Annotated in this window: 54 protein-coding genes, 1 tRNA gene and 2 pseudogenes (2 of these 57 only partly in view); 34 read left to right on the top strand and 23 right to left on the bottom strand. The window is 68.5% G+C overall.

Translation table 11 applies throughout. The annotated features are described in order from the left end of the window. A pseudogene (locus BMY69_RS02465) lies at positions 1-3 on the bottom strand (TonB-dependent receptor) (its annotated part extends 2199 nt beyond the left edge of the window); the annotation flags it as partial. Positions 4-246: 243 nt separating this feature from the next. On the opposite strand from BMY69_RS02465, the gene BMY69_RS02460 reads away from it, so the two are divergent. The 13 genes and pseudogenes from BMY69_RS02460 to ilvN all read left to right on the top strand — a co-directional run bounded on the left by BMY69_RS02460 (position 247) and on the right by ilvN (position 16929). Then, complete coding sequence (locus tag BMY69_RS02460) at positions 247-2238, top strand: bifunctional 2',3'-cyclic-nucleotide 2'-phosphodiesterase/3'-nucleotidase (RefSeq protein ID WP_090175216.1); 1992 nt, start codon at positions 247-249, stop codon at positions 2236-2238. 445 nt (positions 2239-2683) lie between these two features. Next, the gene (locus BMY69_RS02455; protein WP_255364458.1) at positions 2684-3772 is read left to right on the top strand and encodes a homoserine dehydrogenase family protein; all 1089 of its coding nucleotides are present in this window, start codon (positions 2684-2686) and stop codon (positions 3770-3772) included. Continuing rightward, positions 3766-4716 carry a homoserine kinase gene (locus BMY69_RS02450; protein ID WP_090175572.1) on the top strand — a complete coding sequence of 317 codons (951 nt, stop codon included), beginning with the start codon at positions 3766-3768 and terminating at the stop codon, positions 4714-4716. The genes BMY69_RS02455 and BMY69_RS02450 overlap by 7 nt, the downstream gene beginning before the upstream one ends. Before the next feature lie 2 nt (positions 4717-4718). Further along, complete coding sequence (gene thrC, locus BMY69_RS02445) at positions 4719-5996, top strand: threonine synthase (RefSeq protein WP_090175214.1); 1278 nt, start codon at positions 4719-4721, stop codon at positions 5994-5996. A 360-nt stretch (positions 5997-6356) separates the two neighbouring features. Continuing rightward, positions 6357-7541: pseudogene (locus BMY69_RS02440) on the top strand (2-isopropylmalate synthase); the annotation flags it as partial. Positions 7542-7596: 55 nt separating this feature from the next. Continuing rightward, on the top strand, positions 7597-8544 hold the full coding sequence (locus BMY69_RS02435) for a branched-chain amino acid transaminase (RefSeq protein ID WP_090058633.1): 948 nt from the start codon (positions 7597-7599) through the stop codon (positions 8542-8544). Then, positions 8541-9956 (top strand): 3-isopropylmalate dehydratase large subunit, encoded by a 1416-nt coding sequence (leuC, locus tag BMY69_RS02430; RefSeq protein ID WP_090058635.1) that lies wholly within the window; start codon positions 8541-8543, stop codon positions 9954-9956. The genes BMY69_RS02435 and leuC overlap by 4 nt, the downstream gene beginning before the upstream one ends. Then, positions 9953-10549 carry a 3-isopropylmalate dehydratase small subunit gene (gene leuD, locus BMY69_RS02425; RefSeq protein ID WP_090058638.1) on the top strand — a complete coding sequence of 199 codons (597 nt, stop codon included), beginning with the start codon at positions 9953-9955 and terminating at the stop codon, positions 10547-10549. Before leuC ends, leuD begins: the two co-directional genes overlap by 4 nt. Next, positions 10546-11610: a 3-isopropylmalate dehydrogenase gene (gene leuB / locus BMY69_RS02420; RefSeq protein WP_090175212.1), complete on the top strand. Its 1065-nt coding sequence runs from the start codon at positions 10546-10548 to the stop codon at positions 11608-11610. The genes leuD and leuB overlap by 4 nt, the downstream gene beginning before the upstream one ends. Before the next feature lie 26 nt (positions 11611-11636). After that, positions 11637-13367 carry a dihydroxy-acid dehydratase gene (ilvD, locus tag BMY69_RS02415; RefSeq protein WP_090175570.1) on the top strand — a complete coding sequence of 577 codons (1731 nt, stop codon included), beginning with the start codon at positions 11637-11639 and terminating at the stop codon, positions 13365-13367. Between the two features lie 72 nt (positions 13368-13439). Continuing rightward, positions 13440-14456 (top strand): ketol-acid reductoisomerase, encoded by a 1017-nt coding sequence (gene ilvC, locus BMY69_RS02410; RefSeq protein ID WP_090058643.1) that lies wholly within the window; start codon positions 13440-13442, stop codon positions 14454-14456. 125 nt (positions 14457-14581) lie between these two features. Beyond that, the gene (gene ilvB, locus BMY69_RS02405; RefSeq protein ID WP_255364436.1) at positions 14582-16447 is read left to right on the top strand and encodes a biosynthetic-type acetolactate synthase large subunit; all 1866 of its coding nucleotides are present in this window, start codon (positions 14582-14584) and stop codon (positions 16445-16447) included. 2 nt (positions 16448-16449) lie between these two features. Beyond that, on the top strand, positions 16450-16929 hold the full coding sequence (ilvN, locus tag BMY69_RS02400; protein ID WP_090058646.1) for an acetolactate synthase small subunit: 480 nt from the start codon (positions 16450-16452) through the stop codon (positions 16927-16929). Between the two features lie 27 nt (positions 16930-16956). Here the strand turns inward: ilvN and BMY69_RS02395 are convergent, their stop codons facing one another. Then, a complete protein-coding gene (locus BMY69_RS02395; RefSeq protein WP_090175211.1) occupies positions 16957-17556 on the bottom strand; it encodes a short chain dehydrogenase in 600 nt (199 codons plus the stop codon). A gap of 162 nt (positions 17557-17718) precedes the next feature. Here BMY69_RS02395 and BMY69_RS19495 point away from each other — a divergent pair, with 162 nt between their 5' ends. After that, positions 17719-17877 (top strand): hypothetical protein, encoded by a 159-nt coding sequence (locus BMY69_RS19495; RefSeq protein ID WP_177191051.1) that lies wholly within the window; start codon positions 17719-17721, stop codon positions 17875-17877. Positions 17878-18042: 165 nt separating this feature from the next. Here the strand turns inward: BMY69_RS19495 and BMY69_RS02390 are convergent, their stop codons facing one another. From BMY69_RS02390 to queD, 11 genes are all read right to left on the bottom strand, one after another. Then, the gene (locus BMY69_RS02390; RefSeq protein ID WP_090058650.1) at positions 18043-18468 is read right to left on the bottom strand and encodes a F0F1 ATP synthase subunit epsilon; all 426 of its coding nucleotides are present in this window, start codon (positions 18466-18468) and stop codon (positions 18043-18045) included. A gap of 42 nt (positions 18469-18510) precedes the next feature. Beyond that, positions 18511-19923 carry a F0F1 ATP synthase subunit beta gene (atpD, locus tag BMY69_RS02385; RefSeq protein ID WP_090058652.1) on the bottom strand — a complete coding sequence of 471 codons (1413 nt, stop codon included), beginning with the start codon at positions 19921-19923 and terminating at the stop codon, positions 18511-18513. 73 nt (positions 19924-19996) lie between these two features. Further along, positions 19997-20905: a F0F1 ATP synthase subunit gamma gene (gene atpG / locus BMY69_RS02380; RefSeq protein WP_090175210.1), complete on the bottom strand. Its 909-nt coding sequence runs from the start codon at positions 20903-20905 to the stop codon at positions 19997-19999. Positions 20906-20967: 62 nt separating this feature from the next. Continuing rightward, positions 20968-22518: a F0F1 ATP synthase subunit alpha gene (gene atpA, locus BMY69_RS02375; RefSeq protein WP_090058657.1), complete on the bottom strand. Its 1551-nt coding sequence runs from the start codon at positions 22516-22518 to the stop codon at positions 20968-20970. 58 nt (positions 22519-22576) lie between these two features. Next, positions 22577-23110 carry a F0F1 ATP synthase subunit delta gene (locus tag BMY69_RS02370; protein ID WP_090058660.1) on the bottom strand — a complete coding sequence of 178 codons (534 nt, stop codon included), beginning with the start codon at positions 23108-23110 and terminating at the stop codon, positions 22577-22579. A gap of 2 nt (positions 23111-23112) precedes the next feature. Continuing rightward, positions 23113-23583, bottom strand: a complete 471-nt coding sequence (locus BMY69_RS02365) for a F0F1 ATP synthase subunit B (RefSeq protein ID WP_089975624.1) — start codon at positions 23581-23583, stop codon at positions 23113-23115. An 82-nt stretch (positions 23584-23665) separates the two neighbouring features. Then, entirely contained in the window at positions 23666-23953 is a 288-nt protein-coding gene (atpE, locus tag BMY69_RS02360) for a F0F1 ATP synthase subunit C (protein WP_089975626.1), read from the bottom strand. A gap of 79 nt (positions 23954-24032) precedes the next feature. Beyond that, positions 24033-24872: a F0F1 ATP synthase subunit A gene (gene atpB, locus BMY69_RS02355; protein ID WP_090058661.1), complete on the bottom strand. Its 840-nt coding sequence runs from the start codon at positions 24870-24872 to the stop codon at positions 24033-24035. A 2-nt stretch (positions 24873-24874) separates the two neighbouring features. Then, positions 24875-25240: an ATP synthase subunit I gene (locus BMY69_RS19805; protein ID WP_255364435.1), complete on the bottom strand. Its 366-nt coding sequence runs from the start codon at positions 25238-25240 to the stop codon at positions 24875-24877. Positions 25241-25409: 169 nt separating this feature from the next. Continuing rightward, a complete protein-coding gene (locus BMY69_RS19800; protein ID WP_139206138.1) occupies positions 25410-25736 on the bottom strand; it encodes a phasin family protein in 327 nt (108 codons plus the stop codon). Positions 25737-25916: 180 nt separating this feature from the next. Beyond that, positions 25917-26270 carry a 6-carboxytetrahydropterin synthase QueD gene (queD, locus tag BMY69_RS02345; protein ID WP_090175208.1) on the bottom strand — a complete coding sequence of 118 codons (354 nt, stop codon included), beginning with the start codon at positions 26268-26270 and terminating at the stop codon, positions 25917-25919. 208 nt (positions 26271-26478) lie between these two features. On the opposite strand from queD, the gene BMY69_RS19960 reads away from it, so the two are divergent. After that, on the top strand, positions 26479-27078 hold the full coding sequence (locus BMY69_RS19960) for a LuxR family transcriptional regulator (protein WP_090175207.1): 600 nt from the start codon (positions 26479-26481) through the stop codon (positions 27076-27078). A gap of 55 nt (positions 27079-27133) precedes the next feature. Here the strand turns inward: BMY69_RS19960 and BMY69_RS02335 are convergent. Continuing rightward, positions 27134-27210, bottom strand: a tRNA-Met gene (locus tag BMY69_RS02335). Between the two features lie 169 nt (positions 27211-27379). Here BMY69_RS02335 and BMY69_RS02330 point away from each other — a divergent pair. The 8 genes from BMY69_RS02330 to BMY69_RS02295 all read left to right on the top strand — a co-directional run bounded on the left by BMY69_RS02330 (position 27380) and on the right by BMY69_RS02295 (position 32434). Further along, a complete protein-coding gene (locus tag BMY69_RS02330; RefSeq protein ID WP_090175206.1) occupies positions 27380-27925 on the top strand; it encodes an RNA pyrophosphohydrolase in 546 nt (181 codons plus the stop codon). 57 nt (positions 27926-27982) lie between these two features. Further along, complete coding sequence (locus BMY69_RS02325; RefSeq protein ID WP_089975646.1) at positions 27983-28186, top strand: (2Fe-2S)-binding protein; 204 nt, start codon at positions 27983-27985, stop codon at positions 28184-28186. 102 nt (positions 28187-28288) lie between these two features. After that, positions 28289-28771, top strand: a complete 483-nt coding sequence (bfr, locus tag BMY69_RS02320) for a bacterioferritin (RefSeq protein WP_090058674.1) — start codon at positions 28289-28291, stop codon at positions 28769-28771. Between the two features lie 116 nt (positions 28772-28887). Further along, positions 28888-29631, top strand: a complete 744-nt coding sequence (locus tag BMY69_RS02315; protein ID WP_090175205.1) for a DUF6776 family protein — start codon at positions 28888-28890, stop codon at positions 29629-29631. Then, positions 29618-30052 (top strand): bactofilin family protein, encoded by a 435-nt coding sequence (locus BMY69_RS02310; protein WP_090058681.1) that lies wholly within the window; start codon positions 29618-29620, stop codon positions 30050-30052. The genes BMY69_RS02315 and BMY69_RS02310 overlap by 14 nt, the downstream gene beginning before the upstream one ends. A gap of 31 nt (positions 30053-30083) precedes the next feature. After that, on the top strand, positions 30084-30467 hold the full coding sequence (erpA, locus tag BMY69_RS02305; protein ID WP_090059064.1) for an iron-sulfur cluster insertion protein ErpA: 384 nt from the start codon (positions 30084-30086) through the stop codon (positions 30465-30467). A 13-nt stretch (positions 30468-30480) separates the two neighbouring features. Next, the gene (nudC, locus tag BMY69_RS02300) at positions 30481-31449 is read left to right on the top strand and encodes an NAD(+) diphosphatase (RefSeq protein WP_255364434.1); all 969 of its coding nucleotides are present in this window, start codon (positions 30481-30483) and stop codon (positions 31447-31449) included. 118 nt (positions 31450-31567) lie between these two features. Then, on the top strand, positions 31568-32434 hold the full coding sequence (locus BMY69_RS02295) for a beta-lactamase induction protein (RefSeq protein WP_090175204.1): 867 nt from the start codon (positions 31568-31570) through the stop codon (positions 32432-32434). A 136-nt stretch (positions 32435-32570) separates the two neighbouring features. Here the strand turns inward: BMY69_RS02295 and BMY69_RS02290 are convergent, their stop codons facing one another. Continuing rightward, positions 32571-34445 carry an MFS transporter gene (locus tag BMY69_RS02290; protein ID WP_090175203.1) on the bottom strand — a complete coding sequence of 625 codons (1875 nt, stop codon included), beginning with the start codon at positions 34443-34445 and terminating at the stop codon, positions 32571-32573. An 81-nt stretch (positions 34446-34526) separates the two neighbouring features. Further along, positions 34527-35810, bottom strand: coding sequence for a phosphoribosylamine--glycine ligase (gene purD / locus BMY69_RS02285; protein WP_090175202.1), 1284 nt, complete (start codon positions 35808-35810; stop codon positions 34527-34529). 135 nt (positions 35811-35945) lie between these two features. On the opposite strand from purD, the gene blaOXA reads away from it, so the two are divergent. Then, positions 35946-36791 carry a class D beta-lactamase gene (gene blaOXA, locus BMY69_RS02280; RefSeq protein ID WP_090175201.1) on the top strand — a complete coding sequence of 282 codons (846 nt, stop codon included), beginning with the start codon at positions 35946-35948 and terminating at the stop codon, positions 36789-36791. A gap of 15 nt (positions 36792-36806) precedes the next feature. Here the strand turns inward: blaOXA and BMY69_RS02275 are convergent, their stop codons facing one another. From BMY69_RS02275 to BMY69_RS02255, 5 genes are all read right to left on the bottom strand, one after another. Next, the gene (locus BMY69_RS02275) at positions 36807-38165 is read right to left on the bottom strand and encodes an AMP-binding protein (protein WP_090175200.1); all 1359 of its coding nucleotides are present in this window, start codon (positions 38163-38165) and stop codon (positions 36807-36809) included. 38 nt (positions 38166-38203) lie between these two features. After that, a complete protein-coding gene (locus BMY69_RS02270) occupies positions 38204-38773 on the bottom strand; it encodes an L-threonylcarbamoyladenylate synthase type 1 TsaC (protein ID WP_090175199.1) in 570 nt (189 codons plus the stop codon). A gap of 1 nt (position 38774) precedes the next feature. After that, positions 38775-41297, bottom strand: coding sequence for a DNA topoisomerase I (locus BMY69_RS02265; protein ID WP_090175198.1), 2523 nt, complete (start codon positions 41295-41297; stop codon positions 38775-38777). Between the two features lie 98 nt (positions 41298-41395). Continuing rightward, on the bottom strand, positions 41396-42532 hold the full coding sequence (dprA, locus tag BMY69_RS02260; protein WP_090175197.1) for a DNA-processing protein DprA: 1137 nt from the start codon (positions 42530-42532) through the stop codon (positions 41396-41398). 160 nt (positions 42533-42692) lie between these two features. Beyond that, complete coding sequence (locus BMY69_RS02255; RefSeq protein WP_090175196.1) at positions 42693-43847, bottom strand: LysM peptidoglycan-binding domain-containing protein; 1155 nt, start codon at positions 43845-43847, stop codon at positions 42693-42695. Between the two features lie 207 nt (positions 43848-44054). On the opposite strand from BMY69_RS02255, the gene def reads away from it, so the two are divergent. The 3 genes from def to rsmB are packed head-to-tail and all read left to right on the top strand — an operon-like array spanning position 44055 to position 46822. After that, positions 44055-44558: a peptide deformylase gene (gene def / locus BMY69_RS02250; protein ID WP_090058706.1), complete on the top strand. Its 504-nt coding sequence runs from the start codon at positions 44055-44057 to the stop codon at positions 44556-44558. A gap of 3 nt (positions 44559-44561) precedes the next feature. After that, on the top strand, positions 44562-45506 hold the full coding sequence (fmt, locus tag BMY69_RS02245) for a methionyl-tRNA formyltransferase (protein WP_090175195.1): 945 nt from the start codon (positions 44562-44564) through the stop codon (positions 45504-45506). Next, positions 45503-46822 (top strand): 16S rRNA (cytosine(967)-C(5))-methyltransferase RsmB, encoded by a 1320-nt coding sequence (gene rsmB, locus BMY69_RS02240; RefSeq protein ID WP_255364433.1) that lies wholly within the window; start codon positions 45503-45505, stop codon positions 46820-46822. Before fmt ends, rsmB begins: the two co-directional genes overlap by 4 nt. On the opposite strand, the gene BMY69_RS02235 is transcribed toward rsmB, so the two are convergent. Further along, entirely contained in the window at positions 46783-47919 is a 1137-nt protein-coding gene (locus BMY69_RS02235) for a glycosyltransferase (RefSeq protein WP_090175194.1), read from the bottom strand. The two genes, rsmB and BMY69_RS02235, sit on opposite strands and share 40 nt — an antisense overlap. Positions 47920-48092: 173 nt before the next feature. On the opposite strand from BMY69_RS02235, the gene BMY69_RS02230 reads away from it, so the two are divergent. The 4 genes from BMY69_RS02230 to BMY69_RS02215 all read left to right on the top strand — a co-directional run bounded on the left by BMY69_RS02230 (position 48093) and on the right by BMY69_RS02215 (position 52710). Beyond that, positions 48093-49343 carry an O-antigen ligase family protein gene (locus BMY69_RS02230; RefSeq protein WP_177191050.1) on the top strand — a complete coding sequence of 417 codons (1251 nt, stop codon included), beginning with the start codon at positions 48093-48095 and terminating at the stop codon, positions 49341-49343. A 4-nt stretch (positions 49344-49347) separates the two neighbouring features. Continuing rightward, a complete protein-coding gene (locus tag BMY69_RS02225) occupies positions 49348-50355 on the top strand; it encodes a glycosyltransferase (RefSeq protein ID WP_090175192.1) in 1008 nt (335 codons plus the stop codon). Positions 50356-50449: 94 nt separating this feature from the next. Then, positions 50450-52390 (top strand): ArnT family glycosyltransferase, encoded by a 1941-nt coding sequence (locus tag BMY69_RS02220; RefSeq protein WP_090175191.1) that lies wholly within the window; start codon positions 50450-50452, stop codon positions 52388-52390. Further along, complete coding sequence (locus BMY69_RS02215; protein WP_090058722.1) at positions 52387-52710, top strand: tetratricopeptide repeat protein; 324 nt, start codon at positions 52387-52389, stop codon at positions 52708-52710. Before BMY69_RS02220 ends, BMY69_RS02215 begins: the two co-directional genes overlap by 4 nt. Here BMY69_RS02215 and BMY69_RS02210 read toward each other — a convergent pair. Next, complete coding sequence (locus BMY69_RS02210; protein WP_090059070.1) at positions 52685-53590, bottom strand: LpxL/LpxP family acyltransferase; 906 nt, start codon at positions 53588-53590, stop codon at positions 52685-52687. The two genes, BMY69_RS02215 and BMY69_RS02210, sit on opposite strands and share 26 nt — an antisense overlap. 65 nt (positions 53591-53655) lie before the next feature. Here BMY69_RS02210 and dtd point away from each other — a divergent pair, with 65 nt between their 5' ends. The 3 genes from dtd to BMY69_RS02195 all read left to right on the top strand — a co-directional run. Then, positions 53656-54096: a D-aminoacyl-tRNA deacylase gene (dtd, locus tag BMY69_RS02205; RefSeq protein WP_090058723.1), complete on the top strand. Its 441-nt coding sequence runs from the start codon at positions 53656-53658 to the stop codon at positions 54094-54096. 183 nt (positions 54097-54279) lie between these two features. Continuing rightward, positions 54280-56139, top strand: a complete 1860-nt coding sequence (gene rpoD / locus BMY69_RS02200) for an RNA polymerase sigma factor RpoD (protein ID WP_090058727.1) — start codon at positions 54280-54282, stop codon at positions 56137-56139. A gap of 245 nt (positions 56140-56384) precedes the next feature. After that, positions 56385-56460 carry the beginning of a hypothetical protein gene (locus tag BMY69_RS02195; RefSeq protein ID WP_090175190.1) on the top strand. It continues 410 nt past the right edge of the window, so only the first 76 of its 486 coding nucleotides appear in the window; the start codon lies at positions 56385-56387; its stop codon lies off the right edge, out of view.

Below are 56460 nucleotides of genomic sequence, written 5' to 3'. Positions count from 1 at the left end.
CTGGGTCTTCGGCGGCGTGGCGTCTTCGGCGTGGGTCGGCAGGGCGAGCGCGGAAGCGAGGGCGAGGAACAGGGTGCGGCGGGTGGAGATCATCGGGGAATCGCGTGGCAGGGAAGCCGGCGAGCGTGCGCGATGTGTGTGTACGTTTTTTTACCGCGGGAAGAAGACACCGATACGAGTGACGCGCGTCGCACTTCCAGCCGCATATCTGCTAGTTTTCGCCCCGAAACCCCACCGGACCTCCGCATGTTCAAGCCCCTCGCCCTGGCCGCGCTCTCGGCCGCCCTGCTCGCCGCCTGCGCCGGCGCACCTTCCGGCAAGACCGCGGCACCTGCCGGGGTGAAGGATGGCGCGACGCTCGACCTCGCGATCCTCGAGACGACGGACGTCCACTCGAATCTTCTGTCGTACGACTACTACAAGCAGAAGGACGACCCCAGCTTCGGCTACGAGCGGGTCGCGACGCTGATCCGCCAGGCCCGCAAGGAATTCCCGAACACGGTGCTGTTCGACAGCGGCGACACCATCCAGGGCAGCGTGCTGGCCGACTACCAGGCGCTGGTGAAGCCCGTCGGCTGCGACAGCGAGCTCGCGATCTACAAGGCGATGGACGCCATCGGTTACGACGGCGGCACCGCGGGAAATCACGAGTTCAACTACGGCCTGCCGTTCCTCGCGCAGGTGACGAACACCGCGATGAACGTCGACGGCGTGAAGGCCCGCGAGTGCGCGGGACCGAAATTCCCGATCGTGTTGTCCAACGTCTACAGCGCGCGCGACGGCAAGCCGATCTTCAGGCCGTGGACGATCGTCACGAAGACGGTCACGGCCACGGGTGTCGACGGCAAGCCCGTCACCACCACGCTGAAGATCGGCATCATCGGCTTCACGCCGCCGCCGATCCTCGACTGGGACAAGCGCAACCTCGCCGGCAAGGTCACCGTCGACGGCGTCGTCGAAGCCGCGAACCGGTTCATGCCCGAGCTGCGGGCGCAGCGTCCCGACCTCGTCGTCGCCATCCTGCATGGCGGCCTGAACACCTCGCCGTACACGCCGCAGATGGAGAACGGCGGCTGGTACCTCGCCGGTGTGCCGGGCATCGACGCGCTCCTGCTCGGCCATTCGCATACCGAGTTTCCCGGCCCCCGCTACGCCGACATGAAGGACGTCGACGCGAAGCGCGGCATCGTGCGCGGCGTGCCCGCGGTGATGGGCGGCTTCTTCGGCAAGGACCTGGGCGTCATCAACATGACGCTGAAGCGCGAGGGCGATCGCTGGGTGGTCGACAAGGACAAGAGCCGTAGCCAGGTACGCCCGATCTGCCCGAAGAAGAACGAATGCGTCGCCGCCGATCCGACGATCGCGCCGCTCGTGCAGGAGGCGCACGACGCCGCCGTCGCGTACGTGAACACGCCGATCGGCGCGACCGATCACTCGCTGACCAGCTACTTCGCGGACGAGGGCAACATGAGCGCGCTCGCCGTGGTCAACGCGGCGCAGATCGACTACACACGCGAGGCGCTCGCCCGGACGAATCCGGAGTGGAAGGACGTGCCGGTGATTTCTGCGGCGGCGGCGTTCCGCACGGGCTTCGGCGGCCCGGACGACTTCACGGACGTGCCGAAGGGCCCGATGACGATCCGCAACGCGTCCGATCTTTACTTCTATCCGAACACGCTCGCCGCGGTGAAGATCGACGGCGCGGGTGTGAAGGCGTGGCTCGAGAAGGCCGCGTCGCGGTTCAACCGCATCGATCCTTCGAAGGACGGCGAGCAGCCGCTGATCGGCAAGATGGCCGGCTACAACTTCGACCAGATGCAGGGTGGCATCACGTACGTCATCGACGTATCGAAGCCGGAGGGCGAGCGTATCTCCGACCTGCGATTCAAGGGCAAGCCGGTCAAGCCGTCGCAACCCTTCATCGTCGTGACGAACAACTACCGCGCGAACGGCGGCGGCGAGTTCCCGGGCCTCAAGGGCGACAACGTCGTGCTCAACGCACCGGACGGCAATCGCGAGGTCGTCATCCACTGGGTGGAGGAAAAGAAGACGCTGACGCGCAAGGATGTCGACAAGGCGTCCTGGCGTTTCGCACCGGTGAAGACGAAGGGTCCCGTCACGTTCACCGCGGCCAGCGGCAAGGAAGACGTGGCGAAGTCGCTCGGCCTGCCCATCCGCCAGCTGCGCGACAACGGCGACGGCACGGCCGTGTACGCGATCGACCTTTCAAAGCGCTGACCACGCCACCTGTAGGAGCGGACCTGGCCGCGATGGAGACTCGAAGCAAGCACCCATCGCGGCCGGTCCGCTCCTGTGAGAGCAGCCCCTAGGCCATCCGGCCGCTTGACAGCCCCCGAGACCCGGGCATAACGTCGGGCCATGTCCAACCACGCGCCAGCGCTGCGTTCCTTCCCGGCCCTCACGGCCGGCGCGCCCGCGTTCCTTTCCACCGCGACGACGACAACCACGACCACTACCACGGTCGGAGGATCGGAGTCCGCGCGCGCTTAGTTCCCTGTCGCTGCCGGCCCCGACCTCCCGCAGGACGGGACCGGCGCCGGAGCCTCGACAGCCGACATCCCACCTGACGCGACGAACGGGCCTTCCACCGGAGGCTTGACCCGTGTCCATCGCCATCGCTCCCCACCGCTCACCGCTACGTGCCGCGCCCGCGCGCGCGGCCGTGGCCCCGCTCGTCGTGAACCTCGGCATCGTGGGGCCCGGCAAGGTCGGCACCGCCCTGCTCGCCCAGCTGCGCGCCGCCGCGCCGCGCCTGCTGCGCGACTGCCACCTCGACCTCCGGCTGCGCGCCGTTTGCGATAGCCGGCACATGTGGCTGGACTGCGACGACGACGCCCTCAACGGACGCACCCACGGCGCGCAGACCTGGCGACCGGCGGAACTCGACGAGTTCGCCGCATATGTCGCGGGCGAGCACGGCGAACCGGCCGTGCTCGCGGACTGCAGTGCCAGCGATGCCGTGGCGGACCACTACGCGGGGTGGATCGGTGCGGGCATCCACGTGGTCACGCCCAACAAGCGGGCCGGCAGCGGCCCGCTCGAGCGCTGGCGGCGGATCGGCGCCGCGGCCGCGGCCAGCGGCGCGAGCATCCATTACGAGGGCACGGTCGGCGCCGGCCTGCCCGTGGTGCAGACGCTGCGCGACCTGCTCGACACCGGTGACGAGCTCATGGCGGTGGAGGGCATGCTCTCGGGCACGCTGGCGTGGCTGCTCAACCGCTTCGACGGGTCCGTGCCGTTCTCGGCGCTGGTCCGCGAGGCCCACGCGATGGGTTACACCGAGCCCGATCCCCGCGACGATCTTTCCGGCATGGACGTCGCGCGCAAGCTCGTCATCCTGGCGCGCGAGGCGGGGGTCGCCCTCTCGCTCGACGACATCGCCGTGCGCAGCCTCGTTCCCGCCCCGCTGGCGGATGCGTCGCGCGACGACTTCATGGCCGGCCTCGCCGCGCTCGACGGTCCCATGGCGGTGCTGCTGGCCGAAGCACGCATGGCGGGTGGTGTACTGCGCCACGTGGCGCGGTTCGATGGCCGCCACGGCTCGGTGGGCGTGCAGGTGGTGCCGCGCGACCATGTCTTCGCACACGCCCAACTGACGGACAACGTCCTGCGTTTCGCCACGCGCCGTTACTGCGACAATGCGCTGGTCGTCCAGGGGCCGGGTGCCGGCCCCGAGGTCACGGCGGCAGCGGTATTCACCGACCTGCTGCGCGTGGCGGGCGCGATGGGAGTAAAACGGTGCGCATGCTGAAAGAACAATCCTCGCCCCTCGTCCGTGCGGATGTCGCCATCGCCGAGGCATACGCCAGCGTCGGCAACGTCGGCATCGGCTTCGACATCCTCGGCCATACCGTGGAAGGTGCCGGCGATCGCGCCGACGTGCGTCGCATCGCCGAACGCGAGGTGCGCATCGCGGCCATCGATGGCGTGATCACCGACCTGCCCATGGCCGCCGCCGAAAACACCGCCGGCGCCGCGCTGCTGTCCATGATGCGCGGGCTCGCGTTGCCGTTCGGCTTCGAGCTGACACTGCATAAAGGCATTGCGCTGGGCTCCGGCATGGGCGGCTCCGCCGCGTCCTGTGTCGCCGCCGTCGTCGCCGCGAACGAACTGCTCGACGAATCGCTACCGCGCGAAGCGCTCTACCCCTTCGCCCTCGACGGCGAAGTAGTCGCCAGCGGCAGCCGTCACGGCGACAACCTCGGCCCCATGCTGCTCGGCGGACTCGTGCTCGCCACGGAGCACCGCCTCGTGCGCATCCCGATTCCCGCCGAATGGCATTGCGCGCTCGTGCATCCGCACGTGGTGCTGGAGACGCGCAAGGCCCGTGCCGCGCTGGCCGGGCACTATGCGCTCGGCGAGTTCGTGGCGCAGAGCGCCAACCTCGCCATGGTGCTCGCCGGCTGCTATCGCGGCGACGCGGCGCTGGTGCGCGACGGGCTCTCCGACGTGCTCGTCGAACCGCGACGCGCGCCGTTGATCCCCGGCTTCGCGCAGGTGAAACAGGCGGCGCTCGACCACGGCGCGCTCGGCGCGAGCATTTCCGGCGCCGGACCGAGCGTCTTCGGCTGGTTCGAGGACAGGGATTCCGCCGCCGCCGCCGCGCGCGACATGCATGCGGCCTTCCTCGCCGCGGGTCACCCGAGCGACGTGCTCGTCGCCCCGATCGACGGCCCCGCCGCCCGGGTGCTGTGACGATGCGTTATGTCAGCACGCGCGGCGTCGCCGCGCCGGTCGGACTGTCGGCCGCCATCGCGGCGGGCCTCGCGCCGGATGGCGGCCTCTACGTGCCCGAGGCGATGCCACGCGTGTCGCCTCCCGCCGACGCGGGCTATCTGGCCGGTACGGCCTTGCATATGCTGGAACCATTCTTCGCCGGCGATCCGCTCGCCGACGAGCTGCCCGCGATCTGCGCCGAGGCCTTCGCGCATCCGGCGCCGCGGCGCGAACTGCGCATCGACGGCGCGCACGTGCTCGAGCTGTTCCACGGACCGACCGCCGCGTTCAAGGATTTCGGCGCGCGCTTCCTCGCGGCGTGCCTCGTGCGCCTGCGCCGCGCGGCGGACGGCCCCCTGACGATCCTCGTCGCCACGTCCGGCGACACGGGCGCCGCGGTCGGTGCCGCATTTCATGGCCTGCCCGGTTTCCGGGTCGCCATCCTCTACCCCGACAACCGCGTATCGCCGAGGCAGGCGCACCAGCTGGGGAGCTTCGGCGGCAACGTGCGCGCGCTGCGCGTGGAAGGCAGCTTCGACGACTGCCAGCGGCTGGTCAAAGGCGCGCTGGGCGACGACGCCCTGCAGGCCGACGTGCCGCTTTCGTCCGCCAACAGCATCAGCCTGGGCCGCCTTCTGCCGCAGATGGCGTATTTCGGCCATGCGTCGTTGCAGGCGGATGGCCCGATGAACGCCATCGTGCCGACCGGCAACCTCGGCAATGCCGTGGCATGCCTGTGGGCGCGCGAGCTGGGCCTGCCCATCGGCGACGTGGTGTTCGCCTGTAACGCCAACGAAACACTGCCCGACTTCTTCGGCGGCATGCCGTACCGTCCGCGCGATGCGATCCCCACGATCGCGAACGCGATGGATGTGGGGGCGCCGAGCAACTTCGAGCGCCTGCGCCATCTGTTCGGCGACGAGAGCGCCACACGCATGAACGGTGCCGCGGAGAGCGTCGACGACGCGGCCATCCGCGACGTGATCCACCGCCATGCGGTCGCGGATGGCGAAGTGTTCTGTCCGCATACGGCCACGGCCATACGTGTGTTCGAACGCCGGCGCATGGCGGGCGACCGTCGCGCGTGGACGATCGCCGCCACCGCGCATCCGGCCAAGTTCGAATCCATCGTCGAGCCGCTCGTCGGACACCCCATCGAAGTGCCGGAGGCGTTGGCCGCCATGCTCTCGCGCGACGCCGAGGCCGAACCGATGACGGCCGATCCGCTAATTTTCGCGAATTGGCTCCGGTCGTGGTGAGATATATGGAAGCGTGCCGCACGTCGCATTATTTGGACGTCTGGACGTCTCGCGGGAAAAAGTTTCGTTCGTAAGTGTTGACACGGGTCGTCGACCTGCCTTACGTTCGATCACATGACGCAGCGCAACACCCATGGCCGCATTGACCTGAACCGACTTACGTCGGTGGTCGGCAAGCTGCGTCTCGGCAGCGGCCTCCTTCTTATTAGCCTTGTACTTATTACCTGCGGAGGTGCGGGCTGAGGGCAAGTGTCCAGGTAGCAAGAAAACGACCTGAAGACTCCCAAAGAACCCCGCACCCGGAAACGGATGCGGGGTTTTTTGTTGCCCGGCCCGCCTCATCAACGAGCGGAGCCAGACATGAATCCAGCACACCAGGGCAGCACCGACGCCGTCGACAGCGACGTAGGCGGACGCGTGCGCATCTTCGACACGACCTTGCGCGACGGCGAGCAAGCCCCCGGCTTCTCGATGGACCGGCGCGCGAAGTTGCGCATGGCGCATGCCCTGGAAGAACTGGGCGTCGACATCATCGAAGCCGGTTTTCCGCAGGCCTCACCCGACGATTTCGCCGCCGTGGCGGAGATCGCCAGGGTGCTGAAGACACCCACGGTCGCCGCGCTGGCCCGATGTCAGAATGCCGACATCGATAGCGCGGGCAAGGCACTGGAAGGTGCCAGGCATTCACGGATCCACCTGTTCCTGTCCACATCGCCGCTGCATCGCGAACACAAGCTGGGCAAGAGCAAGCAAGAAGTCATCGACATCGCCGCCGCGGCGATCATGCGGGCCAAGGCCCTCGCACACGAAGTCGAATTTTCAGCCGAAGACGCGCTGCGCACCGAGCCGGAATACCTCGCCGAGATCTTCTCGGTCGCCGTCGAAGCCGGCGCCAGCGTCCTCAACGCGCCCGACACCGTCGGTTACGTCACCCCCTCCGAAATCACCGCCATGTTTACCTACCTGCGCCAGCACGTGCGCGGTGCGGACAAGGTCGTGTTCTCCGCGCATTGCCACGACGACCTGGGCATGGCGGTGGCCAATAGCCTGGCCGCCATCAGCGCGGGCGCGCGTCAGGTCGAGTGCACGATCAACGGCATCGGCGAGCGCGCGGGCAACGCGGCGCTCGAGGAAGTGGTGATGGCGCTGCACACGCGCGCGCCGCTGTTCCGTGTCGACACGGGCATCGTCACCCAACGCCTGTTCCCGACGTCGCGCCTGCTGGCGGAGGTGACGGGCCAGCCGGTACCTCGCAACAAGGCCATCGTGGGCGACAACGCGTTCGCGCACGAATCCGGCATCCACCAGCACGGCATGCTCAAGCACCGCGGCACCTACGAAATCATGCGTCCGCAGGACGTCGGCGCGAAGACCTCGCTCGTCCTCGGCAAGCACTCGGGCCGGCACGCGCTGCGCCAGCGCCTGGTCGAGCTCGATTACGAGATGGACGACGCGACACTGGACGCCGTGTTCGAGCGATTCAAAGTGCTGGCGGACAGCCAGCGCTCGGTCACCAACGACGATCTCGTCGCACTGATGCGCGAGTACGAAGACACCACCACCGCCGCGCGCGTCGCGGTCGAGTCCTGAAGGAGGATCCATGGAAGCCCCGACCCATCTCTGGCACAACGGTCGCATCAAGACCTGGGCCGACGCCACCGTGCATGTCGGCGCGCATGCGCTGCACTATGGATCCTCCGTCTTCGAAGGCGTGCGCGTGTACGCCACACCGGACGGCCCGCGCTACTTCCGCCTCGAGGAGCACACCGAGCGACTGTTCCATTCGGCGCGCATCTACGACCTGTCGATGCCGTACGACGCGGCGACGATCAATCGCGCCTGCCGCGAAGTGATCGTCGCGAACGGCCTGCAGTCGGCCTACGTGCGACCGATCGTGTTCCGCAGCGGCTTCACTTTCAGCCTCGCGCCGTCGCTGGATACCGCCGTCGACGTCGCGATCATCGCCCTGCCCTGGGGTGCGTATCACGGCGCCGACGCGATCGAGAAAGGCGTCGACGTGTGCGTGTCGTCGTGGAACCGCGCCGCGCCCAACACCTACCCGAGCGGCGCGAAGGCGGGCGGCAACTATCTCAACAGCCAGCTGATCGCGCGCGAAGCCATCAACGGCGGTTACGCCGAAGGCATCGCACTGGGTACCGACGGCTTGCTGAGCGAAGGCGCGGGCGAGAACCTGTTCATCGTGCGCAAGGGCGTCATCTATACGCCGCCGGCCGCTTCCTCGATCCTGTGCGGCATCACACGCGACGCCGTGCTGACGCTCGCGCGGGATCGCGGCTTCGACGTCGTCGAGCAGTCGCTGCCGCGCGAGATGCTGTACTTCGCCGACGAAGTCTTCATGACGGGCACGGCGGCCGAGGTGACGGCCGTGCGTTCCGTGGACCGCAAGCCGGTCGGCAGCGGCCGTCCGGGCCCCGTCACGCGACAGCTGCAGGAGGCGTTCTTCGGCCTGTTCGACGGCCGCACCGAGGACCGCTGGGGCTGGCTGACACCGGTCGAGGAAGCGACCAGCGGGAGGGCCGCGGCATGAGCGCACGGACCCTCTTCGACAAGCTGTGGGACGCCCACCAGGTCAAGGCCGAAACCGAGAGCACCCCGGGCGTGCTCTACATCGACCTGCACCTGGTGCATGAGGTCACCTCGCCGCAGGCGTTCGACGAGCTGCGCTCGCGCGGCCTGCGCGTGCGGCGGCCCGACCGCACGCTCGCCACGCTCGACCACTCCACGCCCACGCTGCCGCCCGGCGCGGACGGCAAGCGTCCCTACTACACGAAGGAAGCCGAAGCGCAGGTCGCGACGCTCGAAGCGAACGTGCGCGAGTTCGGCGTCGACCTGATGGGTTGGGACAGTCCGCAGCGCGGCATCGTGCATGTCGCCGGTCCCGAAGTCGGGGCGACGCATCCCGGCATGACCATCGTCTGCGGCGACAGCCACACCGCGACGCACGGCGCCTTCGGCGCGCTGGCGTTCGGTATCGGCACGACCGAGGTCGGGCACGTGCTGGCGACGCAGTGCCTGCTCCAGCGCAAGCCGAAATCGTTCGCCATCCATGTCGACGGTGCGCTGCAGGCCGGCGTCACCGCGAAGGACCTGATCCTGCACATCATCGGCCGGATCGGCATCGGCGGCGGCACGGGCCATGTGCTCGAGTACACCGGCGAGGCGATCCGCGCGCTGTCGATGGAAGAGCGCATGACCGTGTGCAACATGTCGATCGAAGCGGGAGCCCGCGCGGGCCTGATCGCGCCGGACGAGACCACCTTCGCGTGGCTCGAAGGGCGCGAGCGCGCGCCGAAGGGCGACGCGTGGGATCGCGCTGTCGCGTACTGGCGCACCCTGCCGAGCGACGAGGGTGCGCGTTACGACCGCGAAGTGCGCATCGACGCCTCGGCCATCCAGCCGTCGGTGACCTATGGCACGCATCCCGGCATGGTCGTGCCGATCCACGCGCCGGTTCCCGCCGCCGCCGACGCGATCGAGCAGCGCGCGCTCGATTACATGAAGGTCACCGCGGGCAAGCCGATCGCCGGCGAAGCCGTCGACGTCGTCTTCATCGGCAGCTGCACGAACGGGCGCCTGTCCGATCTGCGCGCGGCCGCCGACATCTTGCGCGGCCGTCAGGTCGCCGAGGGCGTGCGCATGCTCGTCGTGCCGGGTTCCGAACAGGTGCGCCGCGCCGCCGAGCAGGAAGGCCTGCACGAGGTGTTCCGCGCGGCGGGCGCCGAGTGGCGCGAGCCGGGCTGCTCGATGTGCATCGCCATGAACGGCGATCTCGCCCAGCCGGGCCAGCTCGTCGTCGCCACCAGCAATCGCAATTTCGAGGGACGCCAGGGCAAGGGCGCACGCACCGTGCTCGCCAGCCCGCTGGTCGCCGCCGCGTCGGCCGTCGCCGGCCGTGTCGCCGACCCCCGCGAATACATGAACCAGGAAGTCGCCGCATGAGCCAGACCACCCGCCCGCTCGCCTACGTGCATTCGCGCACCGCGGTGCTGCGCGACGAGAACATCGATACGGACCGGATCATTCCCGCCCGTTTCCTCACCACCACCGAGCGCACCGGCCTCGGCCGTCATTGCTTCCAGGACTGGCGTTATGCCGCGGACGGCAGCGACGACCCGGCGTTCCCGCTGAACCAGCCGCAGGCGCGCGGATGCTCGATCCTGGTGGCCGGCCGCAACTTCGGCTGCGGTTCGTCGCGCGAGCACGCGCCGTGGGCGCTGCTCGATTACGGCATCCAGGCCGTCATCTCCAACGAGATCGCGGACATCTTCCGCGGCAACGCGCTGAAGAACGGCCTGCTCGCGATCGTCGTCAGCGACGCCGAGCATCGCTGGCTGCTCGACAACCCGGGTACCGAGCTGCGCATCGACATCGCGGAAGGAACGATCCGGCTGCCCGACGGTGGCTCGATCCGTTTCGACCTCGACGCTTTCTCGCGCCACTGCCTGCTCAACGGCGTCGACCAGCTGGGCTTCCTGCTCCAGCAGGCCGACGACATCGCCGCCTTCGAACACCAACAGGAGAAAGCCGCATGAAGGCTTCGATCGTCGTACTGCCGGGTGACGGCATCGGCCCGGAAGTCGCCGCCGCCGGCGTCGCCGTGCTGCGCCAGGTCGCCGGGCGTTTCGGCCACGAGTTCACGTTCACGGAGCATGCGATCGGTGGCGACGCCATCGACCGCTTCGGCGATCCGCTGCCGCCCGCCACGCGCGAAGCCCTGCTCGCCGCCGACGCCATCCTGCTCGGCGCCGTCGGTGGACCGAAGTGGTCGGACCCGAACGCGGCGGTGCGCCCGGAACAGGGGTTGCTGGCCATGCGCAAGCTGCTCGGCGTGTTCGCCAACGTCCGCCCGCTGAAGCTGCATCCGCGCACCGCGGCGCTGTCGCCGCTGAAGCCGGAGCGCACGAAGGGCGTCGATCTCGTCTTCATCCGTGAACTCACCGGCGGCATCTACTTCGGCGCGAAGACGCGCAGCGACGACGACGCCACCGACGAATGCCGCTACAGCGTCGCCGAAGTCGAGCGCGTGGTCCGCCATGCCTTCGAGCTGGCGCGCACGCGGCGCCGGAAGGTGACGTCGGTGGACAAGGCGAACGTGCTGGAGACGTCGCGACTGTGGCGCTCCGTCGCGACGCGCGTCGCCGCCGACTATCCCGACGTCGAGCTGGAACACCAGCTGGTCGACTCGATGGCGATGCACCTGCTCACGCGTCCCGCCGACTACGACGTCATCGTGACCGAGAACATGTTCGGCGACATCCTGACCGACGAAGCGTCGGTGCTGGCCGGTTCGCTCGGCCTGTCGCCGTCGGCATCGGTGGGTGGACCCGGCGCGGGCGTGTACGAGCCGATCCACGGCTCCGCGCCCGACATCGCCGGCCAGTCGCTCGCAAACCCGCTGGGCACGATCCTCTCGGCGGCGATGCTGCTTCGCCACTCGCTCGGACTGTCCGAGGAAGCGGCGGCCGTCCAGGCGGCCGTCGATCACGTGCTCGAGCACGGCAACCTGACGCGCGACCTCGGTGGCACCGCCTCCACCGACGCCGTCACCCGTGCCGTCCTGGACGCCTGCACCGCCAACGCGGAGGCCGCATGAACACGAAGAAGATCCCGATCCGCACGCTGCGCAGCGATGCGATCAAGACCGGCCCGGACCGCGCGCCGGCGCGCGCGATGCTGCGCGCCACGGGCCTCGACGACGAGGCCATCGCGCGGCCGATGGTCGCGATCGTGCACAGCTGGTCGAACGTGTCGCCGTGCAACCTCAACCTGCGCGACCTCGCCGCGGCGGCGGCCGACGGCGTGCGCGCGGCGGGTGGCACGCCCGTAGAGTTCAACACGATCGCCGTCACGGACGGCATCGCGATGGGGACCACCGGCATGCGTTCGTCGCTGGTCAGCCGCGAGATCATCACCGATTCCATCGAACTGGCGGTCGACGGCCACTGCCTCGACGCCATGGTCGTCCTGTGCGGCTGCGACAAGACGATTCCCGCGGCCGCGATGGCGCTGGCCCGCCTGAACATCCCCGGCGTCGCGCTGTACGGCGGCAGCATCGATCACGGCAGCCGCAACGGCTGCCCGATCACGGTGCAGGAAGTGTTCGAGGCGGTAGGCGCCCACGGTGCCGGCAAGATCGACGACGCGGAACTGGAAGACGTCGAGCGTCACGCCTGCCCGGGCGCCGGCGCGTGCGGCGGGCAGTTCACGGCGAACACGATGGCGATGGTGCTGACCACGCTGGGTCTGTCCCCGGTGGGTCTCAACGACATCCCGGCGACGCACGCGGCCAAGCGCGACGCGGCCTTCCGGTGCGGCGAACTGGCGATGCAGTGCCTCGAAGCCAACCGCCGGCCGCGCGACGTGATGACTCGCCAGGCGTTCGACAACGCGGCGCGCATGGTCGCCGCGACCGCGGGTTCGACCAACGCGGTGCTGCACCTGCTGGCGATGGCCAACGAGGCGCGCGTGCCGCTGTCGATCGAGGATTTCGAACCCGCGTCGGCGCATACGCCCGTGATCGCCGACCTGAAGCCCGGCGGCCGCTACAGCGCCGTCGAACTGACGGCGGCGGGTGGCACCGCCGTGGTCGCCAACGAACTGCGCAAGGCCGGCATGATCGTCGATACCCCGACGGTCACCGGGCGCACGCTGTTCGCCGAACTCGACGCGGCACCGCCGGCGACCGAAGGCCAGCAGGTCGTGCGCAGCGTCGATGCCGCGTTCAAGCCACGCGGCGGCTACAGCATCCTCTACGGCAACCTGTCGCCGGAGGGCTGCATCCTGAAGCTCGCCGGTCACGGCCGCACGAGCCACGCCGGCCCCGCGCGCGTGTTCGAGAGCGAGGAGGAGGCGTTCGCCGCCGTGCAGGCGGGACGCATCCGCGCCGGCGACGTGATGGTGATCCGCAACGAAGGTCCGGCCGGTGGCCCAGGCATGCGCGAGATGCTCGCCGTGACCGCCGCGCTCGTCGGCCGCGGCCTCGGCAACGACGTGGCGCTGATCACGGATGGCCGCTTCAGCGGTGCGACGCACGGCTTCATGGTCGGCCACATCGCGCCGGAGGCGGCGCGCGGCGGTCCGATCGGCCTGCTGCGCGAAGGCGACGCGATCTTCATCGATGCCTCGACGCGCGAGCTGCGCACCGACGCGGATCTCGCCTCCCGCCGCGCCTCGTGGCGACCGTCGGCACCGAAGGTGACGCGCGGCGTGCTCGCGAAGTACGCGCGCCTCGTCGGCTCGGCCGCCGAAGGTGCCGTGACGCAGGCCTTCGACGACGCGCCCGTCGCCAGCACGCGCGTGCGTCGCGAGATCGAAGACGAGGACTTTACGCAGGAACTGATCGGCAACTAGCCAGGGCTGCCACAGCCAGCGCGAACCGATGTCGCGCCGCCCCAACCCATTCGATTTTCCGAGGAGATACCCATGACCGACAAGCAAGCCACCACCGCCCCGTTGCAGAACGCCCGTATCGCCGTGCTCGGCTACGGCAGCCAGGGTCGCGCGCATGCGCTCAACCTGAAGGACTCCGGTCTCGACGTCGTGGTCGGCCTGCGCCCGGGCGGTCCGTCCTGGAACCGTGCTTACGTCGACGGCTTCGAAGTGGCCGAGCCGTCGGAAGCCGTGCGCGGCGCCGACCTGGTCGCCGTGCTCACGCCGGACATGACGCAGCCGGGCATCTACAAGGACGCCATCGAGGCCAACATGAAGCCCGGCGCGACGCTGCTGTTCGCGCACGGCTTCAACGTGCACTTCGGCCAGATCCAGCCGCGCGAGGACATCGACGTCGTGCTCGTCGCGCCGAAGGGCCCGGGTGCGCTGGTCCGTCGCGAATACGAAATCGGCCGCGGTGTGCCCTGTCTGTACGCCGTGCATCAGGACGCCACCGGCAACGCCACCGATCGTGCCACCGCGTACGCGGCGGGCATCGGCGGCGCGCGCGCCATGCTCATCGAAACCGATTTCAAGGAAGAGACCGAAACCGATCTCTTCGGCGAACAGGCGGTGCTCTGCGGCGGCGCGACCGAGCTGGTCATCAAGGGCTTCGAGACGCTCACCGAGGCGGGCTACCGGCCGGAAATCGCCTATTACGAAGTCATGCACGAACTGAAGCTGATCGTGGACCTGTTCTACGAAGGCGGCATCGCGCGCATGCTGGAGTTCATCTCCGAGACCGCGCAGTACGGCGATTACACGCGCGGCCCGCGCGTCATCGACGACAGCACGAAGGAAAAGATGAAGGCGGTGCTGAAGGACATCCAGGACGGCACGTTCGCCCGCGAATGGACGGCGGAATACAAGGCCGGCCTGCCGAACTACAAGGCGCTCAAGCAGAAGGACCTCGATCACCCGATCGAGAAGGTCGGCGCCCAGCTCCGCGCCCGCATGCCGTGGCTCGCGGCGAACCAGCCGAAGCCCGTCGAGCCTGCGAAGGCGGGTTGATGGTTCCGCCACGGCGGTAGGAAACCAAGGTGGGAAGCGCGCTCGCGAGCAAGCGGGCTTCCCACCGACCCAGTGCCACCCAGCGATCGTTACGACTCCAAGCGCTTCAAAGGACCAAGCACACCGTGAACGCCCAACCGGACACCGTCGGCGACATTCGCCGCCCACCTTCGAACCATCCCCTGGCCGGCACCACCCTGACCGGCGCGGACATCGTCGTGCAGGTACTTGCCGACGAAGGCCTCGATGTCCTTTTCGGCTACTCCGGCGGCGCCATCCTTCCCGTGTACGACGCCGTTTTCCGCTTCAACGCCGATCATCCGCGCGAAGACGGCAGCGACCCGATGCCGCTGATCGTTCCCGCGAACGAACAGGGCGCGTGCTTCATGGCCGCCGGTTACGCGCGCGCTTCCGGCCGCGTCGGCGTCGCGCTCGTCACCTCAGGCCCAGGCGCCACCAACGCGGTGACGCCGGTCCGCGATTCCATGGCCGATTCGATCCCGATGGTGGTGATCAGCGGCCAGGTGCCGACGGGCTCCATCGGAACCGACGCGTTCCAGGAGGCACCGATCAGCACGATCATGGGCTCGTGCGCGAAGCACGTGTTCCTCGTCACCGACGCATCCACGCTCGAAGCGACGCTGCGCACCGCCTTCCACATCGCACGCAGCGGCCGGCCCGGACCGGTCGTCGTCGACATTCCGAAGGACGTGCAGAACGCCACGCTCGTGTTCGACGGCAGCCGCGAACTGCCCGTGCGCGGGTATCGGTCGCGCCTGCGCGCCGTCGAGTCGGCGAGTATCGACGACGCCGAGTGCGCCCGCTTCTTCGCCGCGCTCGACCGCGCCGAGCGCCCCCTCATCTACGCCGGTGGCGGCATCGTCTCCGCCGGTGCGGCCGATGCGCTGCGCGACTTCGCGCATGCGTTCGGCATTCCCGTGGTCACCACCCTGATGGGCATCGGCGGCTTCGATACTACCGATCCGCTGTCCCTCAACATGCTGGGCATGCACGGTGCCGCTTACGCGAACTACGCGATGGACGATTGCGACTTCGTATTCGCGCTGGGCGCACGCTTCGACGATCGCGTCGTCGGTGTGCCCGACAAGTTCGCGCCCCGCGCGCGCACGATCGCGCAGATCGACATCGATCCCGCCGAGATCGGCAAGGTGAAGTCGGTCGACTGGCACCACGTCGGCACGCTCGACGTCGCGCTCGCGCGACTGACCTCGTACGGCGAGCGCCATGGCTTCCGCCCCGATTACGCGGCGTGGCACGCACATGTGGCCGCGCTGAAGACGAGCCATCCCATGAACTTCTGTCGCGACAGCGAGGCCATCCAGCCCTGCGCGATCATCGAAGCGATCAATCGCATCACCGACGGTCGCGCCATCATCAGCACGGGCGTGGGCCAGCATCAGATGTGGGCGGCGCAGTACTTCGATTTTCGCGAACCCAGGCATTGGCTCACGTCCGGTTCGATGGGCACGATGGGCTTCGGCCTGCCGGCGGCGATCGGCGCGCAGTTCGCGCGTCGCGACCGCGTCGTGATCGACATCGACGGCGACGCGAGCATCCGCATGAACATCGGCGAGCTCGAAACCGTCACCACGTACAACCTGCCGGTGAAGGTGGTCGTGCTCAACAACAGCGGCGACGGCATGGTGCGGCAGTGGCAGAAGCTGTTCTTCAAGGGGCGCTTCTCCGCCTCCGACAAGAGCCTGCACAAGAAGGATTTCGTTCGCGCCGCGCAGGCCGATGGCTTCGAGTGGGCGCGACGGCTCGACGATCCGGCCGCGATCGACGACACCATCGCCGACTTCCTCGCGTTCGAGGGGCCCGCGTTCCTCGAGGTGGTGATCGATCCCGATGCCGGGGTCTACCCGATGGTGGGCCCGGGCGCGACCTATGCCGAGATGATCACCGGCGACTGGATTCCGAGCCGTTCGGCGCCGGTCGCTTCGTCCACCGAACCGACAGGGATGTTCTGACCATGCGCCATCTCGTTTCCATGTTGCTGCAGAACGAAGCCGGCGCCCTCGCACGCGTCGCCGGTCTCTTCGCGTCGCGTGGGTACAACATCGAATCGCTCACCGTGGGCGCCACGCAGGACGCCGACGCGTCGCGCCTGACGCTCGTCGTGTACGGCGACGACGGCGTCATCGAGCAGATCGTGAAGCAGTCCGCGAAGCTCGTCGACGTGATCGAAATCGCCGAGCTCACGCGTCGCGAGCACGTCGAACGCGAGCTGCTCGTGGCGCGCGTGGATGCCGAAGACGACACGATCGACGCGCTGGTGGCGCGCTTCGGTGCGCGCCTGCTTCAGCGGCATGGATCGCAGTCGGTGCTGGAGTACACCGGTCGCGCCGAGGACATCGACACCTTCCTCGACGCGCTTCGACGCGCGGGCGAAATCGTCGACCATGCACGCAGCGGCATCGCGGCGATCGAGCGGCCGCTGGCGATTGCGTGAGGCGAAGAAGAAGCGCCCTCCGCCGACTTACCAGACCCGGAACACCTGCCCCGTCTGGCGCCCTTCGACGGACTTCGACATCGCCATGGCGGCGCGGCCGGCCGGAACGGGCTCGAAGCCGCGGAAGAACGGACCGTAGCTCTCCATCGACTCCGTCAGCACGGTCGGGCTCACCGCGTTGATGCGAATGCCGCGCGGAAGCTCGATCGCGGCGGCGCGAACGAACGCCTCGATCGCGCCGTTGACCATGCTCGCGCAGGTGCCCGCCACGATGGGCTGGTCGCTGAGGACGCCGCTGATGAGGGTGAACGAGCCACCGTCGCGGACATGCGCCGTGCCGGCCTGGACGAGACGCACCTGTCCGAGGAGCTTGTCCTGCAGGCCCTCGATGTATTTCGCTTCGGTGAAGTCGGCGAGCGGCAGGAACGGCACGCTGCCAGCCGCGCAGACGACGGCGTCCACCTCTCCGGCCTGGCGGTACATCGCGGTGACGCTGGCCGCGTCGCGGATGTCGGCGTGGATGTCGCCGCTGGAACGTCCCACGCGGACGATCTCGTGACGTCCACCCAGTTCGGCCGTCACTGCCTGGCCCAGCGTGCCGCTGGCGCCGATAACGAGGATTTTCATGGCTGTCGCTCTTTCGGAATCCGGCTCGCACGATAGCGCGAGCGGTGCGCGCGGTCTCGCCAGCGCGCCGCGGCTTGCACCCTGGCTTTACGGGCCTTAGCCGGAGGATTCACCTCGGGGTGCCTACGTTGGGGACCTTCCCCGACCGTGGAGTGGACACCCATGCCCTACACACCGACCAATCCCCAGCCCCCGTTCGTCGAGCCGGGCAAGAACCGCCCCGAGGACGAGATCCGCCAGCCGGGGAGCTATCGCCCCGAGCGCGACGCGGACCCGGAGCCTCCGCAGAACGACGACCCGATCGAGCCGCTGGAGCCCTGACCCGGCCGCTTGTTGGAACGGACCTGGCCGCGACGGGTTTTCGCGGGGCGCGGCGGATCATTGGGTCAAGAGCCTTGAGATCCTGTAGCGCCTCGCGAAGAGCTGTCGCGGCCAGGTCCGCTCCCATAGGGCCAAAAAAAACCCCGCAGGAGCGGGGTTTTTCTTTTAGTGCTTGAGCGTCTTGCGCATGCGTTCGAGTGCCTGGAGCTGGGCGAGGGCTTCGGCCAGCTTGGCCTGCGCCTCCGCGACGTCCAGTTGCTCGCCGCGATTCGCCAGGGCGGCCTCGGCTTCTTCCTTCGCCTTCAGGGCGGCGGCCTCGTCGAGATCGGCGGCGCGCGCTGCCGTGTCGGCGAGGATCGTCACGACCTGCGGCTGCACCTCGAGGATGCCGCCGGAGACGTAGAACTGCTGGCGTTCGCCGTTGGTGGCGACCACGTCCACGTGACCCGGCTTGAGGCGGGTGATCAGCGGAGCGTGACGCGGCGCGATGCCCAGCTCGCCAAGCTCACCGGTGGCGACCACGAGCGTGGCTTCGCCGGAGAAGATCTCGGCTTCGGCGCTGACGATGTCGACGCGGATGGTATGGGTCATGGGCTGGTCTTCCGTTGGTCGGGGGATGGGAGAAGAAGGCGCTTACGCGGCCTTCTTCGCACCCATCTCCTCGCCCTTCTTGATGGCTTCGTCGATGCCGCCGACCATGTAGAAGGCCTGCTCCGGCAGGTAGTCCACGTCGCCGTCCACGATCATCTTGAAACCGCGGATGGTTTCCTTCAGCGGGACGTACTTGCCCGGCGAACCCGTGAACACTTCGGCCACGTGGAACGGCTGCGAGAAGAAGCGCTCGATCTTGCGCGCGCGCGAAACGGCTTCCTTGTCTTCCTGCGACAGCTCGTCCATGCCCAGGATCGCGATGATGTCCTTGAGCTCCTTGTAGCGCTGCAGCGTGACCTGCACGCGGCGCGCGGTGTCGTAGTGCTCCTGGCCGATCACGCCCGGGTCGAGCTGACGGCTGGTGGAATCCAGCGGATCCACGGCCGGGTAGATGCCGAGCGACGCGATGTTACGGCTCAGCGTGACGGTCGCATCGAGATGCGCGAAGGTCGTCGCCGGCGACGGGTCGGTCAGATCGTCCGCAGGAACGTAGACGGCCTGGATCGACGTGATCGAACCGGTCTTCGTCGACGTGATGCGCTCCTGCAGCACGCCCATTTCCTCGGCGAGCGTCGGCTGGTAACCCACGGCCGACGGCATGCGGCCGAGCAGCGCGGACACTTCCGTACCGGCCAGCGTGTAGCGGTAGATGTTGTCGACGAACAGCAGGACGTCCTTACCCTTGCCCGACTCGTCCTTCTCGTCGCGGAAGTACTCGGCCATCGTCAGGCCGGTCAGCGCCACGCGCAGACGGTTGCCCGGCGGCTCGTTCATCTGGCCGTAGACCATCGCGACCTTGTCGAGAACGTTGGAGTCCTTCATCTCGTGGTAGAAGTCGTTGCCCTCGCGGGTACGCTCGCCCACGCCGGCGAACACGGACAGACCCGAGTGCGCCTTCGCGATGTTGTTGATGAGCTCCATCATGTTGACGGTCTTGCCCACGCCGGCGCCGCCGAACAGGCCGACCTTGCCGCCCTTGGCGAACGGGCACATCAGGTCGATGACCTTGATGCCGGTTTCCAGCAGCTCGCTCGCGGCGGCCTGGTCGTCGTACGACGGGGCTTCGCGGTGGATGACCCACTTTTCCTGCTCGCCGATCGGACCGGCTTCGTCGATCGGGTTGCCGAGCACGTCCATGATGCGGCCGAGCGTGGCCTTGCCGACCGGCACGGCGATGCCTTCGCCGGTGTTGCGGGCGATCAGGTTGCGGCGCAGGCCGTCGGTGGAACCGAGCGCGATGGTGCGCACGACGCCGTCGCCGAGCTGCTGCTGCACTTCGAGGGTGATCTCGGTGCCGTCGACCTTCAGTGCGTCGTAGACCTGCGGTACCTGGTCGCGCGGGAATTCGACGTCGACGACCGCGCCGATGATCTGAACAACTTTACCCTGGCTCATGGATGTGCTCCGGATGAATCTTCTTTAGGTTTTCTGTAGCGGCGCCGCTCTCGCGTCGCCTTCGCTTGTTCGATTAGACCGCCGCGGCGCCGCCGACGATCTCCGAGATTTCCTGCGTGATCGCCGCCTGGCGCGCCTTGTTGTAGACCAGCGTCAGTTCGCCGATCACCTTCGTGGCGTTGTCCGACGCGGCCTTCATGGCGACCATGCGCGCGGCGTGTTCGCTGGCGAGGTTCTCGAGCGCGGCCTGGTACACCACCGATTCGATGTAACGCGTCATCAGGTGCTCGAGCACCGTGCGCGCATCGGGTTCGTAGATGTAGTCCCAGTCGTGCGTCTGTTCGACCTTGACGCCTTCCGACTCCGCGCCGCCCGCGTTCTCGAGCTCGTTGGCGACCAGCGACAGCGGCAGCAGCGCTTCGATGCGCGGCTTCTGCACGATGGTGTTCACGAAGTCGTTGTAGACCAGGAAGACGCGGTCGAGCTTGTTGTCGGTGTACGCGTCGAGCACGACCTTGATGACGCCGATGAGGTCTTCGACCTTCGGCTTCTCACCCAGGTGCGTCGCCGTGCCGATCAGGTTCACGCCCTTGATGCGGCGGAAGAACTGCACGGCCTTCTGGCCCACGGCCACGACGTCGATCTGCGCGCCCTTGCCCTGCCATTCGCGGATCGAGGTCAGCGTGCGGCGGAACAGGTTCGAGTTCAGGCCGCCCGCGAGGCCGCGGTCGGTCGACACGACGATGAAGCCGACGCGCGCCACGTTCTCGCGCTCGGTGAGGAACGGATGGGTGAAGTCCGTGCTGGCCTGCGCGACGTGCGCTATGACCTTGCGCATCAGGCGCGCGTAGGGACGCGAGGCCTTCATCAGGTCCTGTGCCTTGCGGATCTTCGACGCAGAGACCATTTCGAGCGCGCGCGTCACCTTGCGCATGTTCTGCGTGCTCTTGATCTTGGTTTTGATTTCGCGGCCGCTTGCCATGGCTTACTCGTCTGTAAAGGGTGACGCAGCGGGGCGGACGAGCCGCCCCGCGTGGGTGTCGCTTACCAGCTACCGGTCTTCTTGAACTCGTCGGCGGCGGCCTTGAAGGTCGCCTCGATGTCCTTGTCCCAGTCGCCGGTCTGGTCGATCTTCGTCATCAGGTCGCCGTGGTTCTGGCGCATGAAGGCGTGCAGGCCCTTCTCGAACGGCAGCACCTTGTTGACCGGCAGGTCGTCGAGGTAGCCCTTCTCGGCCGCGTAGACCGACACGCCGAGCTCGGCGATCGACAGCGGCGAGTACTGCGGCTGCTTCATCAGTTCCGTGACGCGCTGACCGCGGTCGAGCTGCGCGCGCGTGGCGGCGTCGAGGTCCGAGGCGAACTGCGCGAACGCGGCGAGCTCACGGTACTGCGCGAGCGCGAGCTTCACGCCGCCGGAGAGCTTCTTGATGATCTTGGTCTGGGCGGCACCACCGACGCGCGACACCGAGATACCGGCGTTGACGGGCGGACGGATACCGGCGTTGAACAGATCGGTCTCGAGGAAGATCTGGCCGTCGGTGATCGAGATCACGTTGGTCGGAACGAACGCCGAGACGTCGCCCGCCTGCGTCTCGATGATCGGCAACGCGGTGAGCGAGCCGGTCTTGCCCTTCACCTCGCCGTTGGTCATCTTCTCGACGTACTCGGCGCTGACGCGCGAGGCGCGCTCGAGCAGGCGCGAGTGCAGGTAGAAGACGTCGCCGGGGTACGCCTCGCGGCCCGGGGGACGCTTCAGCAGCAGCGAGATCTGGCGGTAGGCGACGGCCTGCTTGGAGAGGTCGTCGTACACGATCAGGGCGTCTTCGCCGCGGTCGCGGAAGTACTCGCCCATCGCGCAGCCGGAATACGGCGCGACGTACTGCAGGGCGGCGGCTTCGGACGCGGAAGCGACGACGACGATCGTGTTGGCGAGCGCGCCGTTCTCTTCCAGCTTGCGCACGACGTTCGCGATCGAGCTGCGCTTCTGGCCGATGGCGACGTAGATGCACTTAATGCCGGAATCTTTCTGGTTGATGATCGCGTCGATCGCGACGGCGGTCTTGCCCGTCTGGCGGTCGCCGATGATCAGCTCGCGCTGGCCGCGGCCGATCGGGATCATCGAGTCGATGGACTTATAGCCCGTCTGCATCGGCTGGTCGACCGACTGGCGCCAGATCACGCCCGGCGCGACCTTCTCGACCGGGCTGGTGCCCACGGCGTCGATCGGGCCCTTGCCGTCGATCGGGTTGCCCAGCGCGTCGACGACGCGGCCGAGCAGGCCCGGGCCGACCGGCACTTCGAGGATGCGGCCGGTGGTCTTGGCGGCATCGCCTTCGCGCAGGTGCTGGTACTCACCGAGCACCACGGCGCCGACCGAGTCGCGCTCGAGGTTCAGCGCGAGGGCGTAGGTGTCGTTCGGCAGTTCGATCATTTCGCCCTGCATCACGTCGGCCAGGCCGTGGATGCGCACGATGCCGTCGGACACGCTGATGATCGTGCCTTCGTTGCGTGCCTCGGCGCCGAGCTTGAACTGCTCGATGCGGGTCTTGATCAGCTCGCTGATCTCGGACGGATTCAGAGTGGTGCTGGACATGGTCGGTTCCTTGGGTTGCGCCGCTCTCACGGCACCCGGTGGTATGAGAAGCTCGTAATCAGTGCGTCAGCGCGCTGGCCAGCCGTTGCAGGCGGCCGCGCGCCGAACCGTCGATCACCTGCTCGCCCGTGTCGATGACGACACCGCCGAGCAACGCCGGATCGACGTGCGTATCCAGTTCGATCTCGCGCTTGAAGCGACGCTTCAGCGACGCGCGCAGCAGTTCCGCCTGCGCCGTGTCGAGATCCAGTGCGCTCGTGACCTTGACCTTCAGGGTCGACTCGGACTCCAGCTTGTACTGGTCGTAGAGCGCGGCGATTTCGGGCAACAGGTGCATGCGGCCGTTTTCCGCCAGCTCCTCGAGGAAGCGTGCGAACGGCGCATCGGCAGCCATGCCCTGCGGGAGGTGGATGGCGACGAGCTGCGTCGGCAGCACGCGCGGATCGTTGCCGAGGCCGGCGACCCGGGGGTCGACCGCGACCGCGGCGGAGAAATTCAGCGCCGCCGACCAGTCGGCGAGCGCACCGGACGCGTGTGCCACCTCGAAGGCGGCACGCGCGTACGGACGGGCGAGGGTGAGCGCCTGGGCCATGATCAGATCTCGGCAGCGAGCTGGTCGAGAAGCGCCTTGTGGGCCGCCGGATCGATTTCGCGCTGGACGATCTTCTCGGCACCCTTCACGGCGAGCGCACCGACCTGCTCACGGAGCTGTTCGCGCGCACGCTGGGCCATCGAGGCGATCTCGTCCTGGGCCGAAGCCTTCAGGCGGTTGATCTCGTCGATCGCTTCGGCGCGGGCCTTCTCGATGATCTGATTGGCCTGCGCCTGGGCGCGATCGATGATCTCGGTCGACTGCTGGCGGGCCTGCTTGATCTCGATGGCGACCTTGGCGTCGGCATCCTTGAGTTCGGCGCGCGCGCGCTCGGCGGCGGCCAGACCCTCGGCCACCTTTTTCTGGCGCTCTTCGATGGCACCGTTGAGCTGGGGCCAGATGAACTTGGTGGTGAACCAGACCAGGATCGCAAAAGAGATCATCTGGCCCAGGAAGGTCATGTTGATTTCCATGATCTCTCCGAAAGACTCCGAACGCTTGGGTACTGACGATCGCCGTGACCGGTGCGGTCACGGCGACAAGACGAACGGCTGCTTAGCCGCCGACGGCGGCGCGCACGACACCGACCAGCGGGTTCGAGAACGCGAACAGCAGGGCGACGGCGAGACCGATGATGAACGCCGCGTCGATCAGGCCGGCGAGCAGGAACATGCGGCCCTGGAGCAGCGGGACCAGTTCCGGCTGGCGAGCGGCCGACTCGAGGAACTTCGAGCCCATGACGGCGATACCGAGACAGGCGCCGAGCGCGCCGAGACCGATGATCACGCCGATGGCGATGGCGGTCATGCCCTGGACGTGGGCGAGAAGCGAGGCGAGTTCCATGGTGTTCTCCTGGGATAAACGAATAGCGAAAGGATGGAAACGAAAAGGGTGGAGCTGAAAGGTTTAGCGTCGCGGTGAGTTAGTGATGTTCCCGCGCCGTGGCGATGTAGACGATCGTCAGCATCATGAAGATGAACGCCTGGAGGGCGATGATCAGGATGTGGAAGATCGCCCACGCCGTGTTGAACACGACGCCAGGCACGAAGCTGATCCAGCTCACCATCAGACCGGCAATCAGCATGAACACCAGTTCGCCGCCGTACATGTTGCCGAAGAGTCGCATCGCCAGCGACACGGGCTTCGACAGGGTTTCGACGACGTTGAGAAGGAAGTTCGGGATCACCAGGATGAGCTTGGCGATCGGGTTGGACGCGTGGAACGGCGCGGTGAGGAGCTCCTTGCCGAAGCCGAAACCGCCCTTCGCCTTGATGCCGTGGCCGATGACGATGAACAGCACGGCGACCGAGAGGCCCACGGTGGTGTTGATGTCGGCGGTGGGAACCATGCGGAAGTAGGTGTGGTGGGCGACTTCGTCACCCGCGAACACGTGCACGAGCCAGCCGGCGAGATCGACCGGCAGGAGGTCCATCGCGTTCATGAGGAACACCCACATGAAGATCGACAGCGCCAGCGGCGTGACCGTGCGACGGTCGCCGTGGAAGGTGTCCTTCACCTGCGTGTCGACGAACTCGATCGCGAGTTCGACGAGGGCCTGGCCCTTCGACGGCACGCCGGACGTCGCCTTGCGCGCGTAGAGCCAGAACCACAGGCAGAACGCCGCGCCGAGGACGAACGAGATGATGATCGAGTCCGCACGGAGGTTCCAGAACCAGAAATGATCGGCGCTGAAATTCACCGTCATGTGGTTCAGGTGGTGCTGGATGTATTCGGTCAGACCGCCCTGCGGTTCGCTCGCCATGCTCAACCCTTGAATCTGAATGCAAATACGTTGACCGCGTAGCCGGCCACCAGTCCCGCCAGAGCGGGCAAGGGTGGCAGCTTCCACTGAACCAGAATGAGCGCCAGTCCACCGATGAGGACGATCCAGCGAAGGATCATGCCCACCAGGAACCTCGTGAACGTCGCCCCCGCCCCGCCCAGCGCGCTGAACGCTCGCGCGGCAAGCAGCGCGGTAGCGATGGCGACGATCAGGGCACCCCCGAAGGCGGCCAGCGCGGCTGGTCGACCCTGCAGGGAAAAAGCGAGTCCCGCTACGACGGCCACCACCAGCTGCGCGATGACGATGCGCAAGGCGAGGTGACGACCGGCGGCAAGACTGTTAAGCAACGCGAGGCTCCCGTGGTTTCGCTCGAAGGCGGCACCTGCTGGTTCAACGGGCCACGGTTTAATCTGGAAAAGTATACCAGCCGCGTAAACGGCGGGACAAGCTACGAAAGCCCATAACCACCCGCCGGCGCGACCTTGTGTCGCGTCGTTCGCGAGGGGACGCGGTCGGTCAGGCCCTGGCGGGCGGACCGACCAGTGCGCCGAGCGACGTCGCCGTCGACACGGCCACGTCGAGGATGTCGCCGGCGACCGACGCGTTGCGCTGGACGCCTTCCCGCTGCAGCTCGCCGCCGCGGGCCAGCACGGCGCGCAGCGCCTCCGCGTCCGGGGCCACCATCGCATCGGCGATCAGGCCCGTCGCGGCGCGCGCGTGGCCCTCCATCGCCTGGAGCTGGAGGTCGGCGACGCGTTCCATGCCGCGCCAGGCGAGCGCCTGCGCAGCCGCGGCCTGTTCGACGAAGCGTGCAAAATCGGGGTAACCGTTTACATGGGACATCGGGACGACCGTCGGGGAACGGGGAGGTGCCGGAGTGTAGACCCGTCTGCGGCGACGCAGCAACCGCGAAACCTTGCGACCGACCCGGCTTCGGTGGGAGCGCGCTTGCGCGCGAACGGGCGCTTGCCGCGAGCACCCATTCGCGCGCGAGCGCGCTCCCACCAAGGGCCTGCGCCGGGCTCAGGGAGCGTATTCGGCGCCCGAGGTGCAGGTCTCGTGGACCACCACCTTGGCCAGGCCGGGCACGTCCGGACTCAGCTTGTCGAAGATCCAGCGGGCGAGGTTCTCGCTCGTGGGGTTCTCGAGGCCCTCGATGTCGTTGAGGTAGTGATGGTCGAGCCGGTCGTAGAGCGGCTGGAACCGCGCCTTGAGGTCGCCGAAATCCATGACCCAGCCGAGGACGGGATCGGTCGGCCCCTCGACGTGCAGCTCGACCCGGAACGAATGTCCGTGCAGTCGCGAGCATTTGTGCCCTTCCGGCACGTTCGGCAGGCGGTGGGCCGCCTCGATGTTGAAGGTCTTGAAGATGCGCATGGGGAGGCGGATTCGCGGGGATCGCCCATTGTAACGGACGCGGTCAAGCGTTTCCGGCGAAAGTGGTATTCACGACGCGGTTCGCAGTTTGAGGCATCCAGGCCCGTGAAACATGGACTTTTCATGACGAAGCGGTTGCAGTGGTAACCAGTCGGCGATGCGGAAGGGGTGTCGCCGGCCCACCTGCGCATGCCTCCAGGAGGCCTCGATGTGTCTCGGTCGTGATTCGCTCGACGGTCCGCACGTGTGCGGACTGGCTGAAGAAGTGTTCGCCGCGATCCCCCTGCCCTGTGTCGTCTGGCCTCGGGACGGGCGCCGGGCCGTGCTGGTCAACCCCGCGTTCCAGCGCGAGTTCGGCACGTCGCGCGGTCGGGCGGGCCCCGCGTGGCTGGCCTCGCATCTCGCGCCCACCGACGAGGCCGACGAGTTCCTGTTCCGCGATCGCCATGCGGCGCCCCGCCGGTACCGGGTGACGAGGCAGGTGATCGATGTTCCGCCCACGGCGTTCGACGCCGTGTTCCTGATGCCCCTGCCCGACGCGCCGCGCGTCGCCGACGAGCCGGCCGGCGCGCCGGTCGCGTGCCTCCCGCCGGGCGTGACGCTCACCCGCCGCGAGTCGCAGGTGCTGGACGGCATCATGTGCGGCAAGCTCAACAAGGTCATCGCCGGGGAGCTGCACATCAGCCCGAAGACGGTGGAACTGCACCGGGCCAACCTCATGGCCAAGCTCCGCGTGCACAACGCGGTGGAACTTGCGAGGGCGGTGCTCGACATGCCGCCGAGGATGGACGAGGCGGCCACGGCATAGCACCGCCGGGACCTGCCCAAGAAAAAGGCCGCCCGGAGGCGGCCTTTCTTTTTTCTGGTGGCTAGAGGCGGGCTCGAACCGCCGACCTCAGCATTATGAGTGCCGCGCTCTGACCAGCTGAGCTACCTAGCCGTGGAACCTGGTCGTTCGCAGGCGGACCCGCGAAGGCCGGGCAGTTTAATCGGCCCGGGGCTCCCGTTCAAGTAGCGCCTTGCCCGCGCTCGGAGCGCTGTGGTTGAATCGAGCAACGGCGGGGCCGGCCACGAGGCCGGAGGCGCCGGAAACGGTCCGCGGAGGGCGAATGATCGACGCAGATGGCTATCGACCGAATGTGGGGATCGTGCTCCTTAATGGAGACGGCCGCCTGTTCTGGGCGCGCCGCGTCAATCGCGACGGCTGGCAGTTTCCCCAGGGCGGCATGCGCAGCGACGAGACGCCGCTGGAGGCGATGTACCGCGAGCTGGAGGAAGAAACCGGCCTGCTGGCCCAGCACGTCGAGGTGCTCGCCGAGACCCGCGGCTGGCTGCGATACCGCTTGCCCAGCCGTTTCGTCCGCCACCACCAGCGCCCGACCTGCATCGGGCAGAAGCAGGTGTGGTTCCTTCTCCGCCTGAAGTGCGGCGAGGACGCCTTCCGCCTCGATGCCTGCGAGAAGCCCGAGTTCGACCTCTGGCGCTGGGTGGATTTCTGGTACCCGGCCAACCACGTGGTCAACTTCAAGCGCCAGGTCTACGAGCGGGCCCTGCGCCAGTTCGCCCCCACCGTGGAGACGGTCTGCAGCGTCGAGGTGGGCCGTTGCCCGCAGCAGGCCGAGGCCGAGCGACAGGCGCGCGAAGCCGGGGTCTGAACCCGTTCAGTTTTCCGCAGTTGACAATCGTTCGCATTCGCGTTCGAATCTGCATCCATGTACATCTGCATGTGCAACGCCGTCACCGACCACGCCATCCGCCGCGCCGCGGCCGAGGGCGTCGAGACCTTCGCCGAACTCCAGGCCCGCACGGGCTGCTCGGACTGCTGCGGCGCCTGCGAGCCGGAAGCACGGCAGTGCCTCCGCGACGCCGTGTCGGACGTCCGCTCCACGCTGACCTTCCTGCCCTCGCCGGCCTGACGCCCCGCGTCCCGTCGCGGACGCGAAACATCTTCATTCTCGTTTCGTCACGGCGGTTCGCCCCGCCGTATAGTCGTGCCCTGCACACCAGGGAGATCCCTCATGAAGGGCGACGCGAAGGTCATCGAATACCTCAACAAGGTCCTCTACAACGAGCTGGCCGCGATCAACCAGTACTTCCTGCATTACAGGATGTTCAAGGACTGGGGCTACAACGAACTCGCCAAGCACGAGTACGAGGAGTCGATCGAGGAGATGAAGCACGCGGACAAGCTCATCGAGCGGATCCTCTTCCTCGACGGCCTGCCGAACCTCCAGCACCTGGGCAAGCTGCGCATCGGCGAGAACGTCGTCGAAGCGCTGCAGGGCGACCTCGACCTCGAGATGATCGCCACCAAGGACCTGCGCGAGGCGATCGCCTACAGCGAAGGCATCCACGACTTCGTGAGCCGCGATCTCTTCAAGTTCATCCTCGGCCAGGAGGAAGAGCACATCGACTGGCTGGAAACCCAGTTCAGCCTGATCTCCGACATCGGGCCCGAGCGCTACATGCTCAGCAAGGTCGGATCGCTCGACAAGTCCTGATCCGAAGAAGGCCGCCGCGAGGCGGCCTTCTTCGTTGTGGCGACCGGTTCCTTGACCATTCCGGAGCGCGGGGGCTATACCATCGCCGCCTTCACGCTTTCACCACGGAATTCCGCATGGCTCCACGCCATCCGCCACGGTTCGTCGTGCGCTCGCTCGACGACGCCGCCCACGAGCGGCGCCGCCGGCTCGTCATCGCCGCCGCCTGGCTCCTGAGCCTGCTGCTGGTGGGCGCGGGCGTGTGGCTGGCCGCCTCGCGCGTTCCCTTGCCGGGCGGCGCGCGCGTCTCCGTCCGGCAGGTGCAGGCCGACAACGAGGACCTGCGCCAGCAGGTCGCGAACCTGCAGCGCTCCGCGCAGGTGGCCGACGTCGCCGCGAAAGAACTCAAGCGGAACCTGGCCGAGCGCGACGAGGAGATCAGCGGCCTGCGCACCGATCTCGCGTTCTATTCGCGCCTGGTGGGCGGCGGCGCGCAGCGCGACGGCCTGAAGATCCAGGGGGCCCGCACCAGTCCCGTCAACGGCGCGGCCAACGCCTGGAACGTGGTGGTCACGCTGACCCAGAACGCCCGCCGCGGCGAGGTGGTGAAGGGCACGCTCCGGATCGCGGTCGAAGGCATCCAGGGCAACGCGGTGACGACGCTCGAGGGCGCGGCGCTGGGCCAGGGCGATTCATCCGACGGGCTCCCGTTCTCCTTCAAGTATTTTCAGCAGATCCAGGGCAGCTTCACCCTGCCGGCGGGGTTTCGCCCCACCCGGCTGCGGCTGACCGCCGACGTGACCGGCGACCCGGCGGTCACCGGCACCCTGTCCTGGGGCGACACGCAGCGCAACGACGAGGCCACGAATGTTCAGCAATAACCGGAAGAACCAGGGACCCGCCGTCGGCAGCGCCGCCGCCAGCCTGATCGCCCGTGGCGTCACGCTGCGTGGTGACATCCTGTTCAGCGGCGCCCTGCACCTCGACGGCATCGTCGAGGGCTCGATCCACGCCGACGCGGGGAGCGACGGCGTGCTCACGATCAGTGAGACCGGACGGGTGATCGGCCGCATCGAGGTCCCCCATGCCGTGATCAATGGCGGCGTCACGGGCGACATCGACGTGTCCGAGCGGCTGGAGCTCGCGCCGCTCGCGCGGATCGACGGCGACGTGTGCTACCAGGTGCTCGAGATGGCCGCCGGCGCGCAGGTGAACGGGAAGATGGTCCACCGCGCCCCGCAGACGGTACGCCAGCTGGCCCAGGCGGCCATCGCGGCGGCTCCGGCGCTTACCGAGGCTTGACCTGACCGCGATCGGCGCCATTATGGTCGGCATGAACAACCCATTCCCCATGGCTCCGACACAGGCGCCGGATTACCGGTCCGGCGGGGCGCCCCTCATCTTCACGGAAGCCGCCGCCCGCAAGGTGCACGAGCTGATCGAGGAAGAGGGCAACCCTGGCCTCAAGCTGCGCGTGTACATCAGCGGCGGTGGCTGCTCGGGCTTCCAGTACGGCTTCACCTTCGACGAAGAGCAGGCCGAAGACGATCTGGCGGTATCGCGCGAGGGCGTGACGCTCGTCGTGGATCCGCTGTCGCTGCAGTACCTGACGGGTGCGGAAATCGACTACGCCGAATCGTTCAGCGGCTCGCAGTTCGTCATTCGCAACCCCAACGCGAAGACCACCTGCGGCTGCGGTTCGTCGTTCAGCGCATGACCGGCGCCGCGGCGTGAGCGTCGGCCAGGAACGCGACAAGGCCGCGGCTTCGCGCGCGCGGGAGAACGTCTTCGCCGGCATCGACATCGACCGGATGTCCGAGCGGCGCGAGGATCGCCTGTGGATCGAGGAACTCGAGGCCGCCGGCGACACCCGCTTCCTCGTCCTGGACAGCGAGGGGAACGCCTTCGTGATGGCCCATGCCGAGGAGCCGCAATGGATGTCGCCGACGATGCGCTCCGAGCGCTTCGGCGACATCCCCGCGACGTTCCTCGGCCTCGCGAACGGTAGTGCGTGGTTCACGCTGGTGGTCGACGAGGCCCAGGCCTCGCTGTACATCTCCCTGTGCGGCGCGCGGCGCATGTCGCTGCGCGAGGCCGGACTGATATTCCCCGCTTTCGAAGCCGGCCTCTTCGCCTACGCCAAGGGCATCACGCACTGGCAGCGGCAGACCCGGTTCTGCAGTCAGTGCGGCGCCCCCACGCTGGTCGTCGCCTCCGGGCATCGCGTGCAATGCACGAATCCCGACGGCCCGCACATGCATTTCCCGCGTACCGACGCCGCGATCATCGTGATCGTCGAGCACGGCGACGCCTGCCTGCTCGGACGTCAGCGCGGCTGGCCTACCGGGCGCTATTCGACCCTCGCCGGATTCATCGAGCCGGGCGAGTCGCTGGAAGACGCCGTGCGCCGCGAGGTGCGCGAGGAATCGGGCGTGGAAGTCCTGCACGCCACCTACCACTCCTCGCAGCCCTGGCCGCTGCCCGCGTCGCTGATGGTGGGTTTCACGGCCACGGCGAAGTCGCGCGACATCCGTCTGCGCGACGAGGAGCTCGAGGACGCGCGCTGGTTCACGGTCGACGACATCGTCCAGGGCATGCGGGCCGGCACGCTGGCCGTGCCGCCGCCGCTGTCGGTGTCCTATCGGCTCATCGAGCATTGGCTGGCGTTGCGTGGGGTGGATCTCGGGTCGCTGGTTTAGGGGGCTTGCCGGCGCGCAAGATTCGGACCGGGGCGAAAAGCTAATCGCGCCCAGGTGCGCTCCTACATCTCGTGCATCGCCTACAATCGGGCCAACGAACCGCGGATAGTCCTCGCCCATGGCCCTACGCCTTCTCGCCGTCCTGATCGCCCTCGTCATCGCCTGGAGCGTGCCGCAGCTGTCGCGCTGGCGCGACGACCGCTGGTTCCGTGGACTCGTGAACCGGCTCGGCGATACCTCGGGTGCGGGGCGCGTCGCGATCGTATTGCTCGTGCCGGTCGTTGCATGCGCGATCATCGGCGGCGTCCTGCAGTCCCTGCCCTTCTTCGACCTCGCCTGGCTCGCCTTCGCGGTGCTGGTGCTCGTCTACGCCCTCGGTCCTCGCGAGATCGAGAACGACATCGACGCGATCCTGCGCGCACCCGACACGCTGCGTCGCGACGAAGCGGTCGCGGCACTGCGCCACGACGACGCGCCGCTCGGCTGGTTCGCGCCCGTGCTGGTGGAAGCGGCGTTCTACGGGGCGCTGCGCCGCCGTTTCGGCGTGCTGCTGTGGTTCTTCCTGCTCGGTCCCGCCGGCGCCTTGGGCTACCGGCTCGCGCAGGTGCTCGGCCGCGACGCCGCGCTCGCGCTGGACAGCGCGACGCGTGCCGCCGCACGCCGCGTGGCCGACGCGCTCGACTGGATTCCCGCGCACCTGATGGTGTTCGCGATGGCGCTGGTCTCCGACTTCGACGCCGTGATGGGCGCCTGGAAGACCTGGCACCGCACCTCCGGCAGCCCACGCACGCGACTGGAACCCGACTTCCTCGGCGCAGTGGCGCGCGCGGGCGTCGACGCCGATGTCGAGGCCGGCGACGGCTACGTGCAGGACGTCAGCGACCCGATCGCCGAACTGGAAGACACCCGCCGCGTCATCCGCCGCGTGCTGGTCGTCTGGCTGGCCGTCGTCGCCGTGATCGTCCTGGCCGCCTGGTTCGCCTGAAAACCTTAAAACCTGAAACCAGAAGCCGCACTGTGGGAGCGGACCTGGCCGCGACAGCTTGTCGCCGCGGTTCTCACGCTCACGCGCCAGCCCGCAGTGTGAGGCGAAAAAGCTGTCGCGGCCGGGTCCGCTCCCACTAGGCGCTTTCGCCGCGTAGCTGCGACACGCGCGCTTCCAGCGATGCCGCGCTCGCCTCGCCTGCCGGCACCGGTGTTCCTCCCACCAGCTCGATCCGCGACCAGAAGCGGCGTGGCAGGCGCGCGCGGCGAAGCGCGCTGTCGCGGCGGCTGAAGATGCTGCCCCACATGCCGCGCAGCGCCAGCGGCACGACGGGCACCGGGCGGCGCGCGAGGATACGGTCCACGCCGGGGCGGAAGTTCTGGATGCTGCCGTCGCGCGTGATGCCACCTTCCGGGAAGATGCACACCACTTCACCGTTGGCCAGCGCCTCGTCCACGAGTTCGAACGCGCGCTCCATCAAGGCGGGATCCTCGTTGCGCCCCGCGATCGGGATCGCCTTCGCCGTGCGGAAGACGAAGCGCAGCAGCGGAAGTTCGTAGATCTTGTAGTACATCACGAAACGCATCGGGCGACGCACGCTCGCCATCAGGATCAGCGGATCCATGAAACTCACGTGGTTGCACACCACGAGCGCCGCGCCTTCGTCGGGAACGTTGCGCAGCCCGTCCACGCGCACGCGGTAGAGCGTGTTGACCAGCACCCAGGTGATGAAGCGCATCAGGAATTCGGGCACGAGCGTGAAGATGTACACCGCGACCGCGACGTTCACGATGCCGGTGATCAGGAAGATCGTCGGCACGTCGAGACCCATGGCCGTGAGGCCGATGCCGAAACCCGATGCGAGGCAGATCAGCAGCGCGTTGACGATGTTGTTGCCGGCGATGATGCGCGAGAGCCGCTCCCGCGGTGCGCGGCTCTGCACGAACGCGAACAGCGGCACCACGTAGAAGCCCGCGAACGCGCCGATCATCGTCAGGTCGAGCATCACGCGCCACGCGCCCGGCGCGGCGGCGAACGCCGTCCAGCCGAGAGCCGCGCCCGCCGCGACGCCGGGACGCGCGAAGAAGAGATCGACCGCGAACACCGTCAGGCCGAACGCGCCCATGGGCACGAGCCCGATCTCGACGCGCTTGCCCGACAGCTTCTCGCACAACAGCGAGCCGATGCCGGTGCCGAGCGAGAACAGCGTCAGCACGAGCGTGTTGACCGATCCGTCACCGCCCAGCGTGTGCCTTGTGTAATTCGGCAGCTGCGCGATCATCACGGTGCCGAAGAACCAGAACCACGAGATGCCGAGCACCGCGTTGAACACCGCGCGATCCTCGTGCGTGATCTTCAGCACGCGCCACGTCTCGCTCAGCGGATTCCAGTTGAACCGCAGGTCCGGAGCCGTGGCGGGCGCGGAAGGAATCGCGCGGCAGACCAGATAGCCCGCGCAGGCGACCGCGATGGTCGTCAGCGACGCGGCCAGCGTGCCGTACCCCGCGATCAGCATCAGCGAATTGCCCACGATCATGCCGATGAGCATCGCCAGCTGCGTGCCGGTTTCGACGAGCGCGTTGCCGCCGACGAGTTCGCTGCGCTCCAGCGCCTGCGGGAGGATCGAATACTTGATCGGCCCGAACACTGTCGAATGCACGCCCATCAGGAACAACACGACGAGCAGCAGCGACACGTGGTGCGTGAAGAATCCGATCGCCGCGATCGCCATGGCGGCGATCTCGAAGAGCTTCACGTAACGGATGATCCGCGTCTTCTCGAACTTCTCGGCGAGCTGCCCCGCGGTGGCCGAGAACAGGAAGTACGGAAGGATGAACAGGGCCGGCGCGAGGTTGGTGTAGAGCGATACCTGCGCGTCCGGCAGCGCCATCTGGAACGCCACGAGCATGACCATCGCGTTGCGGAACGCGTTGTCGTTGAACGCCCCGAGAGCCTGCGTCCAGAAAAACGGGGCGAAACGCCGCTTGGTCAGCAGGGAAAACTGGGACATGGGCCGTTCCGTCGATGAAGTCGACGGAAGTGTAATGGACCCCATGTCACGGTGGGCCGGCGCGACGGCCGCCTGCGATCGTCAGCGCCGGTCGAGCGCCCGATGCGCGATGTCGTGGCGGTAGAACGACCCTTCGAGCCCGATGCCGGCGATGGCCGCATAGGCTTTCGTCCGCGCTTCCGCCAGATCGGCACCGAGGGCGCACACGGTCAGCACGCGACCGCCGGCGCTGACCGGCGCGCCGTTCGCTCCGATCGCGGTGCCGGCGTGGAAAATCTTCACGTCGTCACCGAACGCGGCATCCGCGCCCTCGATGGGATCGCCGCCACGCACCTTGCCGGGATAGCCGCCGGCCGCGAGCACGATGCCGAGCGACGGACGCGGATCCCATTCGGCCTCGACGCGGCCGATGTCGCCGTCGAGCGCCGCTTCGACCAGTTCGACGAGGTCGGAGCGCAGGCGCAGCATGATCGGCTGCGTTTCGGGATCGCCGAAGCGCACGTTGAATTCGATGACCTTCGGTGCGCCCGAGCGGTCGATCATGAGGCCCGCATAGAGGAACCCGGTGAACGGCGCACCATCGGCGATCATGCCTGCGAGGGTGGGCTCGATGATTTCGCGCATCACGCGCGCCGAGACCTCGTCGGTCACGACCGGCGCCGGCGAGTACGCGCCCATGCCGCCGGTGTTAGGTCCCTTGTCGCCGTCGTCGCGGCGCTTGTGGTCCTGGCTGGTCGCCATGGGCAGCGCGCGCGTGCCGTCGGCGATCACGATGAAGCTCGCCTCCTCGCCGTCGAGGAACTCCTCGATGACGACGCGCGAGGACGCGTCGCCGAACGCCTGCTGGCCCAGCATGTCTTCCAGCGCCGCCTCGGCCTCGCCAAGCGTCATCGCCACGACGACGCCCTTGCCCGCCGCAAGGCCGTCGGCCTTGATGACGATCGGCGCGCCCTTCTCGCGAACGTGCGCGAGCGCCGGTGCCAGCTCGGTGAACACGGCGTAGTGCGCGGTGGGGATGCCGTGGCGCGCGAGGAAATCCTTCGCGAACGCCTTGCTCCCTTCGAGCTGCGCGGCGGCCGCGGTGGGGCCGAAGCAGCGGAGGCCTTCGCGCGCGAAACGATCCACGACGCCCGCCACCAGCGGGACCTCGGGGCCGACGACGGTCAGGCCGACGCCTTCGGCGTTCGCCAGTGCGACCAGGCCGTCGATATCGGTGACGGCGACCGGCGCGTTGCGAAGTTTCGGCTCCCGCGCCGTGCCGGCGTTGCCCGGCGCCACGATGACCTCGTCCACGCGCGGGGACCGCGCGAGCTTCCAGGCCAGCGCGTGTTCGCGACCGCCGCTGCCGATGACGAGGACTTTCATGGGATTCTCCGGACCAAGGACCGCCCATTCTACCCGGCACCTCGCCCCGACTGCCCGCGAAAGGCCAGATCGCCGCCTCCGCCGCCCCTCGTAACCGGCCGAAGCTCGGGCTCCCGACCCCAGGAGATCGACCGCATGGCCCGCCTTCCCACGTTATTCGCCGCCCTGTTCGCCCTCGTGGCCTCCGCCACGAGCCATGCCGCCGCGTGGAAGGAGCATCCGGAATGGGGCAAGACGTTCGCGGACGCGGGCGTCCGCGGCACCATGCTCGTCTACGACGAGGGCGCCGACAGCATGCACGTCTACGACGCCGCGCGCGCCCGCCACCCTTACCTTCCCGCCTCCACGTTCAAGGTCTTCAACGCGCTCGTCGCCATCGAGACGGGGGCGGTGTCGGACGAGTTCGAGACGATTCCGTGGGACGGCAAAATCCGGACGATGGCCGGCAAGCCGAACAAGGAATGGAACCGGCCGAACAGCCTCGCCAGCGGCATGCGCTACTCCACCGTCTGGTTCTACCAGGAGGTGGCCCGCCGCGCCGGGCAGGCGCGCATGCAGTCGTGGATCGACAAGGTCGGTTACGGCAACCGCGACATCGGCGGCGGCATCGACCAGTTCTGGCTGTCCGGCAAGCTGCGGATCTCGGCCGAGCAACAGGTCGCGTTCCTTCGCCGCCTGGCGGACGGCACGCTGCCGTTCTCGGAGCGCGCGCAGGAGATCGTCCGTCGCATCACGATCTACGAAGCGGCACCGGGTTACGTGCTGCACGCCAAGACCGGCTGGGGACCGCAGCTCGACGCGCGCCTCGACGGCACCGCGGAGGAGGCGGGCATCGGCTGGTACGTGGGTTGGGTGGAGCACGGCGGCAAGCGCTGGTTCTTCGCGCTGAACATGGACGTGGTGACCGCCGACGACGCGGGCAAGCGCGTCGCGCTCGCCCGGGAAATCCTCGAATCGATGGGCGCGCTCGGCGACCGCTGACGCGCGAGCGCCCCGTTACGCGGCGGGCGTATCCGTGCCGCGCAGCGCCTGCAGCAGGTGCTCGCGCGGCAGCTTGCCGGTTTCGTTGCGGGGCAGCGACGCGACGATGCGCAATGGGCGCGGCAGGAACACCGGATCCATCGCATGGCGCAGCGCCGCGAGCACGGCCTGCTCGGTCATGCCGGGCGCGACGACGAGCGCCGCGATACGACGGACGCCGGAGGCGTCGGCCTCGTCGAGCTGGAACAGCACGCCGTCGCGCACGCCGTCGATCGACAGCAGGCGACGGTTGAGGTCGCCGAGCGAGGCACGCTTGCCGGCGATTTCCAGCAGGTCGGTGTTGCGTCCGCACAGGCGGAAGCGACGGCCCTCGTCATGCAGCGAGACGATGTCGGCGAGCGCGATGGGAGCTTCCAGCTGCGGCGCATGCACGAGGGTGCCGTCCGGCTGCGGATGCAGCGACGTGTTCGCGTACAGCGTCCAGTCGTCGTCGGTCGACGTACGGCGGCTCGCGAAAACGCAGGTTTCCGTCGAGCCGAAGACTTCGTACAGCGGGGCGCCGAAGCGCTGCTCGGCGGTGGTCGCGAGGTCGACGGGCATGGGCGCCGTCGCCGAGACGAACGCCGCCAGCGTCGGCAACGCGACGCCGGATTCGACGAGCGCGCGCAGGTGCACGGGCGTCGTCACGAGCACGCGCGGCTCGGGCATGCTGGCCAGCGCCGTCGCGACATCCGCGGGGAAGAACGGTCGTCCCGCGTGCACGCTCACTTCCGACAGCAGCGGCATCAGCACGGACATCTCCATGCCGTACATGTGCTGCGGCGGCACGGTGGCGACCACGTCGAACGACGCGCCGATGACCCGCCCGAGCATGGCGGCGTTGCCCGCGTTGCTGGCGACGAAACTGCCCCAGGTCTTCACGTTGGGCTTCGGCCGGCCCGTCGAGCCGGAGGTGTATCCGATCGCGACGACGGCGTCGGCCGGAATCATCGGCACGATGGATTCGGGCGTCTCGTCCGCGGCCAGCGCCGGCATGCGCACGTAGCCCGACGGCGCGGGCGACAGATCGAGCTCGCCGATCGCGTACGAGCCGGGATGCCCGGCCATCGCCTCGTCCACGGCGTGCGGCGCGCGCGACGGCGGAAGCAGGTTCGTCTGGCCGCGCACGAGCAGCGCCGCGAAGGCGACGAGGAACGTGTAGCGGTCCTCGCACAGGTTCACCGCGCTGTCGGCGTCAGGCAGCATCGCCGCGACGCGGCGCACGTGCGCCAGGAACACGCCGGCACTCACCGCCTTGCCGTCGCGCCACGCCACCGGGCGGGACAGCGAGCCGACCAGCAGCGGCAGGGGCGTCCCATGCAGGCGCCCGGTCATTTCGTGAACGTTCGTGGCCAACGGCTTTTCCCCCCGGATCAGGCGCGGATCATAGCGCCGCTCAGGGCGTCGCGGATGACCGTCGGCCGATCCAGGCCACCGAGGGGGGCGTCCAGCGCGGCGTCGAGCCGCTCGCCAAAGTAGCGTTCGAGCGTGGCGACGTCGCGCGCCGGCGGCTCGCCATGCGGGTTCGCGCTGGTGGAGACCAGTGGCGCGCCGAAGGCGCGGCAGAGGGCGGCGGCCGGGTCGTGCGCCGTCACCCGCAGCGCGATGCCCGCATGGGCGCCGGCCACCCAGTCGGGAACCTCGGCGCTGCGCGGGAAGATCCAGGTGTTCGGGCCGGGCCACGAGGCGAGCACCTGCACCAGCACGGCGTCGGGCACCTGCGCGCGATCGATGTAGCGCTCGACCTGGGCGAAGTCCGACGCGATCAGCAGGACGCCCTGCGTCGCGGGGCGACCCTTCAGGGCGAACAGGCGCTCGAACGCCCCGCGATCGTGCGGATCGCAACCGAGACCGAAGACGGCCTCGGTAGGATAGGCCAGGACGCCGCCCTCGCGCAGGAGCGCGGCGGCCTCACCGACGGACGAAAGGTCGAAGCGCCGCATGTCACTCGGCCGCGGACGACGCCGTCTTGCTCGCGGTCTTCTTCGCCGCGGCCTTCTTCACGGCCGTGGTCTTGGCCGTCGTCTTCTTCGCGGCGGCCTTCTTCGTCGCTGTCTTCTTCGTGGCCTTTTTCGCCGCGGCCTTCTTCGCGGGCGCCTTCTTCGCCGCGACCTTCGTCGTCGCCGTCTTCTTCGCGGCGGCCTTCTTGGTCGCGGTCTTCTTCGCGGCACGACCGCCGCGCGGCTTCTTCACCGGCGCGGCCGCGAGCAACTCGGCGCACTCCGCTTCGGTGAGCGTCTTCGGATCGCGGTCCTTCGGGATGCGCGCGTTCTTCTCGCCGTCGGTGATGTACGGACCGTAGCGGCCGTTGAGCACCTGCGTGCCGTTGCCGAAGTCGAGGATCGTCCGGTTGGCGATCGCTTCGAGTTTTTCCTGCACGAGCTGGAGCGCACGCGGCAGTTCGATCACGTACGGATCGTCCTCGGGCTTCAGCGAGGCGTAGGTGCTGCCCTGCTTCACGAACGGGCCGAACCGGCCGATGCCGACCGTGACGTCTTCGCCGGCTTCCGACTGGCCCAGCGTTCGCGGCAGCTTGAAGAGCTCCATCGCCTCGTCGAGCGTGATCGTGTGCATGCTCTGGCCCGGACGCAGGCTCGCGTAGGTGGGCTTGTCCTCGTCGTCCTTGCTGCCGATCTGCGCGTAGGCGCCGTAGCGGCCGAGACGGACCGAGACCGGTTTGCCGCTCTTCGGATCGGTACCCAGTTCGCGCGCTCCGGTGGCCTCGTTGCGGTCGACGGTTTCGGTCTTGTCGTCGACCAGCGTCTTGAACGGAAGCCAGAAGCGCTCCAGCAGCGGCACCCATGCCTCCTCGCCACGGCTCACCGCGTCGAGCTCGTCTTCGAGGCGCGCCGTGAAGTCGTAATCGACGTACTGCGTGAAGTGGCCGGAGAGGAACTGGCTGACCGCGCGACCGACATCGGTCGGCTTGAAGCGACGACTGTCGAGCAGGACGTACTCGCGGCTGAGCAGCACCTGGATGATGCTGGCGTAGGTCGACGGACGACCGATGCCGTATTCCTCGAGCGCCTTGACCAGGCTCGCTTCCGAGTAACGCGGCGGCGGCTCGGTGAAGTGCTGGTCGGCGGCGATCTGCGACACCGGCACGACGTCGCCCTGCTTCAGCAGCGGCAGGCGGCGCTGGTCGTCGTCGTCGTCGGTCTTCTGGTCGCGGCCTTCCTCGTACACGGCAAGGAAGCCCGGATCGATGACGGTGGTGCCCGTCGAGCGGAACGCCGAGTCGCCGACCGGGAATTCCACCGACACCGTATTCATGGTGGCGTGGATCATCTGGCACGCGACGGTGCGCTTCCAGATCAGTTCGTAGAGCTTGCGCTGGTCGTCGTTGAGGTACGAGGCAACGCTGCGCGGAATGCGCATCGCCGAGGTCGGGCGCACGGCTTCGTGGGCTTCCTGCGCGTTCTTGGACTTCGACTTGTAGACCTGGACGGCGTCGGGCAGCGCGCCCTTGCCGTATTCGCGCCCGATCAGGTCGCGCAGTTCGGCCACGGCGTCGTCGGAAAGCGCCACCGAGTCGGTACGCATGTAGGTGATCAGGCCGACGTTGCCCTCGGCACCGAGCGCCACGCCTTCATAGAGGCCCTGCGCCACGCGCATCGTGCGGCTGGTGGAAAAGCCCAGCTTGCGCGCGGCCTCCTGCTGCAGCGTCGAGGTGGTGAACGGCGGCGCGGGGCGACGCTTGCGCTCGCGGCTCGTGACCTCGCCCACCGTGAAGCGGCCCGCGGCCGCCTTCTCGAGCGAGGCGCGCGCCGCCATGGCGTCCTGCTCGTTGGTGAGGTCGAACTGCTCGAACTTCTTGCCGTGCAGCTTGACCAGGCGGGCGTCGAACGCGCCGTCCTTGTGGGCGAGGCCGGCCTGGATCGTCCAGTATTCGCGCGCCTTGAAGGCTTCGATCTCGAGCTCGCGCTCGACGATCATGCGCAGCGCCGGCGACTGCACGCGGCCGGCCGACAGGCCACGCTGCACCTTGCGCCACAGCACGGGCGAGAGGTTGAAACCGACCAGGTAGTCCAGCGCGCGACGCGCCTGCTGGGCGTCGACGAGGTCGTGCGACAGCTTGCGGGGGTTGGCGACCGCTTCCTTGATGGCCTTGGGCGTGATCTCGCTGAAGACGACGCGCTGGACGTCCTTGCCTTCGAGCAGGCCGCGCTCCTTGAGGATCTCGCTGATGTGCCAGGAGATCGCCTCGCCTTCGCGATCCAAGTCGGTCGCGAGGTAGATGCTGCTGGCCGCCCGCGCCGCCTTGGCGATGGCGTCGACGTGTTTCTCGTTGCGGTCGATGACCTCGTAGGCCATGGCGAAACCGTGCTCGGGATCGACGGCGCCCTCTTTCGGCCGGAGATCGCGGACGTGGCCATACGACGCCAACACCTGGAAGTCGGCTCCCAGGTACTTGTTGATCGTCTTGGCTTTCGCCGGCGATTCGACGATGAGGAGGTTCTTTGCCATTCGTTACCGATTCCGAGGGTCGCGGGGCGAGTGGACCCCAGCTCATGTATATATTTAGTGGGAACACATCGCGCCGACGACTGTCAAGCCGCCAGCGGTCAAACCACGCGCTGGTACCGGTTTCCCGGGAGGGTGGCGGTTTCGCCTTCCAGTTCCAGAATCAGCAGCATCGACGACAGCGCCCCCGGGGAGAGGCCCGTCGCGTCCACCAGGGCGTCGAGGGAGGCGGGATCGTACCCCATGACGTCCAGCAGGCGGCGATATTCCTCATCCTGGCGCCAGTCGAACGGGGCCGTCTTGCGCCGGGGCGCCCCCGTGGCGGGCTCGCCGCGCTCCAGCCGGGCCCGCAGCTCCGCCCCCAGTTCCCTGGCCGCGGGAGCCAGGGCGGCGAGCACCTCGTCGGCGCGCTGGACGAGCCGCGCGCCGTCCGCGATCAGGGAATGGCAGCCCTCGGCCAGCGGATTGTGGATGGACCCTGGCAGCGCGAAGACCTCGCGACCCTGCTCCCCCGCGACGCGCGCCGTGATCAGCGACCCGGAGCGCAGCCCGGCCTCGATCACCACCACACCGAGGCTGAGGCCCGCGATGATGCGGTTCCGGTTCGGGAAGTGGTGCGCCAGGGCGGGGGTGCCCGGCGGGTACTCGCTCACGATGGCGCCCTCCTCCGCGATGCGGCGCGCAAGGGCGTGGTGCTTGCGCGGGTACACCCGGTCCGGGCCGGTGCCGATGACGGCCACCGTGGGCTCGCCCGCCGCCAGGGCGGCTTCGTGCGCCGCGCCGTCCACGCCATCCGCCAGGCCGCTGGTGACGAGCAGGCCAGCGGCGGCGAGTTCGGCGGCGAAGCGCCGGGCATTGGCGAGGCCCGGCTCCAGTGCCCGGCGCGCGCCCACGATGGCCACCTGCGGCCGGAGCAGGAGCGCGGCGTCGCCCTTCACGAACAGGGCGGCGGGCGGGTCCGGGATCGCTTCCAGTTGCGGCGGGAAATCCTCTTCCGTGCAGCGCAGAAGGCGCTGGTCGTCACCCGCCAGCCAGGCGAGATCGTGCTCGAGCGCCGCTTCGTCGGGCTGCTCGAGCCAGGCTCGGCCCTCGGACGAGAGGTTCTCGGGATGGCGCGTCAGCCAACGCAGGAGCTCCCTTGCCCCGCCCCGGGCCACCAGGCCCTCGCGGATGCGGCGGGCGCCCAGGCCGGGCATGCGCAGGAGGATCAGCCAGTCTCGGGCATCGGAATCGGTCATCCGCGCAGTTTAGGGCGCGCGGGGGACGATCATGTCCGGGGCCGTCGTGGATCGGCGTAAGAATGTCTCAGGGGCCGCGGTGGGAAGCACGCCGGCGCGCGAGGGGATGCCTGGCGCGAGCACCCGTCGCGGCCAGGGCCGCTCCTGCAGAAGCCTCGGACTACTCGGGGAGCACCAGCTTGTCGCCCTTCTTCAGGGGGCGCAGCGCGTCCATCACCAGCGCGTAGCTGACGTGGTCGAAGGTGCGGAAGACCATGATGTGGCCGCCGTACTCGTCCGGGAGCTTCACATCGGGCGAGGTGCCGCGGCGATTGTAGTTGCCGGAAACCTCGTCGCTGATGGTCTCGCCCTGGCTCATCACCGTGAAGGTGGTGCCGTTGTCGACGCCATCGGCGCTGCCCGCGGAGATCGAGATCACCTGGCGGCTGCCGACGCCGTAATACGCGTCCGCGAAGCCGAGCACGCGAGGATCGGCGGGCATCGACTTAGGCGCATGCGGATAGAAATACGGATCGTACGGCGCGTCGTCGACCTGCATCAGGCGATCGCCCTTGCGCACTTCCAGCGTCGAATCGACCAGCACGAGGCTGGCGACGTCACCGTTGGTGGCGATCACTTCGGCCGTGCCGATCACGGACACCTCGACGCCGCGGTCCGCGCCCTTGCCGACGTGCGTGTCGTGGCGGGAGTCCTCGCGCCACGGGCTCGGCGCCATGGACACGTCGCTGTCGAGTTCGTCGGCGACGAACGAGCCGTGCGACGGATTGTTCACCGCGTCCATGCCGCCGGACGAGCCGCCGTGATCGCGGAAGCGATGGGTCGGGCGGACGATCGCCCAGCGCTGGCCCGGCTGGGCCGAATCCAGGTCGCGGGCGTAGAGCTTGTTGCCCGGGGTGGCGCGCAGACGGGCTTCCTCGAAGCCGACCAGGTACGGCGCCTGCTCGACGTCGTCCGCGTTCATGACGCGCATTTCCTTGAGGAACATCCGCAGCTCGCCCAGCGGGATCGCGGTCACGGCGTCGCCGCCCTCACGGATGCGCGGCTGCAGGCCGATGCGCGGGCCGCCGCCCGTCATGGACAGGTTGAGCACGTCCCCGGGGTAGATCAGGTGGGGGTTCCGGACCTGGGGGTTCGCCTGCCAGATCTCCGGCCAGAGCCAGGGCTTGCGGAGGAAACGCGCGGAGATGTCCCACAGCGTGTCGCCCTTCCGGACGGTGTACGTATCCGGGTGATCGGGACGGATCTGCGACGCCGCGGCATAGACGGCCACGGTGAAAAACATGCCGCCAAGCAGCATGGCGAACTTCTTGATCATGGCGGGTTTTCCCCTTTCCCCCGGTGCTGTCGCGAGTGTAACCGAATCGTTAATGGGCACAATACGTGACCCACGCTCGCCCGGCCCCCGGCGCGCGCGTAGAATAGGAGGCCATCCTATCGTCGCCGTTGCTTGGATTTCGCCGATTTGCCCGCAAATCCGCGGACAAGGCGCCGCACCGGCCCGTGAACAGTTCAAGGTGACACCGTGTCCACCCTCACCATCCTCGAGTTTCCCGATCCGCGCCTGCGCACCGTCGCCGCGCCCGTCACCGAGTTCGATGCCGAGCTCAAGCAGTTCGTGGCCGACATGTACGAGACCATGTACGCCGCCAACGGCGTCGGCCTCGCCGCCACCCAGGTGAACGTGCACAAGCGCGTGCTCGTCGCCGACATGAGCGACGACCGCAACGAGCCGATGGTGCTGATCAACCCCGAGATCCTCGAGAAGGACGGCCAGCAGGTCTATCAGGAAGGCTGCCTGTCCTTCCCCGGCATCTACGCCGACGTGACCCGCGCGCTGCACGTGAAGGTCCGCGCCCGGGACGTCGAGGGCAACGAGATCGTGGTCGAGGCCGAAGGCCCGCTCGCCGTCTGCATCCAGCACGAGATGGACCATCTCGCCGGGAAGGTGTTCGTCGACTACCTGTCGCCGCTCAAGCGCGGCATGCTGCTCAAGCGGATGGAGAAACAGCGCAAGGCCAGCGCCTGACCCATGGCGGTCCGTCCCTTGCGCGTGGTGTTCGCCGGCACCCCTGATTTCGCCGTGCCCTGTCTCGCCGCCTGCCGCGCCTCCGGCGCCGAGGTGGTCGCCGTCTACACGCAGCCCGACCGCCCCGCGGGCCGCGGCCGCAAGCTGGCCGCGAGCCCGGTGAAGGAAGCCGCGCTGGCCGCAGGCACCCCCGTCGAGCAGCCCGAATCGTTCAAAGCCGAAAGCGACCGCGAGCGGCTCGCCGCCTACGCACCCGACCTGATGGTCGTCGTCGCCTACGGCCTCATTCTTCCGCGCAAGGTGCTGGCGATTCCGGCGCTCGGCTGCTGGAACGTGCATGCCTCGCTGCTGCCGCGCTGGCGTGGCGCCGCGCCGATCCAGCGCGCGATCCTGGCCGGCGACAGCGAATCCGGTGTCGACCTGATGCAGATGGAAGCCGGCCTCGATACCGGCCCGGTGCTCATCGAGCGCCGCACCCCGATCGCGGCGGACGAGACGGGTGGCAGCCTGCACGACCGCCTTTCGGCGCTCGGCGCCGATGCGCTCGCCGAAGGCCTGCGCCGCACGCTCGCCGGCGAGACGCTCGCCGCCCGTGCGCAGTCCGAGGACGGCGTGATGTACGCGCACAAGCTCGACAAGGCGGAAGCGAAGCTCGACTTCGGCGAAGCGGCCATCGCGCTGGAGCGCAAGGTCCGCGCGTTCGATCCCTGGCCCGTCGCCGAGGCCGACGTCGGTGGCGAGCGCCTGCGCATCTGGGCCGCGCGCGCCGTTGAAGGCGTCGCGGGTGCCGAGCCGGGCCGCATCGTCGCCGCCTCCCGCGAGGGCATCGATGTCGCGTGCGCCGAAGGGGCGCTGCGCCTGCTGGCCGTGCAGCGCGCCGGCGGACGGCGCATCGGCATCGCCGATTACCTCAACGCACGCCCGGAGCTGAAGCAGGCCGCGTCGTGAGTCGCGCGATCTCGGTACGCGCCCTGGCCGCCGAAGCGCTGGCGGACATCGCGCTGTCCGGGCATTCGCTGCGCGAGGTCGCCGATCGCGCCCTGCCGCGCCTGCCGGACTCCCGCGACCGCGCCCTGCTCACCGCCCTGCTCAACGAGGGCGCACGCTGGTGGCCGCGGTTCGACGCCGCGCTGGACCGCCTTCTCGACAAGCCCATCCGCCGTAACGAACCGGTGATCCACGCGTTGCTGGTGACCGCGCTCGTGCAGCTCGAGGTGCTCGAACTACCGGCCTACGCGTCGGTGGCCGCCACCGTCGAAGCCGTGCGAGAGCTGCGTCGCCCGCGCCTCGCGGGACTCGCCAACGCCGTGCTTCGCCGCTGGCAGCGCGAACGCGACACCCACCTCGCGGCGCTCGACGCGACGCCGGCCACACGGCACGCGCATCCGGCATGGCTTGCCGACGCGATCGCGGCCGACTGGCCCGACCGCGCCGACGCCGTGCTCGCCGCGGCGAACATCGAGCCCCCGCTCATGCTGCGGGTGAACCGGCGAAGGGCGACGCGCGACGCGGTCGCCGATGCCCTGCGCGGCGCGGGCCAGACGGTCGAACCGCATGCGTGGCTGGTCGACGCCCTCGTCCTGCCGCACAGCACGGACGTGACGCGGCTGCCCGGCTTCGCGGAAGGCCTGTTCGCGGTGCAGGACGGCGCGGCGCAGGTGCCCGCGGACCTGCTCGACCTCGCCGACGGGCAGCACGTGCTCGACGCGTGCGCGGCGCCAGGCGGCAAGGCCTGCCACGCCCTCGAGCGCGCCGACGTCGCCCTGCTCGCCGTGGAGTCCGAGGCGCGGCGCGCGCCGCGCATCCGCCAGAACCTCGAACGCCTCGGCCTCGATGCCCGCGTGGTCGTGGCCGATGCCGGCGATACCTCGGCGTGGTGGGACGGCCGCCCGTTCGAACGCGTGATGATCGACGCGCCCTGCTCGGCCACCGGCGTCATCCGCCGGCGGCCGGACGTCCGCCTGCACCGGCGTGCCGGAGACATCGACGCGCTCGTCGCGCAGCAGGGCCGCATCCTCGCGGCCTGCTGGGACACGCTCGCTCCCGGCGGGCGACTCCTCTACGTCACGTGCTCGCTGCTGCGGCGGGAGAACGAAGGTGTCGTCGGCACGTTCGTCGCCGGACGCGACGACGCGAAGGTCGTTCCCTTCAGCCTGCCGGTCGGACAGCCGGCCGCCATCGGCTGGCAGATCCTGCCCGGCGACGGCGACCTCGACGGGATGTATTACGCCTTGCTGGAAAAGTCGGCGACGAGCGCCGCGTAGACCGCTTCGGTGGCGTCCACGAAGCGCTCCATGCCGAACTCCGCTTCCGCGTGCCGACGCGCGGCGTCGCCCATGGCGGCAAGCGTGCCGCGCGCCGCGAGCAACGCACGCAACGCGGTCGCGATCGCCGCGCGGTCGCGCGCCCGCACCACCCAGCCATCCTTGCCCGGGCGGATGTTCTCCGGCAGACCCGCGTAGTCGCTGACCAGCACCGGCTTGCCCATCGCCATCATCTCGCGGCAGGCGAACGAGATCGTCTCGACATCCCACGACAGCACGAAGCCCGCGTCCAGCGCGGCGACCATGGGCCGCACATCGGTCAGGCGGCCCGTGAAGCGGACCTGCCCCGCGACACCCAATGCCTCGACCTTCGCCAGGTCGTCGCTGCCGGGCATGCCACCGGCGAGCACCACGCGGAAACGATCGCGTTCGTCGGGCGCCAGCGAGGCGAGCGCCTCGACGAGATCCATCCAGCCCTTGTAGCGCGCGGTGCCCGCGTTGCTGCCGATCAGCAGGGGCGGCACGTCGGACGGCGGCGCCAGCCACGCGTCGCGTTCCGCCGGATCGGGCGGACGCGGCGCGAAGCGATGGATGTCGACGCCGTTGAACACCGTCGCCACGCGGCACCGGGAATACGGCGACGCCAGCACCTGGCGGCGCACGAACTCGCATACGGCGATGACCTGGTCCGTGCCGAAGCGCGAGCGCCAGCGATGGCCGATGCCCGTCATCGGCTTGGAGTTGTGCTTGGTCAGGACGATGGGCGGCCGGGGGCGCATGCCGCGCCTGGCGGACATCGCCAGGCGATGGTCCGCCGAGCCGTTGACGTGCACCACGTCGAAACGTTCCCGCCGGAGGTACGCCGCCAGCCGACGGCGCGCCTCGCGCCGGGCCGCGAGCCGGCGCAGGCCGTTCGGAAACGGCTGGTCGACCACCGTCACCCCCGGGATCTCGCGCGCCTCCCGGTTCAGCCGGCTGCTGGCGGGCGCGGCCACGTGGACGTCGTGCCGGCCGGCGAGGCCGCGCGCGAGCCCGACGATATAGGTGGTGTGCCCGCCGCCGTCGCCATCGTGGAAATTGGTGAAGAGGAGCTTCATCTCGCGGAGCCGGTCGGGGGAACGTCGAAGCTGAATTCCCGCCCGCCCGCACCGGGGCTCGAGGGCGGCATCGGCCGTCCGGTAAAGTACCATGCCCTCGCATGCTCCCCCGACGACACCGGTCGTCATGGGATGCGGCCGCCGTGCCGTCCCGACGTTTAGCCAGGTGCCGAGTGCTCGACAAAAACAACCCGTGGCGCATGTGGATCGTATCGCTGCTGATCGCGGTCACTCCCCTGACGTTCGCCCTGCCCCTCAAGGCCAAATCGGTGCCCGCCGCCGCCCTGCTCCTGCTGGGGCTGTGGATGCTGGCGCGCGATGCGGAAGCGCGCCGGGCCTGGCGCCGCGCCGCGTGGGTCACGGTTCCCGCGGCGGCCGCGTTCGTCTTCTGGCTCGTCAACACCGCCACCCACGCCATTCCATGGCGTGAGTTCGACGTCATGTCGCACCTGCTCGCGTTCCTCGTCGTCGCGGCGTGTTTCGCCGCGCCGCTGCGTACCGACATCCTCCGGCTCGGCATCAGCATCTCCGCCGGCATCCTGGGCGTGATCTGCCTCGAACAGCACTACGTCGAGGGCATCGATCGCGTTTACGGGGTCAACAACGGTCTGTGGGGCGCCATCGAGTTCGGCATGTTCATGCTGGTCCTCTCGCTGATCGCCATCGCGCAGGCCCTGCGTGCCGGCCTGCCGCGCTGGGAGCGCGTCGTCCACGCCCTGCTGGCGCTGCTGGGAATGTACGGCGCCGTGCTCACGCAGAGCCGCGGCCCGCTGCTCGCCTTCCTGCCGGTGTTCGCGATCGTCGTGCTGATCCAGTCGCGCCGCAGCGGCCGCTGGCGGCAGGGCCTGCTCGTCCTCGTCGTCGGCGCGTTGCTCGCCGGCGTGATGGCCCTGCAAGGGCAGATGCTCGATCGCCTCGAGGCCGTGAAGCACGAGGTCGCGACGTACGGCGAGCAGGAGACCCAGGGGGCCGTGCGCGAACGCCTGGAGATGTGGCGAACGGCCACCATGGCGATCGAGACGCATCCGCTGACCGGCGTCGGCATCAACCAGTTCGGCGGCTACGCGCGGGCGCGCATCGCCGAAGGCGAGGTCAGCGCCACCGTCGAGCGCTACGACCACCCTCATAGCGAATACCTCGAGTGGGCCGTGACCGGTGGCATCCCCGGGCTGCTTCTCCTGATCACGCTCTTCGGCGGCGCCATCGGCTTCTTCGGCCGGCACGCCTTCGACCGCGACGACGCCATCGCCATGCCCGCCTGCGCGGGCCTCAGCACCGCGTGCATGTACGCGCTTTGCGGCCTGACCGACAACGTCTTCTACCGGCCCATGCCGCATTCGCTCTATTTCTTCCTCACCCTGGGCTTCGCGGTCTACGTCGCGCGCATGCTGGCGCTCCGTCCACCGGCGACGGAGCGGGTCTGAGCCCATGGCCTGGATCAACCTGATCGCATGGAACAACGGCCGTGGCCTCGCCCACGACATCCGGCTGTTCGAGCAGGCGCTGCGCGACCTCGGCCACGACGTCGTCGTCACCCAGGCGCCTCGGCGCACCCACGGTCTGCCGTGGCGCGCGTACGGCGCACGGATCGCCATGGCGTTCCGCTGGATGACCGGCCGGGGCCCGCGGCGCTTCGATCTCGGACTGACGATCGAGCACGTCCATCCCGGCTACCTGGCCATGTCGCGACGCAACGCCTTCGTGCCGAATCCGGAATGGCTCAGTCGCCGCGATCGTCGCCACCTCGACCGCTTCGACGCGATCCTGTGCAAGACCGACAGCGCGATGGCCACCTTCGGCGCGCAGGGCCTGCGGACGGTGAAGATCGGCTTCATCAGCGACGACTGCCGTCGCGAGGGCATCGTGCGCGACCGCGACTTCCTGCACCTGGCCGGCGGTAGCCGTATGAAGGGAACCGAGCGGCTGCTCGACGTCTGGCGCCGGCATCCGGAATGGCCGACGCTGCACGTGTACCAGTCGCCGTCGGTGGCCGCGACCGACCGCCCGCCCGCGGCACCGAACCTGGATCACCGGGTGACGTTCGTCCCGGACATCGAAGACATCCGGCGGCTGCAGAACACGCACCGCTTCCACCTCTGTCTTTCCGAGGCCGAGGGCTGGGGGCATTACATCGTCGAGGCGATGAGCTGCGGCGCCGTGGTGCTGGCGACGGACGGCGCGCCGATGAACGAGCTGGTCACCGACGACCGGGGCATCCGGGTGGCAGCGCACGAAAACGGCACGATGAACGCCGCGACGCTGTGGCATTTCGACGACGAGGCGCTGGAAGCGTGCGTCGAACGGATCGTGCGCATGCCCGACGCCGAGGTCGAGACATTGGGGCAGGCGGCGCGCGCGTGGTACGGGGCCAACCAGGCCGGATTCCCCGAGCGTCTCGGCCGCGCCCTCGACGAACTGCTGCGCCGGACACCCTAGACATGGCCGCGACGAGGGGAGCTGTACCACTCCGGTCAGCCAGGACGACCGTCCTGCGTTTAGAATTCATGATCCTCTTACGGTGACGACGCCCTTGTCCAACAGCGCCTATACCCGATCGGAGCACCTTCGCGCCCTGTGGCCATGGCTTCCGCTGTGGTGCGCGATGGCGCTGCTCGCCATCTTCGCCCACGGCCCCATGCCGATGTTCTCGACGCGGACGCTCGCCGTCGCCTGGGAAATGTGGGCGCATGGCCACTGGCTCGTGCCGCACATCAACGGCGAGCCGTACAGCGAGAAGGTGCCGCTGCTCTTCTGGATGATCCATGCGGGCTGGGCGGTGTTCGGCGTCAGCGACGTCTGGCCGCGCGTGCTCGAGGTGATCGTGGGCGCGGCGCAGCTCATCCTCGCGTCGGCGCTCGCCAGCCGTTTGTTCCCGGCCCGGCCCTGGGTCGCGAAGGCGACGCCATGGCTGTTCATGGCGCTCGCCTACTCGTTCCTGTTCGGCCTGCAGATCATGTACGAGGTGCTCCTCGGCGTCTGGGTGCTGGCCGCGCTGCTCTGCCTCACGCCGACCGCCACGCGCGCGTCGCCGCGCTGGTGGCTGTTCGGCCTGATGGTCGGCGCGGGACTGCTCACCAAGGGCCCGGTGATGGCGGTGCACGTGCTGTTTCCGCTGCTGCTCGGCCCGCTGTGGAACGACTGGGCGCGGCAGAACAAGGCGCGCTGGTACGGCTTCGGCGTCCTCGGTCTCCTGGTCGGTTTCGCGATCCTGCTCGCCTGGGCGATCCCTGCCGGCGAAGCCGGCGGCGAGGCCTATCGCCAGCGCCTGTTCTTCACGCAGACCGCGGGCCGCGTGGTCGAGACCCATGCGCGCGACCTGCAGAATCACGCCCGCCCGGCGTGGTACTACCTCGTGTTCCTGCCGGTGCTGCTGTTCCCGCTCAGCGGCTGGCTGCGCGGCATCGTCGCCGTCCCCACCGCGCTGTTCCGCCGGCCCTGGCATGCCATCACCCGGCCCGCGCTGATCGTCGCCGTCATCGCGCTCGTCCTGCTGCTGGCGTCGGCCGCCGGCGCGCCGTTCCCGGGCTGGGTCGACAAGGTGCTCGTCGTCCTGTTCGCGGTGCCGCTCTTCGTGGCGCTGCTGCGCCAGCCGCTCGAACCCGGCCTGCGCTTCCTCGTCGCGTGGCTCCTGCCCACCCTGCTCACGTTCTCCCTGATCACGGGCAAGCAGCTGTACTACGTGATGCCGGAACTGGCCGGCGCGACCATGCTCGTCGCCGCCTCGGTCGCCGACCTGCGCGAACGCCACAAGGGCCTCGCCTCGCACTACGCGCTGGGCACGTGGCCGCTGTCGCTCGGCGCGTTCCTCCTGGCGATCGCGCTCTTCGTGATGCCCTGGATCGTGCCGACGCGCTTCCCGGACAACATCTGGCTGACCGGCATGGCGCCGTACGCCCGCTTCTTCGGCGTGATCTTCATCGTGCTCGGCGCGCTGTTGCTGCTGCGCGGGCGCGGGGAGATGCGCCGCCTCGCCTTCGCCGGCCTGATCGGCACCGTGGCCCTCAATGCGCTTTTCACCCTCGGCCTCTGGTACCGCTACGACCTGGCGCCCGCCTCGCTCTTCCTCGCGCAGGCCGATGCGGCGGGCCGCCCGATCGGCAACCTCGGTGTCTCGTACAACGGCCAGTACCACTTCGCCGGCCGTCTGATGCATCCGATCGCGCGCATCAACGTGGTGCCGGGCATGCCCGCGCAGGCGGACGACGATGACGACGAAGTGCGCGATGGCGACAGCCTCAACGACTTCGCGCGCCACCATCCGGACGGCGTCATCGTGTCGTACGCGAAGCATCCGCCCGCCAACGCGTTCCGCTACGCGCGCCTGATCCAGCCTTCGCGCACCGGCTGGCTGATGATCTGGGACGCCGCGACGCTCGACGCGCTGCTGGATGGTCGCGTGCCGCCGGAGCCGAAGCAGCCCACCCTGCTCTACCCGCAGGATTACTGGCGCACGCGGACGGCGGCCCGATGACCGCCTCCCTCGTCGAACGCCTGCGCGAGCAGATCGGTGGCGTCCGCGACGGGGCATTGCTGCGTTTCTCGCTCGGCAACGCGCTGCTCGGCGAGGGCGCGTACGCCGAGGCCGCGCAGTCGTTCCGCGACGCGCTGGACTTCGATCCGGCCTATTCGGCGGCCTGGAAACTGCTGGGCAAGAGCCTGCTCGCCATGGACGACGAGGCCGGCGCGGCCGCCGCGTGGACCTCGGGCATCGAGACCGCCAACGGCCGCGGCGACATGCAGGCCGCGAAGGAAATGACCGTCTTCCTCAACCGGCTTTCGCGGCCGCGCTGACCTTGTAGGGATCCGGCCGGTCGTGCGCCGTGTAGCGCTTGTAGTGCCACTGGTACTGCGGGAACGCGCGCGTCACGCAGGCCTCGACGCCGCGGTTGAGCGCGGTGCAGGCCACGTGCAGGTCGGCGCTGTCGATGCCCTCCGGTGCCGGCAGCACGTGGATGCGGAAGCCCTGGCCGTCCGGCAGGCGCTCCGCGAAGCTGAAGAGCACGATGGCGCCGGTACGCGCCGCCAGGCGCGGCAGCAGCACCATCGTCAGGGCATCCACGCCGAAGAACGGCGCGAACTCGCCTTCGCCTTCACGAGGCTTCTGGTCGGGCAGGATGCCCACGGTGCCGCCGGCGCCCAGGCGCTTGAACAGCGTGCGCACCCCCGCGCCCTCCGCGCGCACCTGCTCCGGCGCCAGCTTGCCGCGTACCTTGCGCAGCAGGGCTTCGATCGCCTGGATGCGGGGCGGACGGTAGAGGATCGCCATGGGCGTCCTGCTGCACAGCCAGTAGTTCAGGAGCTCCCAGCAGCCCAGGTGCGGCGCGGCGATGATCACGCCCTTGCCCGAGGCCAGCGCCTGATCGAAGAGCTCGCCGCCCACCACCTCGCGAACCAGCCCGAGCGACTTCTCGGCGCCGCCGCCCCAGATCGCGGCGACCTCGGTCACCGACTTGCCGGACTCCTCCATCGTGCGGACGAGAAGGTCATGGCGCTCCGCCTCGGACAGCTCCGGGCGGGTCAGCCGCAGGTTCACGGCACTGAAGCGCGCGCTGCGCGAGTTTGAGCGCAGGGAGCGGCGGCCGATCCAGGCGCCGACGCGATGGACCGTGCGAAGGGGGAACAGGCTGACCAGCCTGAGCAGGAGATAGAGAAGATAGATATCCGGGCGCATCCGCCGGAGTGTAACGCGGCCGCGTTCGCCATTAAGCTTGGCCGCCATCCGCCGCTAAGTCTTCCATGATTGCTCTGATCCAGCGGGTCGAATCCGCACGCGTCGACGTCGAGGGTGAAACGGTGGGTGCCATCGGCGCCGGACTGCTCGCGCTCGTCGCCGTGGAACCCGGCGACGGCGAGGCCCAGTGCCGCCGCATGCTCGAGCGCCTGCTCGGCTATCGCGTGTTCTCCGATGCCGAAGAGAAGATGAATCTCTCGCTGGCCGATACCGGCGGCGGCCTGCTGCTCGTCAGCCAGTTCACCCTCGCCGCGGACACCCGCAAGGGCATGCGGCCCAGCTTCACCACGGCCGCGCCGCCCGAGGAAGGCCGACGCTGGTTCGACCGTCTCGTGGCCCTGGCGCGCGAAGCCCGGCCGGGGGTGGAAACCGGCCGGTTCGGTGCCCATATGAAGGTACATCTGATCAACGACGGCCCGGTCACCTTCCGCCTGGAGGTGCGCTGAGGCGTCACTGCGCGGGGCATTCCGCCCCGATCCTCCCCCTCGTCGCCACGCCCGGAAGCCCGGCGGGACGCACCGTCTGGCGCGATTCTTGCGTTGGCCCGACGAGGCCGATCCACTTGAAAACTGGTCAAAAAATCATCAAATGACTATACTGATCGGTTCCTGTAACCCGCGGCGGTCGGCATGACTAATAAAGCTCACGAGCAACAGTCTGAAATCAAACAGCTCATCTCCAAGGGTCTGGAGCAGGGCTACCTGACGTATGCCGAGATCAACGACCACCTGCCCGACGACATCGTCGATCCGGAGCAGATCGAAGACATCATGGCGGTGCTCAAGGGCGTCGGCATCGAGGTCCACGATTCCGCCCCCGACACCGACACGATCTCCGACGGCGCCGCGCCGGGTACCAGCAACGACGACGAGTCCGCGGCCGAAGAAGCCGTGGCGCTCCTGTCGGCCGTCGACGCCGAGGTGGGCCGCACCACCGACCCCGTCCGCATGTACATGCGCGAGATGGGCACCGTCGAGCTGCTGACCCGCGAAGGCGAGATCGCCATCGCCAAGCGCATCGAGGAAGGCCTGAGCCAGGTGCAGACCGCGCTCGCCAGCTTCCCGCTCACCATCCAGCTGCTGCTCGAGGAATACGACCAGCACGTCGAGGGCAAGCGCCGCCTGTCCGAAATCCTGGCCGGCTTCGCCGACCTGGAAGAAGCCGCGGACGCCGCCCAGGCCGAGGCCGATAACGCCGTGGCCGACGACAGCGACGCCGAGACCGACGACGACGAAGTCGAAGGCGCCGGTGAGGAAGAAGAGGCAGGCCCGACCGGTCCCGATCCGGAAGAAGTGAAGCGCCGCATGGAAGAACTGCGCGCCCTTCACCAGAAGTTCCAGAAGGCCGCGCCGAAGGCGGAGATCAACGACAAGAAGGTCGCGAAGATCCGCGAGCAGATGTCGGAAGCCTTCCTCAACCTGAAGCTCCCGTCGGCGCTGATCGACAGCTTCGTGCGCAAGCTGCGCGAAGTGGTGAACGACATCCGTCACCACGAGCGCGTGCTCATGGACATCTTCGTCAAGCACGTGAAGATGCCGCGCGCCGAGTTCCTCAAGAGCTTCCCGTCGAACGAAGGCAACCTCGAGTGGGCCGCCGAACTGTCGCGCAAGCGCCAGAAGTGGTCGCCGAACATCAAGAACTTCCGCGAGCAGATCGACGGTGAACAGGAGAAGCTGGCGCAGATCGAGCGCACGCTGTACCTGCCGCTGACCGACATCAAGGAAATCAACCGCGCCATGTCCGTCGGCGAGGCGAAGGCCCGTCGCGCGAAGAAGGAAATGGTCGAGGCCAACCTGCGTCTCGTCATCTCCATCGCGAAGAAGTACACCAACCGCGGACTGCAGTTCCTCGACCTCATCCAGGAAGGCAACATCGGCCTGATGAAGGCGGTCGACAAGTTCGAATACCGCCGCGGCTACAAGTTCTCGACGTACGCGACGTGGTGGATCCGCCAGGCCATCACCCGCTCGATCGCCGATCAGGCCCGCACCATCCGTATCCCGGTGCACATGATCGAAACGATCAACAAGCTCAACCGCATCTCCCGCCAGATGCTCCAGCAGTTCGGCCGCGAGCCGACGCCGGAAGAACTGGCGAAGGAAATGGAGATGCCGGAAGACAAGATCCGCAAGGTCCTGAAGATCGCGAAGGAACCGATCTCCATGGAAACCCCGATCGGCGACGACGAAGATTCGCATCTTGGCGACTTCATCGAAGACACCAACGCCAGCTCGCCCATCGAGTCGGCGACCGAGACGGGCCTCATGGAAACCGTGCGCGACGTGCTCGCCGGCCTCACCCCGCGTGAAGCCAAGGTGCTGCGCATGCGCTTCGGCATCGACATGAATACGGATCACACGCTGGAAGAAGTCGGCAAGCAGTTCGACGTCACCCGCGAGCGCATCCGCCAGATCGAAGCCAAGGCCCTGCGCAAGCTGCGCCACCCGAGCCGCTCGGAAACCCTGCGCTCGTTCCTCGATATCGACTGATACCGACGAAAGGCAAGGCAACGAAAACGCCCGCGCAAGCGGGCGTTTTTTTTTGGCTCCGCGCGGACCAGCCCAGGCCCTTCACCGTCATACCGGCCCACGCCGGTATCCACGTCGATGCACCCGGGTTCTCGCGCTGTGCTCGCCCCCAAACCGGCAGCCAGCGACTCCAGACAGTGGCGCAAACCCCCACACCCAAGCTCTAATGCCCCCAGGCGTCCCAACGCCCACCAAGGGGAAATCTCATGGACAAGAACGTCGTCCTGCTCATCGCCGGCACGATCCTCGTGCTCTTCGTGAAAGCGGTCCTGAGCCGCCAGC

It is taken from the genome of Luteibacter sp. UNC138MFCol5.1, from assembly GCF_900110505.1.
Classification (GTDB): domain Bacteria; phylum Pseudomonadota; class Gammaproteobacteria; order Xanthomonadales; family Rhodanobacteraceae; genus Luteibacter.
This window is presented reverse-complemented; position numbering and strand designations above follow the sequence as displayed.

Excerpts from the sequence above, each read along its gene's own strand:
- BMY69_RS02460 (WP_090175216.1), top strand. The coding sequence starts at position 247 with ATGTTCAAGCCCCTCGCCCTGGCCGCGCTCTCGGCCGCCCTGCTCGCC.
- BMY69_RS02450 (WP_090175572.1), top strand. The coding sequence starts at position 3,766 with ATGCTGAAAGAACAATCCTCGCCCCTCGTCCGTGCGGATGTCGCCATC.
- thrC (WP_090175214.1), top strand. The coding sequence starts at position 4,719 with ATGCGTTATGTCAGCACGCGCGGCGTCGCCGCGCCGGTCGGACTGTCG.
- BMY69_RS02435 (WP_090058633.1), top strand. The coding sequence starts at position 7,597 with ATGGAAGCCCCGACCCATCTCTGGCACAACGGTCGCATCAAGACCTGG.
- leuC (WP_090058635.1), top strand. The coding sequence starts at position 8,541 with ATGAGCGCACGGACCCTCTTCGACAAGCTGTGGGACGCCCACCAGGTC.
- leuD (WP_090058638.1), top strand. The coding sequence starts at position 9,953 with ATGAGCCAGACCACCCGCCCGCTCGCCTACGTGCATTCGCGCACCGCG.
- leuB (WP_090175212.1), top strand. The coding sequence starts at position 10,546 with ATGAAGGCTTCGATCGTCGTACTGCCGGGTGACGGCATCGGCCCGGAA.
- ilvC (WP_090058643.1), top strand. The coding sequence starts at position 13,440 with ATGACCGACAAGCAAGCCACCACCGCCCCGTTGCAGAACGCCCGTATC.
- ilvN (WP_090058646.1), top strand. The coding sequence starts at position 16,450 with ATGCGCCATCTCGTTTCCATGTTGCTGCAGAACGAAGCCGGCGCCCTC.
- BMY69_RS02395 (WP_090175211.1), bottom strand. The coding sequence starts at position 17,556 with ATGAAAATCCTCGTTATCGGCGCCAGCGGCACGCTGGGCCAGGCAGTG.
- BMY69_RS19495 (WP_177191051.1), top strand. The coding sequence starts at position 17,719 with ATGCCCTACACACCGACCAATCCCCAGCCCCCGTTCGTCGAGCCGGGC.
- BMY69_RS02390 (WP_090058650.1), bottom strand. The coding sequence starts at position 18,468 with ATGACCCATACCATCCGCGTCGACATCGTCAGCGCCGAAGCCGAGATC.
- atpD (WP_090058652.1), bottom strand. The coding sequence starts at position 19,923 with ATGAGCCAGGGTAAAGTTGTTCAGATCATCGGCGCGGTCGTCGACGTC.
- atpG (WP_090175210.1), bottom strand. The coding sequence starts at position 20,905 with ATGGCAAGCGGCCGCGAAATCAAAACCAAGATCAAGAGCACGCAGAAC.
- atpA (WP_090058657.1), bottom strand. The coding sequence starts at position 22,518 with ATGTCCAGCACCACTCTGAATCCGTCCGAGATCAGCGAGCTGATCAAG.
- BMY69_RS02370 (WP_090058660.1), bottom strand. The coding sequence starts at position 23,110 with ATGGCCCAGGCGCTCACCCTCGCCCGTCCGTACGCGCGTGCCGCCTTC.
- BMY69_RS02365 (WP_089975624.1), bottom strand. The coding sequence starts at position 23,583 with ATGGAAATCAACATGACCTTCCTGGGCCAGATGATCTCTTTTGCGATC.
- atpE (WP_089975626.1), bottom strand. The coding sequence starts at position 23,953 with ATGGAACTCGCCTCGCTTCTCGCCCACGTCCAGGGCATGACCGCCATC.
- atpB (WP_090058661.1), bottom strand. The coding sequence starts at position 24,872 with ATGGCGAGCGAACCGCAGGGCGGTCTGACCGAATACATCCAGCACCAC.
- BMY69_RS19800 (WP_139206138.1), bottom strand. The coding sequence starts at position 25,736 with ATGTCCCATGTAAACGGTTACCCCGATTTTGCACGCTTCGTCGAACAG.
- queD (WP_090175208.1), bottom strand. The coding sequence starts at position 26,270 with ATGCGCATCTTCAAGACCTTCAACATCGAGGCGGCCCACCGCCTGCCG.
- BMY69_RS19960 (WP_090175207.1), top strand. The coding sequence starts at position 26,479 with ATGTGTCTCGGTCGTGATTCGCTCGACGGTCCGCACGTGTGCGGACTG.
- BMY69_RS02330 (WP_090175206.1), top strand. The coding sequence starts at position 27,380 with ATGATCGACGCAGATGGCTATCGACCGAATGTGGGGATCGTGCTCCTT.
- BMY69_RS02325 (WP_089975646.1), top strand. The coding sequence starts at position 27,983 with ATGTACATCTGCATGTGCAACGCCGTCACCGACCACGCCATCCGCCGC.
- bfr (WP_090058674.1), top strand. The coding sequence starts at position 28,289 with ATGAAGGGCGACGCGAAGGTCATCGAATACCTCAACAAGGTCCTCTAC.
- BMY69_RS02315 (WP_090175205.1), top strand. The coding sequence starts at position 28,888 with ATGGCTCCACGCCATCCGCCACGGTTCGTCGTGCGCTCGCTCGACGAC.
- BMY69_RS02310 (WP_090058681.1), top strand. The coding sequence starts at position 29,618 with ATGTTCAGCAATAACCGGAAGAACCAGGGACCCGCCGTCGGCAGCGCC.
- erpA (WP_090059064.1), top strand. The coding sequence starts at position 30,084 with ATGAACAACCCATTCCCCATGGCTCCGACACAGGCGCCGGATTACCGG.
- BMY69_RS02295 (WP_090175204.1), top strand. The coding sequence starts at position 31,568 with ATGGCCCTACGCCTTCTCGCCGTCCTGATCGCCCTCGTCATCGCCTGG.
- BMY69_RS02290 (WP_090175203.1), bottom strand. The coding sequence starts at position 34,445 with ATGTCCCAGTTTTCCCTGCTGACCAAGCGGCGTTTCGCCCCGTTTTTC.
- purD (WP_090175202.1), bottom strand. The coding sequence starts at position 35,810 with ATGAAAGTCCTCGTCATCGGCAGCGGCGGTCGCGAACACGCGCTGGCC.
- blaOXA (WP_090175201.1), top strand. The coding sequence starts at position 35,946 with ATGGCCCGCCTTCCCACGTTATTCGCCGCCCTGTTCGCCCTCGTGGCC.
- BMY69_RS02275 (WP_090175200.1), bottom strand. The coding sequence starts at position 38,165 with ATGACCGGGCGCCTGCATGGGACGCCCCTGCCGCTGCTGGTCGGCTCG.
- BMY69_RS02270 (WP_090175199.1), bottom strand. The coding sequence starts at position 38,773 with ATGCGGCGCTTCGACCTTTCGTCCGTCGGTGAGGCCGCCGCGCTCCTG.
- BMY69_RS02265 (WP_090175198.1), bottom strand. The coding sequence starts at position 41,297 with ATGGCAAAGAACCTCCTCATCGTCGAATCGCCGGCGAAAGCCAAGACG.
- dprA (WP_090175197.1), bottom strand. The coding sequence starts at position 42,532 with ATGACCGATTCCGATGCCCGAGACTGGCTGATCCTCCTGCGCATGCCC.
- BMY69_RS02255 (WP_090175196.1), bottom strand. The coding sequence starts at position 43,847 with ATGATCAAGAAGTTCGCCATGCTGCTTGGCGGCATGTTTTTCACCGTG.
- fmt (WP_090175195.1), top strand. The coding sequence starts at position 44,562 with ATGGCGGTCCGTCCCTTGCGCGTGGTGTTCGCCGGCACCCCTGATTTC.
- BMY69_RS02235 (WP_090175194.1), bottom strand. The coding sequence starts at position 47,919 with ATGAAGCTCCTCTTCACCAATTTCCACGATGGCGACGGCGGCGGGCAC.
- BMY69_RS02225 (WP_090175192.1), top strand. The coding sequence starts at position 49,348 with ATGGCCTGGATCAACCTGATCGCATGGAACAACGGCCGTGGCCTCGCC.
- BMY69_RS02215 (WP_090058722.1), top strand. The coding sequence starts at position 52,387 with ATGACCGCCTCCCTCGTCGAACGCCTGCGCGAGCAGATCGGTGGCGTC.
- BMY69_RS02210 (WP_090059070.1), bottom strand. The coding sequence starts at position 53,590 with ATGCGCCCGGATATCTATCTTCTCTATCTCCTGCTCAGGCTGGTCAGC.
- dtd (WP_090058723.1), top strand. The coding sequence starts at position 53,656 with ATGATTGCTCTGATCCAGCGGGTCGAATCCGCACGCGTCGACGTCGAG.
- rpoD (WP_090058727.1), top strand. The coding sequence starts at position 54,280 with ATGACTAATAAAGCTCACGAGCAACAGTCTGAAATCAAACAGCTCATC.